The organism is Pseudomonas monteilii (genome assembly GCA_001534745.1).
GTDB classification, from domain to species: Bacteria; Pseudomonadota; Gammaproteobacteria; order Pseudomonadales; family Pseudomonadaceae; genus Aquipseudomonas; species Aquipseudomonas alabamensis.
On record CP013997.1, the window covers coordinates 4607554 to 4664130 of the forward strand.

The window sequence follows — 56577 nt, forward strand, 5'->3', positions numbered from 1 at the left end:
CGCGTCTATGCCGTCGACTACCTGCTCGCCGAGGCCAACCAGAACTGGGTCAGCCGCTGGGGGCACAGCATGTTGCGCCTGGTCATCTGCGCGCCAGGGCGGCCTCGCGGACCGGACTGTCGCCTCGACCTGGACCAGCACCTGGTGCTGTCGTATCGGGCCTTCGTCAATGATGTCCAGCTGTCGAGCTGGGACGGTCTCACCGGTGCGTACCCCTCGCGCCTGTTCGTGCTGCCCTTGGGCCAGGTGATCGACGAGTACACCAAGACCGAGCTGCGCAGCCTGGCCTCGGTGCCGCTGAAGCTGGACCGTCCTGCGCTGGAGAACCTGATCCGCCAGGCGGCCGAGATGCACTGGAGCTACGACGGCAGCTACTACTTCATTTCCAACAACTGCGCGGTCGAGACGCTCAAGCTGCTGCGCAGCGGCACCGGCGACCCTCGCCTCAATGACATGGACAGCATCATGCCCAACGGGCTGCTCGAGGTGCTCGAAAGCCGTGGGCTGGCCGATACCCACGTGCTGGACGATCCGCGCGAGGCGCTGCGCCTGGGGTACCGGTTCGATTCGTACCGCGACCGCTACCAGGCGATGTTCAAGGTGCTCAAGCAGCAGCTGCCAGTGCCCCAGGCCACGGTCGAAGACTGGCTGGCGCTGGAACCCGAGGCGCGTCGGCCCTGGTTCGCGCAAGCGGACCTGCGCACCAGCGCGGCGCTGCTGCTGCTGGAACAGGCCAGCCTGCGCCGTCAGTTGCTGCTGGCCCAGGATGAAGTCAAGCAACGCTACCTCAATGCCCAGGCCCTCAAGGACGGCACCATCGACAAGGCCAACGACGCCCTGCAGCAGATCCTCGCCAACAGTGGCTTCCTCAGCCGCCCGGCGGAGCTGCTGCCCAACACCGGCTATGGGTTGCCCCAAGAGGACGAGCGCAGTGCCCTGCAGACGGTCAGTCGCGAGCGCCAGGCGCAGTTGAACCGACTCAGCACTCACCTGGACCAGGAAATCCGCGCCCTGCTCGAACCGGCGCGGGCAGCCGCCATCGTGGCCGTGGAAGGGAACGTGAAGCAGATCGGTGAACACCTGCGAGGGCTGCACAAGGCGGCGGGGGGTCTGGAGCTGCCTTGACGGAGCGACGCCGCGATGAGGCAACGTATCGCGGCCCCTGTGGGAGCTGGCTTGCCAGCGATAGGGCGTGTACATCCGCCTCAGCATCGGCAGGCCAGCGCCTGACCTGCTGACCATGCGGTGAAGCTGCTGCTGCCATCGCGGGCAAGCCCGCTCCCACAAGGGGGGGTGGGGTAGATTCCACCGGGGCATCCGACCGGTCGGGGCTGGATCTGCAGAGTCCACGACCGTCAGAAAGACGTGGCACAGTCACCCCTGATCCGCCCGCCCCGATTCGACCTACTCGATCCGCCCCAGGTTCTCGGCCACGTGGTCCTCCACCACGTCACCCCCCAACGTCTCGCCCTGCTCGCCAGGGAGGTGCTCGTCCAGGTGCAGCCATGACAGACGGCTGTCGACCCAGATATGCCCCCGCGGCCTGACCTGCTCCGGCCTATCGAGCGTGCCCACCGTGACATCCACGGTGTCCGGGCTGCGCTGTGTCAATAGCGCCACCTGGGCGCCGCAGGCGCTGCAGAAACACCGGACGCAACTCGACGGTGCGGTATAGCGCCCTGGCTCCCCCGCCAGCCAGCGGAACCCCGAGCGCGGTACGGTCAGCCAGGTGACCACCGGCGCACCGCTGGTCCGACGGCAGATCGAGCAGTGGCAATGGGCAACGTCCGACAGATCGCCTTCGACCTGGTAGCGCAGCCCACCGCAATGACATCCTCCTTCCAGCACGTTCGACATACGTCCTCCGGTCAGCTTTCGTGAAGCGAAAGCTCGGTGAAAGCTTTCGGCAATAGGATTGGGACACCACCGGCACAAGACCGGTCGGCCAGCGTCCGGTAAAAAATCCTGGCGCGGCTCAAATCAACAACAACAATGGTGATTCCGATGTCCTTCCGTGCCCGCCTGCACCTCGCATTCCGTCCGCCCCTCCTCGCGAAGCGCCAACCCCGCTGATCCGCCCCGAATCGTCCTGACTTTCGTCGCGCCACGCCTGGAGTACCGCCATGCTGACCTTCCTCGGCTTTGCCATGGTCATCACCTTCATGTACCTGATCATGACCAAGCGCCTGTCGGCCTTGATCGCGCTGATCCTGGTACCGATCCTGTTCGCCCTGTTCGGTGGTTTCGCCACCGACATCGGGCCAATGATGCTGCAAGGCATCAGCAAGCTGGCGCCCACGGGCGTGATGCTGATGTTCGCCATTCTGTATTTCGCCCTGATGATCGACTCCGGCCTGTTCGACCCGGCCGTGCGCAGGATCCTCAAGCTGGTCAAGGGCGACCCGCTCAAGGTGTCGGTCGGCACCGCCGTGCTGGCCCTGGTGGTCTCGCTGGACGGTGACGGCGCCACCACCTACATGATCTGCTGCGCGGCCATGTTGCCGATGTACAGCCGCCTGGGCATGAGCCCGCGCATCATGGCCGGCCTGATCATCCTGGCCGGGGGCGTGATGAACATGACGCCCTGGGGTGGACCCACCGCCCGCGCTGCCAGCGCCTTGCACGTCGACCCCTCCGACATCTTCGTGCCGATGATCCCGGCCATGGCCTTCGGCGTGCTGGCGATCCTCGGCATCGCCTACGCCTATGGCAAGCGCGAACGTGCACGCCTGGGCGAACTGAGCCTGCCGACCGACGACACCGACCACAGCCAGATCAGCGTCTCGCAGTTCCCGGAAGCCCGGCGGCCCAAGCTGCTGTGGTTCAACGCGGCCCTGACCCTGGTGCTGATGGTGGCGTTGATCGCTGGCCTGCTGCCGCTGCCGGTGCTGTTCATGATCGCCTTCAGCATCGCCATGATCGTCAACTACCCGTGCCTGCAGCAGCAGAAGGACCGGATCGCCGCCCACGCCGGCAGCGTCCTTGCGGTCACCGGGCTGATCTTCGCGGCCGGGATCTTCACCGGCATCCTGTCGGGGACGGGCATGGTCGACGCCATGTCCAAGAGCCTGCTGGCGGTCATCCCGGACGCCCTCGGCCCTTACCTGGCCGTGATCACCGCGATCGTCAGCATGCCGTTCACCTTCTTCATGTCCAACGACGCGTTCTACTACGGTGTGCTGCCGGTGCTGTCCGAAGCTGCTGCGCACTACGGCATCACCCCGGTGGAAATGGCCCGTGCCTCGATCGTCGGCCAACCCGTGCACCTACTCAGCCCTCTGGTACCCTCCACGTACCTGTTGGTGGCCCTGGCCGGCATCGAGTTCGGCGACCATCAGCGCTTCACCCTCAAGTGGGCAGTGCTGGTGTGCCTGTGCATAATGTTCGCCGCGTTGCTGATGGGGATTTTCCCGCTGTTCAGCAGTCTGTAGTACAACGTCCCCTTACACCGCACGCCCCGTCCTTTCGGGGCGTCGCCATCATCGCCCGAAGGAATTGACATGGAATGGCTGACTAGCCCAGAAATCTGGGTTGCCTTTTTCACGCTGACTGCGCTCGAGATCGTGCTCGGGATCGACAACATCATCATGATCTCGATCCTGGTCAGCCGCATGCCCAAGCACATGCAGCCCCGCACGCGCATCTTCGGCCTGGCGCTGGCCATGGTCACGCGCATCCTGCTGCTGCTCTCGATCACCTGGGTCATGCGCCTGACCGCCGACCTGTTCGTGGTCCTGGGCCAGGGCATTTCCGGACGTGACCTGATCCTGTTCTTCGGTGGCCTGTTCCTGTTGTGGAAAAGCTCCCAGGAGATCTTCCACGGCCTGGAAGGCGAGGAAGAAGCCTCCGAAGAGCCCAAAGGCGGTGGCGGCAAGTTCTTCTACACCATCGTGCAGATCGCCATCATCGACATCGTGTTCTCCCTGGACTCGGTGATCACGGCGGTGGGCATGGTTTCCCACGTGCCGGTGATGATCGCCGCGATCATCGTCGCCGTGCTGGTGATGATGCTGTGCGCCGGCACCATCGCCGACTTCATCGACAAGCACCCGTCGCTGAAGATGCTGGCGCTGTCGTTCCTGATCGTCGTGGGCACCGTGCTGATCGCCGAAGCCTTCGACGTGCACGTGCCCAAGGGCTACGTGTACTTCGCCATGGCTTTCTCGCTGGCCGTGGAAGCCATCAACATCCGCATGCGCACCTCCATGGCGCGCAAGAAGGGTGAGGCCGCCGAGGCGGTCAAGCTCAAGGATACCGTCGGCCACTGAGGCCAGACCCGCTCGTCGAACAAGGCCGCCTCGTGCGGCCTTGTCCGTTTCTGCGTCTCCCTGCGCCTTGATCGGGCGTGTGTGCTGGCAACCTGACCGGGCAGCGACTACAGCTTAAACCAGTACCCTGCAATCGCTGGCCACCGGGCCGAACGTCACTGGAGGACCTGGCCATGCTGACCTTGCTCGACCTGTTGTCTGCCGTCACCTTGCTGGTCTGGGGCACGCACATCGTGCGCACTGGCATCCTGCGGGTCTACGGCTCGAGCCTGCGCCGCGTGCTGGGCCAGAACATGAGCCGACGGCCCTTGGCCTTTCTGGCCGGCATCGGCGTGACTGCCCTGGTGCAGAGCAGCAACGCCACGGCGATGCTGGTCACCTCGTTCGTCGGCCAGGGCCTGATGACCATGACCCCGGCCCTGGCGATCATGCTCGGCGCCGACGTCGGCACGGCGCTGATGGCCCGGGTGCTGACCTTCGACCTGTCATGGCTCTCGCCGCTGCTGATCTTCCTGGGGGTGATCTTCTTCCTGTCGCGCAAGCAGACCCAGGCCGGGCAGTTGGGACGCGTGGGCATCGGGCTGGGCCTGATCATCCTGGCGCTGCAGCTGATCGTGCAGGCCGCGGCGCCCATCACCCAGTCCCAGGGCGTGCAGGTACTGTTCGCGTCGCTGACCGGCGACATCCTGCTGGACGCGCTGGTCGGCGCGTTGTTCGCGCTGGTGTCGTACTCCAGCCTGGCGGCCGTGCTGCTGACCGCCACCCTGGCCGGTGCCGACCTGATCGGCCTGCCAGTGGCCATCGGCCTGGTGATCGGCGCCAACATCGGCAGCGGCCTGCTGGCTTTCCTGACCGCCACCTTGCAGAACGCCGCCGGTCGTCGGGTCGCGCTCGGCAGCCTGCTGTACAAGCTGATCGGCCTGCTGCTGGTGATCCCCGTGCTGCACCCGCTGGTGGACTGGATGCAGACCTTGAACCTGCGCCCCCAGGAGCTGGTGATCGGCTTTCACCTGCTCTACAACACGTTGCGCTGTGTCGTGCTGCTGCCCACGGTCGGGCTGATGGCCACCCTGTGCGAGGCCTGGCTGCCTGATCGGCGTGAGCCGGTCAGCGCCGCGCAGCCGCGCCACCTGGACCCGACTGCGCTGGACACGCCCAGCCTGGCCCTGGCCAACTCGGTGCGCGAGACCCTGCGCCTGGGGGACTTGGTCGACAGCCTGCTGGACGTCCTGCGCCAGGCCTTGCAGGGCGACGGCAGCGCCTTGCCCCGGCAGGCGCGGCAGCTCAGCGAGGAAGTCGACGTGCTGTACAACGCCATCAAGCACTACCTGGCCCGGATGCCGCGCGAAGACCTGCCCGAACAGGACAGCCGGCGCTGGGCCGAAGTGATCGAGCTGGCCATCAACCTCAAGCTGGCCAGCGACCTGATCGAGCGCATGCTGCGCAAGATCCAGCAGCAGAAGACGGCCCAGCGCCGCGCCTTCTCCGAGGTCGGTCTGGAGGAGCTGACCACCTTGCAACAGCCCTTGCAGGCCAACCTGCGCCTGGGCCTGTCGGTCCTGCTCAGCGCCGACCCCGACAGCGCACGGCAACTGCTGCGGGAAAAGCGCCGGTTCCGGGCACAGGAACGGCGTCTGGCCCATGCCCATGTCAGCCGTCTGCAACGCCGCATCGTTCAAAGCATCGAGACCAGTTCGCTGCACCTGGAGCTGATCGCCGACATGAAGCGGTTGAACTCTTTGTTTTGCAGCAGTGCCTATGTGGTACTGGGTGGCTCGGACACGGGCGGGCTGATGCTCGACACCGTGCCGGATGAAACCCGCCTGCCTTGAACGCGTCTCCGACGCAGACCGGCCTGGAAGCTTGCCCATGCGTTGCCTGATGTTCGTCGTACTGCTGTTTTGCGCGTTCCCCAGTGTCGCCCTCGACCGCTCACGCGTAGAAGGCTACCTGCTGCCCAATGGCCTGCAGGTCATTCTCAAGTCGGGTTACGAACGCGACCACGTCTCCATCCGCCTGGTCGTCGGTGTCGGGCTGGACGACTTCGGGTGCGATCAGCGAGAACTGCCCCACCTGCTCGAACACTTGCTCTTCAGTGGCCTGGACGGGCAGGACGAAGGTGGGCTGGAAGCCCGCATGCAAGCCCTGGGTGGGGAATGGAACGCCTTCACCAGCAGCGCCGACACGACCTTCGTCATCGAAGCCCCGGCGCGCAACCAGCGCAAGGTGCTGGACCTGCTGCTGGAGATCGTTCGCGACACCCGCCTGGACGAGAAAGACCTGGCGGTCGCCAAGCAGATCATCGAGCGCGAGGATGGCGGCCACTACGGGCATCTCCAGCGCTGGCTGGACCGCCAGGACATCGGTCACCCTGCCAGCGACCAACTGGCCACCGAACTGGGCCTGAAATGCAGCGAACGCTCCGACGTCCAGGCCATGACCCTGAAACAGGTCGAAGACCTGCGCAACCGCTGGTATGCCGCCAACAACATGAGCCTGATCGTGGTCGGTGGCCTCGACAAGCTGCTGCCGGCCTACCTGGACCGCACCTATGGCGAGCTGCCAGCCACCGAGCCGGAAGACCGTCGCGCGCTGGACAGCATCAGCGAACAGGCCGAGCCACGCCGCGAGCTGGTGCGGGGCTGGGTCGGTGACAACGTCAAGCTGCACTGGCTGTTCATCGAGCCGGTACTGGACACAGCCCATGACCAGACGTTGGAGCTGGTAGCGCGCTATCTCGACTGGGCCTTGTACGATCAATTGCGCCTCAAGCAAGGCCTGTCCTACGGCCCCTCGGTAAAACGCCAGAGCTTCGGCGACAGCGGCATGCTCAGCCTCAATGCGGACCTCGAACGGGGCGATGTGGACCAGGCCATCGAGGCCCTGCAAGGCCTGTTCGAGCGTCTGCGCACGGACGGCCTCGACCCGAAGACCTTCGCACGGATCCAGCAAGCCGCCATCGCCCGGGAAAGCTGGACGACCCAGGGCAACCCGGCGCTGGCCGACTATTACTGGGGCGCCCTCAACACCTACGCCGAGGGCCGCTTCGAAGACCCGGCGAGCACCTTGCGTGAGGTGACGCTGGAGGACGCCAACGCAGCCCTCAAGGCCCTGCTGAAGGAGCCGGGCTATGTGCGCATCGAGGCCCCTCTGTTGAGCGATGAGGGTCTCTACGGCGTGCTGGCGTTACTGGCCGTGGTGGCACTGGCCTTGATCTGGCTGCGTCGACGCCGACGCCGCCGTCGCCAGCGCGCTCCCCAGGCTCGCCCAAGCGGCGCTACACGACGGCGCTGAATCGACGGTATGCTGTGAGAGGTTTCCCATGCAGTCCTCATCGATGTCACATCTCTCCCATTGGCTGCACCGCCTGATCGAGCTGCTCAAGCGCTACCCGGGCATCATCGCCCTGGGTGGCTTCCTGTCCGGTATCGGCAGCTTCATCCTGGTCGATCGCCAGGCCAGCCTGGCCAGCTGGATCGCCGTGGTGATGCTGGTCAGCTGGGTCTGGCTCATGCTCGAGAACACCCTGACCCGGTTGTTCGCGCGCGCCTTCAAGCGCGAGATTCCGCAGCCGCTGCTGCGCTACGCCACCCAGATGATCCACCAGGAAAGTCTGTTCTTCGTGCTGCCGTTCTTCTTCGTCACCACCACCTGGAACAGCGGCCAGCTGGTGTTCACCGGCCTGCTGGCGGCCGCCGGCCTGGTATCGATCATCGACCCGCTCTACTACAAATGGCTGGCGCCACGGCGCTGGCTGTTCATGGCCCTGCATACCCTGACGCTGTTCGCCGCGCTGTTGACGGCCTTGCCGATCATCCTGCACCTGACCACGGCCGAAAGCTTCAAACTGGCGCTGGGCGCGGCCATGCTGCTGTCCTTCCCGAGCCTGGCCAGCAGTTTTCCGATCACCGGCTGGCGTCGTGCGCTGGCGGTGCTGGGGCTGACCCTGGCGGTCGGCGCCGGAGGCTGGCTGCTGCGCTCCTGGGTCCCACCGGCCACCTTGTGGATGACCGAAGTGGCCGTGAGCACCCAGGTGCAGGGCCGTGAGCCTGGCGATTCGCTCAAGGAGGTCAACGTGGACCAGCTGAGGAGCAACGGGCTGTATGCCTACACGGCCATCAACGCCCCACGCGGCCTCGACGAGCGCATCTACCATGTCTGGCAGTTCAATGGGCAGGAAGTCGATCGCATCGCCCTGGACATCCACGGGGGACGCAAGGAAGGCTACCGGGCCTGGACCCACAAGCAGAACTTCCCGCCAGACCCCACCGGACGCTGGCAGGTGAGGGTGCTGACCGAAGACGGTCAAGTCATCGGCGTGCTGCGCTTCAAGGTCACCCAGGGGGCCCAGCGCACGTGATTCCTGTCCTGCATGCCGTGCATTCCTTCGTCCGGCGCGTGATACGGCCTTAGGCGAAGAACCAGTAGCAGACCAGGATCGCCGCCACCACGCCAGAGAACTCGGCCAGCAGCGCGCACCCGACGGCGTGCCGGACACGCTGGATGCCCACCGCGCCGAAGTACACGGCCAGCACGTAGAAGGTGGTCTCGGTGCTGCCCTGGATGGTCGCCGCCACCAGCGCGGGGAAGCTGTCCACGCCTTTGGCCTGCATGGTCTCGATCAACAACGCCCGAGCAGCGCTGCCGGAGAAGGGCTTGACCAGCGCCGTGGGCAAGCCGTCGACGAAGCGTGTGTCCAGGCCCATCCACTGCACGGCATGGCGGATGCCGTCCAGGGCCAGGTCCAGGGCACCGGAGGCACGCAGCACGCCGACGGCGCAGAGCATGGCCACCAGGTAGGGCAGCAGGCTCTTGGCCACGTCGAAACCTTCCTTTGCCCCTTCCACGAATGCTTCATACACCTTCACCCGCCGCAGCGCGCCAATGACCAGGAACAGCATGATCACGCCGAACAGGGTCAGGTTGCCGAGAATGGACGACAGCAGGGCCAGGGCAGAGGTCGACAGGGTGGCGAGGAAGGCCATGAAACCGCCCAGCAACAGGGCACCGGGCACCATGTAGGCCAGCACCACCGGGTCCCACAGCCGCAGCCGCTGCATGACGGCGACCGACAGCAGACCCACCACGGTGGAGACACTGGTCGCCAACAGGATCGGCAGGAACACCAAGGTCGGATCGGGTGCACCTTGCTGGGTGCGGTACATGAAAATGGTGACCGGCAGCAGGGTCAGCGATGAGGCATTGAGCACCAGGAACAGGATCTGCGCATTGCTGGCGGTGGTCGCGCTGGGGTTGAGTTCCTGCAGGGCACGCATGGCTTTCAGCCCGATGGGCGTGGCGGCGTTGTCCAGGCCCAGGCCATTGGCCGCAAAATTCAGGGTGATCAGCCCCAGGGCAGGGTGACCTGGTGGCACGTCCGGCATGAGCCGGGCGAACAACGGGCCGAGCATCTTGGCCAGCCATTCGACGATACCGGCCTGCTCGGCGATCTTCAGAAACCCCAGCCAGAGCGTGAGGGTACCGAACATCAGCACCATGACGTCCACCGACAGCTTGGCCATGGCGAAAATGCTTTCGACCATCGCGGCGAAGATGCCGGTGTTGCCTGCGAACAGCCACTGGGCCATGGCCGAAACGGCCGCTACCAGGAAAAAGCCAAGCCAGAGGCCATTGAGCATGCGCGCCACCCTTTGTGAAATGCGGGCGATGATAACGCATTGCGGCGCAGGGCTTCAGTGAGCGAAGGGGCTGGCCTGACGAGAGACAGTCTCCCTCAGGCCCGGAGACGGCCCACCCGCAGGTGAGCCGTGGGGACGTTTCAGCGCTTGGCGGGTTCGCCGACCGTTGCCGACGAGGCCTGCTTGCTGAGATGCGGCAGGGAATTCCAGTAGGCCTCACCCTTGGCCGCGTCGTACATGCCTTCCCAGCGTGCGATCACCAGCGCCGCCAGGGCATTGCCGACCACGTTCAACGCTGTACGGGCCATGTCCATGATGCGGTCGACGCCTGCAATGAAGGCCAGGCCTTCCAGTGGGATACCGACGCTGCCCAGGGTGGCCAGCAGCACCACGAATGAGACACCCGGTACACCGGCGATGCCCTTGGAGGTCACCATCAGCGTCAGCACCAGCAGCAATTGCTGGCTGATCGACAGGTCGATGCCGTACAGCTGTGCGATGAATAGGGCGGCGATGCTCTGGTACAGGGTCGAGCCATCGAGGTTGAACGAGTAGCCGGTCGGCACCACGAAGCTGCAGATGGACTTGGGCGCGCCGTAGGCCTCCATCTTCTCGATCACCCGCGGCAGTACCGTTTCCGAACTCGAGGTGGAGTAGGCCAGGATCAGCTCGTCTTTCATGATGCGCATGATCTTCAGGATCGAGAAGCCGAACAGGCGTGCGATCAGGCCCAGCACCATGAAGGCGAAGAAGGCGATGGCGAAGTACACCAGCAGGACCAGCTTGGCCAACGGCAGCAACGAGGAGAAGCCGAAGTTGGCGACCGTCACGGCGATCAGGGCGAACACGCCGATCGGCGCGTAGTTCATGATCATGTGGGTGACCTTGAACATGGTCTCCGAGACGCCCTGGAACGTGCGTACCAGCGGCTCGCGCAGGTCCGCCTGCAGGCTCGACAGGCCGAGACCGAACAGCACCGAGAAGAAGATGATCGGCAGCATCTCGCCGCGCATCAGGGCCGCGAAGATGTTGGACGGAATCAGGTTGAGCAGGGTTTCGATGAAGGCGTGCTCATGCTGCACTTCCGCTGCGGTCGCCTGGTACTTGGAAATGTCCACGGTGCCCAGGGTGCTCATGTCGATCCCGGCGCCCGGATGGAACAGGTTGGCTAGCAGCAGGCCGACCACGATGGCGATGGTGGTCACGATCTCGAAGTACAGGATGGTCTTCAGGCCGATGCTGCCCAGCTTCTTGGCATCGCCCACACCGGCAATGCCGACGATCAGGGAGGAGATGACGATCGGCACGACGATCATCTTGATCAGACGGATGAAGATGTCACCCGCCGGTTGAAGCACGTTGCTGATCCACCATGCCTTTTCTGCACTGAAATGATTCAGCAAGGCACCGACGGCCACGCCAAGGACCAGGCCGATGAGAATCTGCCAAGCGAGGCTTAGTTTTGCCTTCTTCATGTCTTCACCTTCTTGTTTGCACATCTTAGATATCTGGCTGGAAGCCGCTGCTTAGAGCGGTTCCTGCGCAAAATCGCTAGGGCCCGAGACGACACACCCGCCAAGCGGTCGGCAGACCTGGCACGGGCACCGGGAACAGAGCCCGGTGAAAAAGTCGGCAACTATTGCGATGACGGCCACCCTCGTCTAATGCCGTAAACGAGTGGGCCATGCCGAATCGGCATGAGATAAGGCGGATCCTGCCGTGACTTCGTTGCCGACGGAGACGTACGTTCGGATTGCCGAACAGCCGGGGAACGCCGTTTCCAGGCGGAGCAGGAAGGGATCAATCAGACGCGATCAATGTGTTCGACAATCCGAATGCCCGCAGACGGGCGCCTGCAAACGAGCCGGGCAAAGGAAAAAAAGATGGATGGCAGGTGTGGGAAAAGAAGACGCTGGAGGGAAGAAGTAGCGCTTCGGAAGCCAGATCGATCGACGCTACAACAGTGAGCGTTGATCGATCTGATGCTTCCGATGCCGCTTCGCCTGACCCGGCCCCCTGAAAGGAGGTACTCCCTGTACCCCTAGGCCGCTTCGACACGATAGGTCAAAACAGCCCGGCCCCTTGGTCATGCGCTGCGCCCTCATCGAGGCAGCGCACCATAGAAGCTGCAATCCTGAAAAGGTTCAGCTTCCGTTGATAACCAGACGCAACCGGTGGTCAGTACCAGGCCGGGTCGCGTTTCAACTGCTCCTGGAGCAGCTTCTTCATGCCGTCATCTGGATCGCCCAGCCAGGTGTAGGTGGCGTGACGCGTCGGTGACTTGTCCTGCGGCAGACCTTCGGGAACTTCGACCAGCATCCCGTAGGCATCGTCCTTGTCCCAGCTGAAGGCGACGATCAAGCGCTTGTACGTGCAGTTGCCTTCGGACTCGCAGACCGGACCCACTAAGTACTTGTCACCGTCCTCGGTGACTGCCGACATCTGCTGAGGTGAACTGCCACTCAGGTTGATCACCCAATCGGGCAGACGCTCCTGCGTGCGGACCACCTTGGCCCATGTCTCACGGTATTCGGTGTCCGAACCAAGCAACTGGTTGGCCCGGACCTGGCCATCATTGGCCGCCATTGCCGCACTGCTGCCGCCCAGAACGAGCGCAGCAGCCAAAGCTCGGCAGAGCACTGCCTTCATTGCGACTATCTCCTGCCACGGCCGAAGAAGAACGACGCCACGAACAGCACCAGGAACACGATGAACAGAATCTTCGCGATACCGGTAGCGGCGCCAGCGATACCACCGAAGCCCAGAACGGCCGCGACGATGGCGATGATCAAGAAGGTAATGGCCCAGCTCAGCATGGTGTATCTCCTTTTTACTCTTTATTGAATCCTGATGCCGGGTCAGAAGACCCAACTGTCTTGGTGAACAACGCTGTCCGTGGTCGCGGAAGACGCCTGCGAAACGGGCAGGTGGGCTGGCGCGCTGACGGGCATGCTCGCCCGGGTGGCCTGAATGTGCGCGATCAGAGCGGTTTGTGCCGCGACCTGATCGGCCATGCGGGCCGACTGCCAGGTGTGGTACAGCTGGCCGATCAACAGGGTGACCATCAGCGCGAACGTGACGAGCAGCACCTGACGCAGGGGCAGGGCAAGGTTCGTTTCGCGGTGGGTGGTCTGGCCGTTCATGCCGGTACTCCTGTTGTTCGTATTCTGCGGTTCGTGCAGATAACAGTGCAGCCAGCATGCCAGTCTTGAATCGACTTAAAAATCCTTTAAAAACAAAGAGTTATCTAAAACCAAAAAGACCGTGTAGGACGTATCCTGCACGATCTTCGAAATAGTTCCGTGCGATTTGCACGATCACCCCTCGACCTTGGTCGCCACCTTGAGCAAATCAGGGTCTACGCCTCGTACACCGAGGATCTGTCGAGCGATCTCCACGGCAATCGACTTCTGCTGAGCACTCACTACCTCGCCCGACAAACGCACCATGCCTTCTGCACTGGCCACCTTGATCTTCAGCACATCCAGATTGCGGCTGAAGCGAAAGCTTTCCTGGATCTTGTCGACGATCCACTCATCGTTCGGCTGAGCCCCCGTGGAGACCTCGGCGGGTGCGGTACGCGCCTGGGCCATGGCCACGCTGTCCAGGCTGATGAGGTTGTTCACCATGTACACACCCTCGGTGCTGCGCGCCAGGACGCCGGCCAGTTCCTTGGCCGGCGCATTGTCGACCTTGCCACGCAACGTCACGACACCGTCCTGTGTGTTCACCTCGACGGCAGTCTGCTGCGTCAATGTGCTCCAGGCCAGGCGAGAGCGGACGATGGCGGACAAGGTCGCGTCTTCCAGGCGTTGCGCGTAGGCCTTGAGTTCCAAGGGTTGTTCGACCAGTTGAGGATTCACATGCAGTTGGTTATCCACCTGCTCAATGCCTCGGGTCGCCTGCGCCACGTCCTCTGCCAGCCGACGCTGCACGTCGTTCTCCACCTCGCCTGTCAGCGTGGCGGCCTGGCCATCGACCTGGGCTTTGATCGCAAGGGTGTTGAGTACACGGTTGAGCGACAGGGCCGTCTGCACGGCGCCCTCCAGCCGTGCGTCCTGCGCGGTCTCGGCCTGGGCCATGGGTAGCAGGCAGGCTTGGCCAAGCATCCAGAGGCCGATCCAGGCCGCATTTCGGTAAGGGGTAGGCATGTCCATCTCCTTTAAGGCATTAGAAACAGCAGTTCGCAATGACCATGCCAGCCCTGGATCGAGCTAAAAACCATATTTTTCAATGATTTAAGCCCTGCGACATAAAGCAGCTAGCATGCATTCAGCAAAATCAATCAGAATTGACCATGCAACTTGCCCGATTTTTCCGACACTAACCGAGATAATTCTTAAAGGAGCGTAGGAAATGGAGTCAGCCCAAGACAGTCAGGGCCGTATTCTGCTTGTGGATGATGAGTCAGCCATCCTGCGGACCTTCCGTTATTGCCTGGAAGACGAGGGTTACAGCGTCGCGACGGCCAACAGTGCCGCCCAGGCCGACACCCTGCTGCAACGCCAAGTGTTCGACCTGTGTTTCCTGGACCTGCGCCTAGGGGAAGACAACGGTCTGGACGTGCTCGCCCAGATGCGTATCCAGGCGCCCTGGATGCGCGTGGTGATCGTCACCGCGCATTCGGCCATCGACACTGCCGTGGACGCAATCCAGGCCGGCGCCGCCGATTATCTGGTCAAGCCCTGCAGCCCGGACCAGCTGCGCCTGGCCACGGCCAAGCAGCTGGAAGTGCGTCAGCTGTCGGCACGCCTGGAAGCCCTGGAGGGGGAAGTCCGCAAGCCCAAGGATGGCCTGGACTCCCACAGCCCGGCGATGATGGCGGTGCTCGAGACCGCACGGCAGGTCGCCACTACCGATGCCAACATCCTCATCCTGGGTGAGTCCGGGACCGGCAAGGGCGAGCTGGCACGGGCCATCCATGGCTGGAGCAAGCGGGCACGCAAGGCCTGCGTCACCATCAACTGCCCTTCGCTGACCGCCGAGCTGATGGAAAGCGAGCTGTTCGGCCACAGCCGCGGCGCGTTCACCGGGGCCAGCGAAAGCACCCTGGGCCGGGTGAACCAGGCCGACGGCGGCACGTTGTTCCTCGACGAGATCGGTGACTTCCCGCTGACGCTGCAACCCAAGCTGCTGCGCTTCATCCAGGACAAGGAGTACGAGCGGGTCGGCGACCCGGTGACGCGTCGCGCCGATGTGCGCATCCTGGCGGCGACCAACCTGAACCTTGAAGAAATGGTCCGCGAGGGCAAGTTCCGCGAGGACCTGCTGTACCGCCTGAACGTCATCACCTTGCACCTGCCGCCGTTGCGAGAGCGCAGCGAAGACATCCTCACACTGGCCGATCGCTTCCTGGCACGCTTCGTCAAGGAATACTCACGCCCGGCCCGTGGCTTCAGCGAAGAGGCTCGCGCCGCGCTGCTCAACTATCGCTGGCCAGGCAACATCCGTGAGCTGCGCAACGTGATCGAGCGCGCCAGCATCATCTGTGGCCAGGAACGGGTGGAGATTGCCCACCTGGGCATGGGCGAGCAACCTGCGGGCAATGCGCCGCGGGTCGGCGCGTCCATGAGCCTGGACGAACTGGAACGGGCCCACATCGGCGCCGTGCTGGCCACCAGCGACACCCTGGAGCAAGCCGCACGGACCCTGGGGATCGATGCGTCCACCCTGTACCGCAAACGTAAGCAGTACCACCTATGAAGTGGGCGATGAAGCTGCGCACGCGGCTCTTTCTCAGTATTTCCGCGCTGGTCAGCGTGGCGCTGCTGGGCTTGCTGCTCGGGTTGGTGAGCGTCATCCAGATGGCCTCGGTGCAGCAGGAACAGGTGCGTGAAACCACCCAGTCGCTGGCATTGGGCCTGAAGCTGCGGCAGAACCTGGGCGATCAACTGGCCCTGATCCTGAAGGCCGACTCCGACCGAGAGCGCCTGCTGAGCCTGCAGAACGAGTTCCAGAACGTGCTGGACGACAGCGCTGACCTGGCCAGCGCCAAGTCCGGCTTCGGCAAGACGCGTGCGACCTACCAACGCTTCCTGCAGGCCTACCGCGAGTCCGCACAACCGTGGCGCGACATGAGTCCGGAGGCGCCACTGGGCGCCGCGTTCAACGCCATTCGCACCGACCTGATCGATGTCCACCAGAATGCCCTGGCGTACATCAGCCAGAGCGGCGAGCAGGCCCGCGACCGTTCTTTATTGGTCGGCGGCCTTCTGGGCATCATGGGGCTGACCGTCCTGGTGCTGGGCTTCATCACCGCGCACAACATGGCGCGCCGGTTCGGCCAGCCGATCGAGGCCTTGGCCAAGGCCGCCGACCAGGTGGGCGAGGGCAACTTCGATGTCACCCTGCCCGTGACCCAGGGCCAGGAGCTGGGCCTGCTGACCAAGCGGTTCGGGCTCATGGCCGATGCCTTGCGCAAGCATCAGGCGACCAACGTCGACGAGCTGCTGGCCGGCCAGCAACGCTTGCAGGCCGTGCTCGACAGCATCGACGATGGCTTGCTGATCATCGACCGCCAGGGCCGGCTGGAGCACCTCAACCCCGTGGGCCAGCGCCAGCTCGGCTGGGACAACAGCCGTGTGGGCATCAGCCTGGCCGAAGCGCTGCAGCGGCCTGAGCTCGAGCAGCAGCTGCGTCAGGTCTTGCGCGGCGGCAGCCTGGACCGGCCACCCGAGGACCTGAGCCTGGAAGTGGACGACGAATCGCGTCTGCTAACCTACAGCCTCACCCCCGTCAGCCACCCCCAGGGCCCGATCCTGGGTGCGGTCATGGTCTTGCACGATGTCACCGAGCAGCGCGCCTTCGAACGGGTGCGCAGCGAATTCGTGCTGCGTGCGTCCCACGAACTGCGCACGCCGATCACAGGGATGCACATGGCGTTCGGCCTGCTGCGCGAACGGCTGAAATTCCCGGCCGAGGCCCGTGAGAACGACCTGCTGGACACCATCGGCGAAGAAATGCAGCGTCTGACGCAGTTGATCAACGACCTGCTCAACTTCTCGCGCTACCAGAGCGGCCTGCAAAAGCTCGAGCTGGCCCCCTGTACGGCCGAGGATCTGCTGCAACGTGCCATGGACCGGTTCGCGCTGCAGGCGCAGGCCAAGGCCATCGAGCTGGTCCAGGAGCTGGAACACCCCCTGCCGCGCCTTCAGGCCGACGTCGCCCAGCTCGACCGCGTCCTGGACAACCTGCTGCACAATGCCATTCGCCACACGCCCCAGGGCGGGCGTATCTGCCTGCAGGCGCGACGCCATGCCGAACGTGTGATCATCAGCGTCGAGGACAATGGCGAAGGCATCGCCTACGGGCAGCAGGGCCGTATCTTCGAGCCGTTCGTCCAGGTGGGGCGCAAGAAGGGCGGCGCAGGGTTGGGTCTGGCGTTGTGCAAGGAAATCGTCCAACTGCACGGTGGCCGCATGGGCGTGTTCTCCCGACCGGGGCAAGGCACCCAGTTCTACATGGCCCTGCCCGCCTAGCCATGATCAACGCGAGGTCAGTGTCCGGCGCTGACCCTCGCTGACCAACTGGATGAACTGACGGGCCGTCAAGGGCCGGGCGAACAGCCAACCCTGCCCGTACTCCACGCCTTCGCTGCTGAGCAGCTCCGCCTGGTCTTCGTACTCCACCCCCTCGGCGATCACCTGCAACTGCAAGGCGTGGGCCATGCGCACGATGTGCGGGGCGACGCCACTGCTGGCGGCATCGTGCCCCAGGGCATCGATGAAGGCCTTGTCGATCTTCAGACAATCCACAGGCAAGGTCTGCAGATAGGCCAGGCTGCAGTAGCCCGTGCCGAAGTCGTCGATCAGCACTTTGTGGCCCATGCTGCGCAAGGCCTGCAAGTGGTCGCGGGCCACCTGCACGTCCACCAGGCCTCGCTCGGTCACCTCGAAGGCGATCTGTCGCGCGTCAACGCGGTGCAGGGCCAGCAGACGCGTCGCCACCAGCCCGATGCGCGGCGCGGTGACATCGCAGGCTGCCAGGTTGATCGAGATGTACAACTGCGCATGGGTGCGCAGCAGGGCGCCCAGCTGCTCGAGCACACGTTGCAGGACGAAATCGGTCAATGGGCGAATCTGGCCGGTGTCCTCGGCCAGTGGAATGAACAGTTCGGGGCTGGTCAGGGTGCCATCCGGACGCCGCCAGCGCACCAGGGCTTCGGCACCCACGCAGCGGCGACTGGCCAGCGTGAAGATCGGCTGGTAGAGCACCTGAAGCTCGCCACGCCGCAAGGCCCCTTGCAACTCGGCACTCATCGAGCGGCGCTGCAGCGCCAGTTGCCCCACCAGCCAACCGATGCAGCAGGCGCTCAGCAGGCTACCGACCACCAGCAGCCACAGCAGCCAGCCCAGCTCCAGGGGTGCAGAGGCCCGGGGCACGATCAGCGCCAATTGATAGTCGGGCGATCGGGTCGGCATGCGATAGATGAGGCGATCCGGCAGCTCGATCAGGGCCTGTGCCGAATCGACGGGCCACGAGGCGCGGGGCGGCCAGGGCTGTATGGGGCCCAGTACCGGGATGGCGCGCGCGCCCTGATCAAGCAACACCAGCACACTGCCTCCGGCGGGCAGGTCCACCACGTCGGTCAGGTGCCCGCGGGAGGTGGAGACCAGAAAGCGCCCGCGTCCCAGCATCAGGACGGCCAGGTTGTCGTCAGGCTCGGTGGAGGTATTGAGCCAGATGCTGTAGACCGGTCCATTGATATCCGGCGCCCGCAGCGGCGCCTCCCAGCGGGCACCTTCGCGTATCGAGCAGACGGTGGCGCCATCGACGTAAGCGGCCTCGTAGACGAAACGGTAGCGAAACCCCACCTGCCGCAAGGCGCTCAGCATCGCGCCATCACACCGTCGCGACGGCAGCGACTGCAGTTGGTCCACGCCTTGGCGCAGCTGCCCGAAGACCTGCTCGAGGCGCTCCAGAAAGCGCTCGCCGCGCGCGTTCATCGAGGCGATTTCCTGCTGCTTCACCTGGTGCAGGGCCAAGGTCAGGCTGATGGCCAGCAGCAGGCTTGCGCTGAGCAGCGTCGTGACCAGGGCCAGCAGCCGTGGTCGCTGCAACAGGTAGGCAAAAACGGGGGCGAGGGCTGACATCCGCGGTATCCGGTCGAGTGTCCATGAGCAGGGCAACTGTCCGGCAAGTCAGTCTCTCGCAAGAGCGCTTCAATGCATGCTGTTCAGCACTTGCAGGATAGCTGCGGTTTGCGCATCCGCCACGCCATCGTAACGCTGGGGCCGGAAATGCATCTGGAAGGCCGTGAGTGTCGCACGGGTGGCCGGGTCCCAGACGCCGGTCGGTGCGATGGCGTAGCCGGCGCGGGCCAGCTGCTGTTGATACCAGCCGATGCTCGGCGGGTTCGCGGCATAGTAGAGCTGCTGACGGGCCACGGCGTTTGCGTCAGGCCAGAGCCCCAGGCCGGCCTCGGCCAGGCGCTGCCAGGGGAACAGCGGACCCGGGTCCTGCTTGCGGCCAGGGGCGATGTCGCTGTGGCCGATGATGTTGCGCGGCGAGATGCCATGGCGCTTGACGATGTCCTTGACCAGGGCGATCACCGACTGCACCTGGGCCTCGCTGTAGGGGTACCAGCGGCGGCCATTGGGGGTATCGGTGAAGCCAGGGTTGACGATCTCGATCCCGATCGAGCTGGCGTTCAGCCAGGTTCGCCCCTGCCATTGGCTTTCGCCGGCATGCCAGGCCCGGCGGTTCTCGTCCACCAGCTGGTAGACCGTGCCTGGGCCATCGCCGATCAGGTAGTGGCTGCTGACCTCGCCTTGGGTCAGCAGCGCCAGCGAACGCTCCAGCGAGGCATTGGTGTAATGCAGAACGACGAACTGGACACGGCTGTCCTGATTGGCCGAAACGTGACTGCGGTCGATGCGTAGCCCCGAAGAGCACCCCGCGAGCAGCAGCAACAGGGAGGCGAGCACGAGTTTTTTCATAGGACGAACGAGCATCTGGTCAGAAGAGTGGCGTCAGTATAACGGGCTGACCCGCCAGCGCACGTGGTGCACGACGGACCGCGTCCATCGCCCAAGACACGCTCGTCAGACCCTCAGCGGTCGGTCTGGACCTGATTGCGGCCCTGGGCCTTGGCCCGGTACAACGCCTGGTCGGCACGCTTAAGCACCGCCTCGGCCAGGTCGCCGGTCTGGAAGGCGCTGATCCCGATCGAGACGGTCACGGTGACCCGCTCGCCCTTGAAATGAAACGGGCAGGCCTCCACGGCGGCACGCAGGTCGTCGCTCAACGCACGGCCGGCCGCCAGTACGCTGCCGGGCAGCAGCAGCACGAACTCCTCGCCGCCGAAGCGTGCGATGAAGTCCCGACCCCGCAAGCGTGTGCGCAGCACATTGGTGACGATCTTGAGGACCTTGTCTCCGGCCAGGTGCCCATAGCTGTCGTTGATCCGCTTGAAGTGGTCCAGGTCGAGGATCGCCAGGCACAGCGGCTCACCGGTGGCCTGCCAGGCCTGCACGTCGTGCTCGAGGCGTTCGCTCCAGGCGGCCCGGTTGGGCAGCCCGGTGAGCGGGTCGATCAGGGCTTTCTGGCGCTGCTCTTCGAGATGGCCGCGCACATCCAAGGCTTCCTGCTCCATCGCCGCCACGCGTTCGGCAAGCCCTTGCAGACGACCGGCCAGCGCCTGCTCACGCTGGTCCCGTGCGTGGCAGTGCTCGTCCAGCGTGGTCAGCAGGCCTTCCAGACGGTTGTCCAGCAGCACACGCAGGCTCGCCAGGTCGGTGGCGCCTTGGACGCTGCTCTGCAAGCCGTCGACCTGCTCGCGCAACTGGTGGTCCAGCTGGCGTGAGGCCGAGCGGTGGTCAGCGTGACCGCTGCTGGCCGCCTGCAAGTGGCTCTGAAAGGTTTCCAGGCGCCCATTGAGCTGCTGCAGATAGGCCTCGAATTCGTGCTGGCCGCTGTCATTGATCGCCAGCATCAGCACGGCCAGATCGTCCAGCACGGGGATCAGTTCGTACCAGTTCAGGCCGCTGGCGACCCGTTCGCGCATGGCCAGTGCCTGGGTCTTGTGCCGCTCTGGCAAGGTCAGATCGTCGAGCAGGCCGAGCAGCGTCTGCTCGATGTGCGCCGCCACGCTGCTGTAAGGGGGCTCGACGGCATAGGGCAGGGCATAGGGGCCGTCGTCGAGCGGCGCGTCCGACACCGTTTCGTCGACGGTTGCCGATGGCTGCACCGAAGCCAGCGCGGGCAGGGGCAGCACGCTCGGCACAGGGGAGACGGGCGCAGCCTCAGAGGGTGCCTGCACGGAGGGCATGGCGTCTGCCGCGGAAGGCGCGAGCACAGGGTGCACGTCGCCTGCCACCGGCGTTGCCGACACAGATGGATCTACGGACGGCGGACCGATCGGGGCAGGCGCAGCCTCAGGTGCAGGCGCCGATTCAGGCTCAGGCGTTGGTGCGGGGGCGGGGGCGGGGACGGGTACAGCCGTGACCGGCCCGGTAGCCGGAGCCTCGCTGTCACGGGATCCGAACAACCGTTGCAGCAGGCCGGGCCCCGAGGGCGGCGCCTGCGTGCGCAAGGCCTGTAGCGCACGCCCCTGCAGGTTGCTGAGTTCGCTCAGCAGCAGGGGCATCTCCCTGGCCTGGCCGACGCGCTCGTCGAGTTGCTTGGCGAATTTCTTCAGCGGCTTGCCCACATCGCTGGGCAGGGGCAGGTGCTGCAACTGCTGCACCAGTGCCGACAAGGCCGTGCTGACCTGGCCTAGGCGCGTTTCACGCCGCTGCTCGGAATCGAGTACGGCTTTTTCCAGGCGCGGGATGAGCCCAGCCAGTGCGGTGTCGAGGTTGTCGCCGCGAATGACCTCGCGCATCTCCTTCATGCACGCGTCCACCGCCTTGTCGCTGCCTTCGGCCGCCAGCGTGCTGCGCACCAGACCCCGGCGCAGCAGGTCGAGACGTGCTTCCCAACGCCGCTCGAGCGCTTCCTGCTGCTCGAGGCTTTCCAGGTATTTGTCTTTCCAGCGCTGGGCGTCGTCGGTCATGCCTGGATCCGCATTCGGAAAAAGGGCTGTCAGCTCACGACCGGCAGCGTATCCACAGTCAATGCGTCAGGCAAACGAATCTCCACGGCCACCGGCAAATGGTCGGAAATGGGCTGCGACAGCACCTCGACCCGCTCCAGCGTCAAGGTCGGGCTGAGCAGGATATGGTCCAGGCAACGCTGGGGTCGCCAGCTGGGGAAGGTGGCCTCGACCTGAGGTGCGATCAGGCCCAGGTCGCGCAGGGGCGAGTGCTCGAGCAGGTCATTGGCGTGGGTGTTCATGTCGCCCATGAGCACCTGGTGACGGTAGCCGCCGATCAGTTCACGGATGTAGGCCAGCTGCAGGGCGCGGGTCTTGGCGCCCAGTGCCAGGTGCATCATCACCACGACCAGCGCATCTTCACCCTCGCCGAAACGTACCAGGATCGCCCCGCGGCCTGCCGGCCCAGGCAAGGGATGATCCTCGAGCGCGTGAGGCTTGAGACGGCTCAGCACACCGTTGCTGTGCTGGGCGAAGCGCCCGAGGTTGCGGTTGAGTTGCTGGTACCAGTAGGGGAAGGCGCCCAGCTGCGCCAGGTGCTCCACCTGGTTGATGTAGCCCGAGCGCAGACTGCCCCCGTCGACCTCCTGCAAGGCGACCAGATCGAAGTCGCCGATCAGCGCGCCGATCTTCTGCAAGTTGCCGGCACGACCGGTGTGCGGCAGCAGATGCTGCCAGCTGCGGGTCAGGTAGTGCCGGTAACGCTCGGTACTGATGCCCACCTGGATGTTGAAGCTGAGCAGCCTGAGCCGCCCATCGGCAGGCAGCTCGGTGCCTTGCAGATGGGCCGGGTTGACCTGCGGCTGATGCAGGCCAACGCCTCGCGTGGTCTTCAAGCGGGCCATGGTCAGCGCCGCTACTTGGCGGCGCGCTCCTTGGCGATCAGCTGGTCGGCGACCTGCAGGACACCTTCAGGCCCACCGGCGGTGCCGAGGTCGAAGCGGTACTTGCCATCGACGACCATGCTCGGCACGCCCGTGATTTCGTACTTCTTCGCCAATTCCTTGGCCTGGTTGACCTGGCCCTTGATGGCGAAGGAGTTGAAGGTGGCCAGGAACTTGTCCTTGTCCACGCCCTGAGTGGCGAGGAACTCGGCCATTTCCTCAGGCTTGGTCAGGCGCTTGCGCTGGTTCTGGATGGCGTCGAACACGGCGTTGTGCACCTTGGCTTCCACGCCCATGGCTTCGAGGGTCAGGAACATCTGCCCGTGGGCATCCCAAGGGCCGCCGAACATGGCAGGCACGCGCTTGAAGACGACGTCCTGCGGCAGTTTTTCGACCCACGGGTTGAGGGTCGGCTCGAAGTGGTAGCAGTGCGGGCAGCCGTACCAGAACAGTTCGACGACTTCGATCTTGCCGGGCACCGAAACAGGAACCGGATTGCTCAGCTCGATGTATTGCTCGCCGGCGACAGGCTCCGCGGCCTGGACGGCGGCTACTCCGAAAGCGCTGGCGGCGACCAGCGCGGCGCTGAGAAACAGTTTACGCATGCTTTGCTCCTGAGGCAGTCATTGGCCGCTTGGCGACCTTGCTGAATAGTCTGAGACCGATCGTAAAGGGTCGAGTTCTCGAGTGTAACGGTTGCGGTCATGAAAAAGGGTGAATGGTGTCGGGTATGCACCCGGCAAGCCGGCATCGAATCGGACACCGGCGAGCGACGGCCCCCTTGTTACCCCGGCACCATTAACCTTGTGTTAACGACCGCTCAATGCAAGCCCTGGATGTAGCTGGAAAGGGCTTCGATGTCCGCATCGCTCAGCCTCCCGGCGATCGACTCCATCACCGCCGCGGCGTCCGCTTCGGTGCGCTGGCCCTCACGAAACGCCTTCAGTTGCTTGCTCACGTAGGCGGCATGCTGCCCGCCCAGCCGCGGAAAGCCTGCCGAGGCCACCCCGGCGCCATCAGGCGCATGGCAACCGATGCAGGCGGGCAGGCCGCTCTGCAGATCGCCGCCGTTGAACAGCGCACGGCCTCGTTCGACCAGGGCAGGGTCGGCGAAGCCTGTGCTCACCGACTGGCTGGCGTACCAGGCCGCCAGGTCGGCCAGGTCCTGATCGCTCGAGGAGGTCAGCAGGCCGGTCATTTCCGGTACGGCTCGCGCGCCCGAGCGAATGTCGCGAAGCTGCTCCAGAAGGTAGCGCTCGCCTTGGCCGGCGAGTTTGGGAAAGATCGGCACCAGGCTGTTGCCATCGGGGTTATGGCACGCGCCGCACACGGCGCTCTTGGCCTGGCCTGCCGCCGCCTCCCCTCGCAAGGGTTCTGCCTGGGCAGCGCCCACGCTGCAGAGCGTCAGCAGCACGCCGGCCGCGTACCGGCGCAGGCGTTGGCGCAGGGCGCCCTGGCAAGCAAGCGCCAGGGTGTGACGTGGACCCGGTTGGTCTGGGGAATCGTGCAATGCCTTGGAATCCTGTGTAGCCTGCGCGAACGGCGGCTCGTTGACGTCGCCTCGGTGGCCTGAGGCCAGGGCCGGTGTCGGTGCAACGCGCACACGAAAACCGCGTCACTATATACTTGCGACCTTCAAACGGAAACGCACCGCTTGCCGCGCCCAGGCCCGGCAACGCCCCTATCGGAAACCCCATGCACGTCAAGAACCCCATCCTCGGCCTCTGCCAGCAGGCTCGTTTCGCCATCAGCGCGGCCAAGGTCGAGCAATGCCCCGATGACCAGGGCTACGAAGTCGCCTTCGCCGGCCGCTCGAACGCCGGCAAGTCCAGCGCCCTGAACACGCTGACCCACGCCAACCTGGCCCGCACCTCCAAGACGCCGGGCCGCACCCAGTTGCTGAACTTCTTCGCCCTGGACGACGAGCGCCGCCTGGTCGACCTGCCCGGCTATGGCTATGCCAAGGTGCCGATTCCGCTCAAGCAGCACTGGCAGCGCCACCTGGAAGCCTATCTGGGCAGCCGCGAGTGCCTGCGCGGCGTGATCCTGATGATGGACGTGCGCCACCCGATGACCGACTTCGACAAGATGATGCTCGACTGGGCCAAGGCCAGTCAGATGCCGATGCACATCCTGCTGACCAAGGCCGACAAGCTCACCTTCGGCGCCGCGAAGAACACGCTGCTCAAGGTGCAGGCGGAGATCCGCAAAGGGTGGGGTCAGGGCGTGACCATCCAGCTGTTCTCGGCACCCAAGCGCCAAGGGCTGGAAGAGGCCTATGGTGTCCTGGCCGGCTGGATGGAACTGGAAGACAAGCCCGCCGCCGAGTGAGCCGCGGTGCCTGGCGAACCACCAGGGCCGGTCGACCGCTGGCCCGGATCGCCAAACGGCAGGCAAAAAAAACCCCGGACTTCATGGGGGGAGGGGGAAGTTCGGGGTCCAAGTTCGGACCGCTAGGGCGGGGTCCGAATATCTGCCAACACTTAACACAACATAGGAGCATCGAACGGCTTGCTCAGCCATTCAGGGACTCTGAGTCGCATTTCACCCCTTAAGTTCCCCGGCAGTGAAAATGATTTTTATCCCCGTGCCCTGAGCCTTGGCACACGGGAGGCGTCCGACCCGGCCCACGCGCCAGCGGCCGGACACCTGAAGGCGTCAGTGCGCCTCGTCCCAGTTGGGGCCGGTACCGACCTCCACCAGCAACGGCACGTCGAGTTGCGCAGCGCCGCTCATGTGCTCGCGAATCTCTCGGCTGACCTGTTCGACCAGGTCCTCGCGCACCTCCAGCACCAGTTCGTCGTGCACCTGGAGGATCACCCGCGCATCCAGCCCGCTTTCCTCCAGCCACTGGTCCACCGCGACCATGGCGCGCTTGATGATGTCGGCCGCCGTGCCCTGCATGGGTGCGTTGATCGCCGTGCGTTCGGCGCCCTTGCGCAGGGAAGGATTCTTGGCATTGATGTCCGGCAGGTACAGGCGACGGCCGAACAGGGTCTCGACGAAGCCTTGTTCGGCAGCCTGCTTGCGGGTGCGGTCCATGTAGGCCAGCACGCCCGGGTAGCGCGTGAAATAACGGTCGATGTAGTCCTGGGCCTGCTTGCGATCGACGCCGATCTGCCGCGCCAGGCCGAACGAACTCATGCCGTAGATCAGGCCGAAGTTGATCGCCTTGGCGCTGCGGCGCTGATCGTGGGTCACCTGCTCCAGCTCGACGCCGAACACCTCGGCGGCCGTGGCCCGGTGCACGTCCAGGTCATTGCGAAACGCGTGCAGCAGCCCCTCGTCCTTGGCCAGGTGGGCCATGATGCGCAACTCGATCTGCGAGTAGTCGGCAGCCAGCAGGCGATAGCCCGGGCTGGCGACGAACGCCTGGCGAATGCGACGGCCCTCGGCGGTGCGGATGGGGATGTTCTGCAGGTTCGGATCGCTCGACGACAACCGCCCGGTGGCCGCCACGGCCTGATGGTACGAGGTGTGGATACGCTGGGTGCGCGGGTTGATCTGCTCGGGCAGGCGGTCGGTGTAGGTGCTCTTGAGCTTGCTCAAGGTGCGGTACTGCGTCAGCACCTTGGGCAGCGGGTAGTTCTGCTCGGCCAGCTCGGTCAGCACCGCTTCGGCCGTCGAGGCCTGGCCCTTGGCGGTCTTGCTCAGCACCGGCATGCCGAGCTTTTCGTAGAGGATCGCGCCCAGCTGCTTGGGCGAGCCCAGGTTGAAGGTCTCGCCCGCCAGGTCGAAGGCTTCGCGCTCCAGCTCGGCCATCTTCAGGCCCAGTTCCTGGCTCTGTACCGCCAGCGGCGCCGGGTCGACCAGCGCGCCCTGGCGCTCGATCTTGGCCAGCACCTGCACCAGGGGCATTTCGATGTCCATCAGCACCGGTTCCAGGCTCGGCGTCTTCGCCATCCGCTTCTGGAAGACCTGGTGCAGGCGCAGGGTGATGTCGGCGTCTTCCGCGGCATAAGGCCCGGCCTTGTCCAGGGGGATCTGGTTGAAGGTCAGCTGCTTGGCGCCACGGCCGGCGATGTCTTCGAAGGCGATGGTCTTGTGGCCCAGGTACTTGAGCGCCAGGCTGTCCATGTCGTGGCGCGTGGCCGTGGAGTCCAGCACGTACGATTCGAGCATGGTGTCGTAGGCGACACCGCGCAGCTGGATGCCCTGCGCCGGGTCACCGCCGAGCGCGCAGTTGGCGAGGATGTTGATGTCGTACTTGGCATTCTGCGCGACCTTGGCCTTGGTCGGATCCTCCAGCAGGGGCTGGAGTGCGCGCAGGACCGTGTCCCGGTCGAGCTGGGCCGGCGCATCGGGATAGTCGTGGGTCAACGGCACGTAGGCCGCCTCGTGCGGCTCGACCGCGAAGGACACCCCAACCAGCTGCGCCTGCTGGGCATCCACGCTGGTGGTCTCGGTGTCGAAGGCGAACAGCGGCGCCTGGCGCAGCTTTTCCAGCCAGGCCTCGAAGCGTGCCGGGTCGAGCACGGTCTCGTAGTTCGGCTCGACCAAGGCCTGCGGCTCTTCGGCCGGCTCCAGCGCCGTGCCGGCCTGGGCGGCCTCACGCTGCAGATCGGCGATCCAGCCCTTGAACTCCATCTCGGTGTACAACGCCAGCAACGCGTCACGATCGGGCTCGCCGCACACCAGCGCATCGACCTCGATGTCCAGCGGCACGTCGATCTTGATGGTCGCCAGCTCGTAGGACATGAACGCCGCCTCGCGGTGCTCCTCGAGCTTGGCGGGCAGCCCCTTGGCGCCCCGGATGGGCAGCGTCGGGACCTTGTCGAGGTTGTCGTAGAGGTCGCGCAGCCCCCCACCGATGCCCGTCAGCAGGCCCACGGCCGTCTTCTCGCCCACCCCCGGTACGCCTGGGATGTTGTCGACCTTGTCGCCCATCAGCGCCAGGAAATCGATGATGTGCTCGGGGCCGACGCCGAACTTCTCGTGCACGCCGTCGATGTCCAGCACGCTGCCGGTCATGGTGTTGACCAGGGTGATGTGGCCATCGACCAGCTGCGCCATGTCCTTGTCACCCGTCGAGATGATCACCGGGCGCCCCGCCGCGGCGCTGCTGCGCGCCAGGGTGCCGATCACGTCATCCGCCTCCACGCCTTCCACGCACAGCAGGGGGTAGCCCGACGCACGCACGCTGGCGTGCAGCGGCTCGACCTGCAGGCGCAGGTCATCCGGCATCTTCGGTCGGTTGGCCTTGTACTCGGCGAACAGCGTGTCGCGGAACGTTCCGCCCTTGGCATCGAAGACCACGGCGAACAGGCTGTCCGGGTACTGCCGGCGCAGGCTCTTGAGCATGTTCAGCACGCCCTTGACGGCACCGGTGGGCAGGCCCTTGGACGTGGTCAGCGGCGGCAGCGCATGGAAGGCCCGGTACAGATAGGACGAACCGTCCACCAGGACGAGAGGGGGTAGGCTCATGAGCAGAATCAACCTTTTCGACGGGTCCGGCGCTAGAATGGCCAGAATCATTGACAACAAAGGGACAAGGTTATCATGCGCTCATTCAATCGCCTGTTATTGCTCGGTCTGCTGGTCACCCTGCCAGTCATCGCCCAGGCGGCGGACGATGCGCCCTCGGCCGACCCCGAGGTGACCATTCGCACGGAAGGCGACCGCACCATCCAGGAGTACCGGCAGAACGGTTTCCTGTACGCCGTCAAGGTCACGCCCAAGCACGGCAAGCCTTATTTCCTGGTCCGCGCCGACGGCACCGACGCCAACTTCATCCGCTCCGACCAACCGGACATGCTGATCCCCGCCTGGAAGATCTTCGAGTGGTAAAGTGAGGCGCTTTCACATCAACTCGGCGCCTTCCAACGGAGGCGCCCCCACGAGCTTTCTTTCATCATGTCCGTCTTCACGCCCCTGACCCGGCCGCAACTGGAAACCTTCCTGGCACCTTATGGCCTGGGCCGCCTGCTCGACTTCCAGGGCATCGCCGCCGGTACCGAGAACAGCAATTTCTTCATCAGCCTGGAACAGGGGGAGTTCGTGCTGACGCTGGTCGAGCGCGGCCCGGTCGAGGATCTGCCGTTCTTCATCGACCTGCTGGACGTGCTGCACGAGGCCGACATGCCGGTGCCCTATGCCTTGCGCGACGTCGAGGGCAATGCGCTGCGCGAGGTCGCCGGCAAACCGGCACTGCTGCAGCCGCGCCTGTGCGGCAAGCACATCAAGACCCCCAACACCCAGCATTGTGCCCAGGTTGGCGAGCTACTCGCGCACATCCACCTCGCCACCCGCGAGCGGATCCTCGAGCGCACGACCGACCGGGGGCTGGCCTGGATGCTCGAGGCCGGCGCCGAGCTGTTGCCGCGCCTGGATGCGGATCAGCGTCAGTTGCTGCAGACCACGCTCGACGAGATCGTCACGCACCGCGCGCAGATCCTCGGCTTGCCTCAGGCCAACCTGCACGCCGACTTGTTCCGCGACAACGTGATGTTCGAAGGGACCCACCTGACGGGTGTGATCGACTTCTACAACGCCTGCTCCGGGCCGATGCTGTACGACATCGCCATCACCCTGAACGATTGGTGCTGCACGGCGGACGGCAGCCTCGACCTGCCACGTGCCCAGGCGCTGCTCGGTGCCTATGCGGCCCTGCGGCCTTTCACTGCCGCAGAGGCCGAACTGTGGCCGGTCATGCTGCGCGTGGCCTGTGTACGGTTCTGGCTGTCACGCCTGATCGCGGCCGAGTCGTTCGCTGGCATGGACGTGATGATTCACGACCCGGCGGAGTTCGAGGTGCGCCTGGCGCAACGGCAAGAGGTCGTGGTGCGGTTGCCGTTCGCACTGTAAGGCGGCGCTGACGCCGCTGCAGGCGGTGACGGGGCGGACGTCATCGCGGGCAAGCCCGCTCCCACAAGCGGCTCGCGCAGCCTGCCTACACTGGCGGCTGCAGAGGTTTCCTACAAGCTGCTTGCGCAGCCGTGCCTACACCCACGGCCGCAGAGGTCTCCTACAAGCTGCTTGCGCAGCCGGGCCTATACTGGCGGCTGCAGAGATCTGGGTGGGAGCTGGCTTGCCAGCGATAGGGCCCTGGCAGGCGCCGGAGCGGCTGCAATGGGGTCCGCAGAGCCTGTCCAGGCAGCCATCTCTCGCTGTCAGCCAATTTTGATGGATCAGTCGCTCCAGCTTACGGCTTGAAGGGTGCGGCTCTCTGCCTCGCACGCTTTCAAAGCGACTCCAGGCACCCCGCCAGCCCGTTCCCCAGGTTCTCCAGCAGGCGTTCATACCCATGGGCATCCACCGGATCGGTGCCCCCGAGCGCATCCAGCTCTGCCAGCCGCACCGGCAGCCCGGCCGTCAGGGTCTCGGCCAGGCGTGGGCGCATGGGCGGCTCGCTGAACACGCAGGTCTTGCCCACGTCCTGCAGACGCGCACGCATGGCCGCCACGTGCTGGGCCCCGGGCTGGACTTCCGACGCCACACTGAACACGCCGGTATGGTTGAGGCCATAGGCGGCCTCGAAGTAATCGAAGGCTTCGTGGAACACGAAATAGGGCTTGCCAGCCACCCCGGCCACGCGGGCCTGGATGCGCTGGTCCAGCCCATTCAGGCGCTCGGTGAATGCCGTCAGGTTGGCCTGATAGCGCGCCGCATGGGCAGGGTCGACCTGGGCCAGGTCGGCGGCCATCTTCGCGGCGATCACGCGTGCATTGGCCGACGAGAGCCACAGGTGGGCATCCAGGCTGCCCGGGCGGTGGTCATGGTCGTGTTCGTCATGACCGTGTGCAGCATCATGGTCATGCCCATCATGATCGCCCTCGTGCGAATGGCTGTCCTGCCCGAAGTGGCGCAACGTCAGGCCAGGCAGTGACTGCACGGCGACGGTGGTCTTGCTGCGGCTACCCAGTACCCGTGGCAGAAAGTTCTCCATGTCAGGGCCGATCCAGTACAGCAGGTCGGCCTCGCCCACCCGGCGCACGTCCGATGGGCGCAGCGCATAGTGATGGGGGGACGCACCCGGCGGCAGCAGCACATCGGGTGTACCCACCCCGTCCTGTACGGCGGCGGCGATCTGCTGCAAGGGCTTGATGCTCGTCAGGACGCGTACGTCGGCTTGAGCATTCAGGGCCGTGAACGACCCGAGGAAAGCGACGAAGAGAACCAGTAATCGGGACATGGTGCATACTCGAAAGGGCCAAAAACGGGTAACATAATAACGTCTCTGCCTGGAATCGTCGCTCCCCATGTCCATCACGCCGCTGGCCCATCGTCCCCACGACCATTCTCACTGCGTCCACAGCGCGCTCTCTGAAGCCGATGCCATCTGCACCCGCCAGGGCCTGCGCCTGACCGCGCTGCGCCGTCGTGTGCTGGAGCTGGTCTGGCAGAGCCACAAGCCGCTGGGGGCCTACGACATCCTCGCGGTGCTGAGCGAGCAGGACGGTCGCCGCGCGGCACCGCCCACGGTCTACCGCGCCCTGGACTTCCTGCTGGACAACGGCCTGGTGCACCGCATCGCCTCGCTCAACGCCTTCATCGGCTGCAGCCATCCGGAACATGCCCACCAGGGTCAGTTCCTGATCTGCCGGGTGTGTCACGTGGCGCTGGAGCTGGAGCAGGAAAGCATCAGCGGTGCCATCGTCAGCAGCGCCAAGGCGGTGGGCTTCGCGGTCGAAGGGCAGACGGTGGAAGTGGTCGGCATCTGCGCCAGCTGCCGGAGCGCGGCATGAGCGAGGCGCTCATCCGTCTCGATCAGGTCGGCGTCACGTTCGCCGGCGAGGTGGTGCTCGACGCCATCGACCTGAGCGTCGCACCCGGCCAGATCGTCACCCTGATCGGCCCCAATGGCGCTGGCAAGACCACCTTGGTGCGCAGCGTGCTCGGCCTGCTCAAGCCGCACCGCGGCACGGTCTGGCGGCGGCCACGCCTGCGGATCGGCTACATGCCGCAGAAGATTCAGGTAGACCCTACGCTGCCCTTGTCGGTGCTGCGTTTCCTGCGCCTGGTGCCCGGTGTGGACCGGGCGGCCGCGCTGGAGGCGCTGCGCGAAGTCGGTGCCCAGCAGACCATCGACAGCCCGATCCAGACGGTGTCCGGCGGCGAAATGCAACGTGTGCTGCTGGCCCGGGCGCTGCTGCGCAAGCCGGAGCTGCTGGTGCTCGACGAGCCGGTACAGGGCGTGGACGTGGCGGGGCAGTCCGAGTTGTACAGTCTGATCACTCGGCTGCGTGATCGCTACGGCTGCGGCGTGCTGATGGTCTCCCACGACCTGCACCTGGTAATGAGCACGACCGACCAGGTGGTGTGCCTGAATCGGCACGTCTGCTGCTCCGGCCATCCCGAGCAGGTCAGCGGTGATCCGGCCTTCGTCGAGCTGTTCGGCCATCATGCACCCAGCCTGGCTGTCTATCACCATCATCACGACCATAGCCATGACCTGCATGGTTCGGTCATCACGCCTGCGCCCCACGTTCATGGAGACCATTGCAAGCATGGCTGATTTTCTACTGTATGCCCTGCTTGCGGGACTGGCCCTGGCCGTGGTGGCTGGACCACTGGGCTCGTTCGTGGTCTGGCGACGCATGGCCTATTTCGGCGATACCCTGTCCCATGCCGCGCTGCTGGGCGTGGCGCTGGGCTTCGCGCTGGACGTCAGCCCCACGCTGGCGGTGACCGTCGGCTGCCTGCTGCTGGCGCTGGCCCTGGTCACCTTGCAGCAACGCCAGCCCCTGGCGTCCGATACGCTGTTGGGTATCCTGGCGCCCAGCACGCTGTCGCTGGGCCTGGTGACCTTGAGCTTCATGCACGATGTGCGCATCGACCTGATGGCCTACCTGTTCGGCGACCTGCTGGCGATCAGCCCGACCGACCTGGGCTGGATCCTGGGAGGCAGTGCGCTGGTGCTGCTGTTGCTGGTCGTGTTGTGGCGTCCATTGCTGGCGGTCACGGTGCACGAAGAGCTGGCCAGGGTCGAAGGCTTGCCGGTCGCCGGACTGCGCCTGGCCCTGATGTTGTTGATCGCGGTGGTGATCGCGGTGGCCATGAAGATCGTCGGCGTGTTGCTGATCACCTCGCTGCTGATCATTCCTGCCGCCACGGCGCAACGCCACGCCCGCTCGCCCGAGCAGATGGCGCTGGGCGCCAGCGTCCTGGGCATCGTCGCGGTCTGTGGCGGGCTGGCGATGTCCTGGTTCAAGGACACCCCGGCCGGGCCCTCGATCGTGGTCTGTGCAGCGGTGCTATTCTTGTTGAGCTTGGCGCTGCCCAAGCGATAAGCGGAGCGCGCCTGGCGCGCCCTGCAACCTTTCCTCCGCGCCTGTGTCAACAAGACCTGTTCCCGAGCGTGTGTACCTGGGTGTAGACTTGCTCGCTTTTTTGCGCAATCAGAGAGTCGCAGGAATGAAGCCGTTCGCTACCCGTTATCTGCTCCTTGCCGTCTTTTCGCTGCTACTGGCAGCGTGTTCCCATGCGCCGACGGAGCCTCCGGCCGTGCCGCCGCAAGCCGACCCTTGGCAGCAACTGCAGGACAGCATCACCCGCAACGAGCTGGCCACCGCGGAAGATCAGTTGAGCACCCTGCAAACGCAGGCACCCGACGACGAACGTCTGGAGTCCTTCCAGCGGCAGCTGGCCGAGGCCTACCTGCAACGCAGTCAGATCGTCCTGCAGAAGGGCGACGTCAATGCGGCCGCCACGGCCCTGGCCCGGGCACGTACGCTGATGCCACAGGCGCCGGCATTGACCGGCGGCACCAATGGCGCCCTGGTGCATGCGCGCAAGGTCGAGCTGGAAAAGGCCGAAGCGGCGTTGAAGGCGGCCGAATCCAAACCCAAGGCCCGCGTGATCGACCCGACCGCACCCAGCACCGTGATCGCGCTGGAAACCACCGATATCCAGGCCATGCGCCGCCAGCTCGACGCGATCGCGGCCGACGTGGTGAATTACCAGTGCGAGGTGGTGTTCCAGGTGCCCCGCAAGCAGGATGCGCCCTGGCTCAAGACCTTGCTGCGCAAGCGCGTGGCGCAGATGGATGCCGATTTTGCGTTGCGTCAGCGGCATGAGATCCAGCGTGCATTGCCAGCGCAGGTGGTATTGGTGCCGCACCAGCAGTAAGGGCAGGGGGACTCTTTGCTGAACGAGCCCCTTGGGGCCTGCCTGCAAGACAGGCGGTGCCGGACCAGTCGCCATCGCGGGCAAGCCCGCTCCCACAGGGGGCAGTGATAGCCTACAACGCCGCAGTGGGGCTACGGGTGTAGGAGCGGCCCCTGTGCCGCGATGGGCCGCAAAGCGGCCCCAGAAATCGATCAGAGATAAAGCCTCTAGCCATGCCAGCTATCGCCATGTTCTCTGCGCGACAGCGCGGCGCTAAGGCGGCAGGCGGACTCCCACAGGTCTGTGACAGCCGGTCTTTGTGTGGTGTGCCCAGAGTAAGTCGCCCTGCGAGGCGGCGGGCGGACGTTCATGAGAGAACCCAGCGTACTGCGCACCGCACGCGGCCCATAAACGAACAGTGGCCGCCCAAGGGCAGCCACTGCAGAAACAGCCTGTCGAAGCGCCGGACCGCTCAATGCGGCCGGCGCTTCGTTCGTTACGCCGGGATGGCTTCGGCCGCGGCCTCGCGATCCCAGACGCGGTGCTCCAGCAATACCTGGACGAACGCATCCACGGTCTTCTGGTCATCGCCCAGCAGCAGGCCCTTGTCCTGCTGCAGGCCCAGGCTGTCGAGCAGGTCCTTGGCGCCGCTGGCCAGCCCCATCGGCTTGAGGTGCTTGTACGCCTCCAGCAGGTAGTGCTTGGCCAGGCCGCTGGCGGCCAGGGCCTTCAGGGCTGCATCGCCTGCCGGTACCCAGAGACCATCGATCATCACCGACGGCATGCCCTCCATCGACGCGTCCACCGGCAGCTGCTTGCCATCGGCCGTCTTCACCGGCGCCGAGGACGGGCCGAGCAGCAACACGCGGGCGCTCTGGGCTTCGAAGGCCTTGACCAGACGATCGACACTGGCGCCGTCCACACCGTTGGCCACCAGCAGGCCGATCTTGCGGCCCTTGATGCCGACGGTGCCCGGATGGTTCATCTGGCTCAGGGCAGGCGAGGTGGTGGGGCTTGGCTTTTCAGCCTTGCCCGGCTCCTTGACGTTGACCGTGCCCTGGGTCGGTGCCGGCAGGCCCAGGTTCTCGGCCACGGCAGCGGCCAGGTCGAGGTCGATGTTGGCGAGGATCTCGTTCACCTGGCGGGCACGGATGTATTCGCGCTCGACCTTGCCCAGCTCGAAGCTGTAGGCCTTGATGATGTGCTGCTGCTCGTTCGGGCTCATGCTCTTGTAGAACAGGCGTGCCTGGGAGAAGTGATCGCCGAACGAATCGCTGCGCTCACGCACCTTGCGGGCGTCGACACGCTCCTGGTACGTCTCGAAACCACCGTCGCGTGCCGCCGGCGGGGTTTCCTTCGGCCAACCGCCGTCGATCGAGTTCGGCTCGTAGGCAGCGCGACCCTTGTCGATGGTCATGCGGTGCATGCCGTCGCGCTGGCCATTGTGGTTGGGCGAAACCGGACGGTTGATCGGGATTTCGTGGAAGTTCGGCCCACCCAGGCGGCTGATCTGCGTATCGGTGTAGGAGAACAGGCGCCCTTGCAGCAGCGGGTCGTTGGTGAAGTCGATCCCGGGCACGATATGGCCGGGGCAGAAGGCGATCTGCTCGATCTCGGCGAAGAAGTTGTCCGGGTTGCGGTTGAGCACCATCTTGCCCAGGGGCGTCACCGGCACCAGCTCTTCAGGAATGATCTTGGTCGGGTCCAGCAGGTCGAAGTCGAACTTGTGCTCGTCGGCTTCCGGCACGATCTGCACGCCCAGCTCCCACTCGGGGTAGTCGCCGGTCTCGATCGCTTCCCACAGGTCGCGACGGTGATAGTCGGTGTCCTTGCCCGCCAGCTTCTGGGCTTCGTCCCACAGTACCGAGTGTACGCCCTGCTTGGGCTTCCAGTGGAACTTGACGAAGGTGGCCACGCCCTCGGCGTTGATCAGGCGGAAGGTGTGGACGCCGAAGCCTTCCATCATCCGCAGGCTGCGCGGGATGGCGCGGTCGGACATGGCCCAGACGACCATGTGGGCCGACTCCGGCACCAGCGAGACGAAGTCCCAGAAAGTATCGTGGGCCGAGCCGCCCGTCGGGATCTCGTTGTGCGGCTCGGGTTTGACCGCGTGCACGAAGTCCGGGAACTTGAGCGCATCCTGGATGAAGAACACCGGCATGTTGTTGCCGACCAGGTCGAAGTTGCCTTCGTCGGTGTAGAACTTCACGGCAAAGCCGCGTACGTCACGCACGGTATCGCCAGAGCCACGAGGCCCCTGCACCGTGGAGAAGCGCACGAAGACCGGCGTGGTCTTCTCCGGATCCTGCAGGAAGCCGGCCTTGGTCAGCTCGGCGTGGTTGCCGTAGCTCTGGAAGTAGCCGTGGGCACCGGTACCACGGGCGTGGACGATGCGCTCCGGAATGCGCTCATGGTCGAAGTGGGTGATCTTCTCACGCATGATGAAGTCTTCGAGCAGCGAGGGCCCGCGTGCACCGGCCTTGAGCGTGTTCTGGTTGTCCGAGACTTTCACGCCCTGGTTGGTGCGCAGCGCCTGGCCAGTGGCATCGCTACGGAACGCTTCGAGCGTCTGCAGTTTCTCATTGGTGTTGGCACGGTCCGGCGTCTGTGTGCCGGCGAGTTCGCTGTGCTTGGGTGTATCCGTATGCTTGCTGGCCATTTTCGGCTCTCCCCATCAGTATTCAGGCCGCCCATCGGGACGTTGTCCAGCTAGTGACTGATGAGGCCGTGCAAGCGTTCCGTCGGACTTGCCAGCCGTCGCGTTATGCCAACGCCCGAGGTTCGACCTCAAATAAATGCTAAGAACGCCTCACGGAAAAGGCTAAAATGCGCCACCCGGCACACCGCCGACCTCCATTCATGCGCCCCACAAGGTTCGCTAAGTGATTGAGTTTCAAGATGTTCACAAGACCTACCGCGTTGGCGGCAGGGACATTCCGGCGCTTCAGCCGACCCAGCTGGTCATCGAGGATGGCCAGGTCTATGGCCTGATCGGCCACTCCGGCGCGGGCAAGAGCACGCTGCTGCGTCTGATCAACCGCCTCGAGGCGCCGACCGGCGGCCGCATCATCGTCGATGGCGAAGACGTCACGGCGTTCGATGCCAACCAGCTGCGGCGCTTCCGCCAGCAGGTCGGCATGATCTTCCAGCATTTCAACCTGCTGGCCTCCAAGACCGTCGCCGACAACGTGGCCTTGCCGCTGACCCTGGCGGGTGAGCTGTCACGTGGCGAGATCGACCAGCGGGTGAACGAGCTGCTGGCCCGGGTCGGCCTGGCCGACCACGCCCGCAAGTACCCCGCGCAACTGTCCGGCGGGCAGAAGCAGCGCGTGGGCATCGCCCGAGCCCTGGCCACCCGGCCCAAGATCCTGCTGTGCGACGAGGCCACCAGCGCCCTCGATCCACAGACCACGGCGTCGGTATTGCAACTGCTGGCCGAGATCAACCGCGAGCTGAAGCTGACCATCGTGCTCATCACCCACGAGATGGACGTGATCCGCCGGGTCTGTGACCGCGTGGCGGTGATGGACGCCGGCCGTATCGTCGAGCAGGGTGCCGTGGCCGACGTGTTCCTGCATCCGGTCCACCCGACTACCCGACGCTTCGTGCAGGAAGACGAACAGGTCGACGAAGGCGAGCAACGCGACGACTTCGAGCATGTGCCTGGGCGCATCATCCGCCTGACCTTCCAGGGCGAGGCCACCTACGCCCCCCTGCTGGGCACCGTCGCCCGTGAGACCGGGGTCGATTACAGCATCCTTGCCGGACGCATCGACCGAATCAAAGACGTTCCCTATGGGCAGTTGACGCTGGCCGTGACCGGTGGCGACATGGATGCGGCCTTCGACCGCTTCACGGCCGCCGACGTGCATATGGAGGTATTGCGTTGATGGACGCCCTGAATTTCTTCGCCAACGTCGACTGGGCCGAGATCTGGCTGGCCACGGTCGATACCCTGATCATGCTGTTCGGCTCGCTGCTCTTCACCGTGCTGCTGGGTCTGCCGCTGGGTGTGCTGCTGTTTCTCTGCGGCCCTCGGCAGATGTTCGAACAGAAAGGCGTCTACGCGCTGCTGTCGCTGGTGGTAAACGTCCTGCGTTCGTTACCGTTCATCATCCTGCTGATCGTGATGATCCCGTTCACCGTGCTCATCACCGGCACCTCGCTGGGCGTGGCCGGGGCCATCCCGCCGCTGGTCGTCGGCGCCACACCGTTCTTCGCCCGGCTGGTCGAGACGGCGCTGCGTGAAGTGGACCGTGGCATCATCGAGGCGACCCAGGCGATGGGCGCGACGACACGTCAGATCATCACCCATGCACTGCTGCCGGAAGCGCGCCCGGGCATCTTCGCCGCGATCACCGTCACTGCCATCACCCTGGTGTCCTACACGGCCATGGCCGGCGTGGTCGGTGCCGGCGGCCTGGGCGACCTGGCCATCCGCTTCGGTTACCAGCGGTTCCAGACCGATGTCATGGTCGTCACCGTGGTGCTGCTGCTGATCCTGGTGCAGGTGCTGCAGAGCATCGGTGACAGGCTGGTCGTGCATTTCTCTCGCAAGTGAACCCAACCCGGTCGGTCGAGAGCCGAGAAGGCTCTCTCTAAGGAGTGTCAATGAAAAAGCTGCTTGCTATCGCCGCCGCGGTCGCGGCCTTCTCGGTCCAGGCCGAGACCCTTACGGTCGCCGCCACCCCGGTGCCGCACGCCGAAATCCTCAAGTTCGTCCAGCCGCAGCTGGCCAAAGAGGGCGTGGAACTGAAGGTCAAGGAGTTCACCGACTACATCCAGCCGAACGTGCAGGTGGCGGAAAAGCGTCTGGACGCCAACTTCTTCCAGCACCAGCCGTACCTGGACGAGTTCAACAAGGCCAAGGGCACCGACTTGGTCAGCGTCGCTGGCGTGCACCTGGAACCTCTGGGCGCCTACTCGGACAAGCTCAAGAGCCTGGATGCCCTGCCGTCTGGCGCCACCGTGGTGATCCCGAATGACGCCACCAACGGTGGGCGCGCCCTGCTGCTGCTGGACAAGGCGGGCGTGATCAAGCTCAAGGACAATGGCAACATCCTGTCCACCGTCAAGGACATCGTCGAGAACCCCAAGAACCTCAAGTTCCGCGAACTGGAAGCCGCGACCATTCCGCGCGTGCTGACCCAGGTGGACCTGGCGCTGATCAACACCAACTATGCGCTGGAAGCCAAGCTCGATCCGAAGAAGGATGCGCTGGTCATCGAGGGTAGCGACTCGCCCTACGTGAACATCCTGGTCGCACGCCCCGACAACAAGGACAGCGAGGCCATGAAGAAGCTGGTCGAGGCCCTGCACTCGCCCGAGATGAAGCAATTCATCAACGAGAAGTACAAGGGCGCGGTCGTTCCCGCCTTCTGACCCCCGCGGCACGACGCCCGTCGTGCCCGAGCGCCAGGGTTTCCGAGCCGCCTGCCAAGGGCGGCTCGGCCCAGGCCGATCATTCCCCCTCCACCAGCCCCGGCAGACGCGCCACCAGCTTGTCCGTGTCGAACGGCGCACGCACGAATCCGCGCTGACGTCCATCCGGCCCGATGATCGCCAGGTTGCCGCTGTGATCCACGGTGTAGCCCGGGGTCCGGGTGTCGGCCGGAACGAACGGGATGCTCAGTGCGTTCGACAGGGTGCGGGTGTCCTCGATCGAGCCCCGCACGCCGAGAAAGTCCTTGTCGAAATAAGCGAGGTACTGCTTGAGCTGCGCCGTGGTGTCGCGTGCCGGATCGACGCTGACCAGCACGATCCGCAGGCGATCGACCGTCCGTTGCGGCAGCTGGCGCTTGATCTGTCGAAGCTGTGCCAGGGTAGTGGGGCAGATGTCCGGGCAGTAGGTGTAGCCAAAGAACACCAACGACCAGGCGCCTTTCAACTGGTCCAGCGCGACCGGTCGGCCGTGCTGATCGGCCATCTGCAACGGCGGCAGGTCACGGCCCTGGGGCAACAGGATGATCCCGGCCTGGGCGAGTTCGGTGGTGCTGGCCTGACCACCACCGGTCAAACGGACGGCGAAGACACAGACGATCAAGGCCAGCAGGCCGAAGAGGGTGAAGACGGTTTTCTGAGTGCGGGTCATGGCGCGGGGAGACCTGGATTCGGAGAGGGATTGCAGGCTGCAAGGGTGAGGGTTTTGCAGCACGGGATGCAACCGGCTTCGTTCGACATGCCTGGGTAAAACCCTATGCCCATTGGGGCACTCTATCGATACCTGCTAGGTCATATGCCAGTTGGCGCCATAAATATGACAATCTATAACAATTCCATCTTAGCTATCGCGCCCAGCAAGCTAATTTAGTGTCTTCCCTGTGTAATACCTGCCCCGGAGTCACCATGAACATCGCCGCATTGCGCGAGCAGATCACCCTTGCCCACCAACACGAAGACCGTACCGGCCAGCTTCGGCTGCGCCTGGGGCAGCAAGTGCCCCACCTGCACCGTGCCATTCAACTCCCTGCACAGGATGCCCCGGGCACATTGGCGCGCTTCGTCAGCGCCTACATCGAACAGGTACCTGAGCTGCTGCAAGCCGCCCATGCCGTGTCGCGCGAGGCGGGCATCGAGGCGCAGATCAAGCCCGTGCTGAAGATCGCCGAAGCCTACTTTCTCCAACCGCCTGCATGCCTCGACGATCACGTCGGCCTCGACGGCCTGCTCGATGAAGCCTACCTCGCCCATCGCCTGGTCGAGGAAGTGAACGACCTGTACATCCGGCACTTCCAGCAGCCACTGATTCCGCTGGACACGACCGTGGCGAACCTCATCGCCCATCAGCTGATCGGCGAAACGTTCGCCAACCGGCTGGACGAGGTGGTGCACCATTCGCTGGACCAGCTGCTCGACGAGGACACCTTCGCAGTGGACGCGGTCGAGCGCTACCGCGCTGCCTTGAGCAGCCCGGCCACAGGCGCCGCCTGGCAGCGCTGGCCTTGCCTGTCGCGTCAGCTGGATGTCGACCTGACCCTCGGCACGCTGCACTGAGGGCCTGCAGGGCGCGGCGTTCCGGGAAGAGGCTCCTGCTGACGCCGGTCCGATGTGGGTTGTTAGCGTCTGGAGGCCATCGTGCGATGGCCTATTCAACCAGACAGGAAGACACACTCATGGCAATCCGTTGGAATCGTCTTTTCACCGACCTGCTGCGTGGCAGTCGTTCCACCTTGTGGGGCAACTGGGCGCTGAACCCGATCATTCAACCTGGCGCGGTCGGCATCGTCGACCCGACCACGGGGGAGTTCACGCTGGTCAAGGACGCACTCCCCAAGGTCGATACCCTGACCGTCGTGCAGAGCCGCAAATGGGAGATCAGCTCCAAGGACGTGCACCGTCGTGAAACCCAGGCCACGGTCAGCGGTACCGTCCTGGACCCCGCCACGGGGGTGCAGGTCAAGCCCGATACCACCGTGGAGTGGCTGTTCGAAAACGAGGCATCGATCGCTTCGGAGTTCGCACTGCACTCCGAACAGCGCCTGAGCGACCTGGCCTTGATCGAGCAACAGTACGCCTGGCTCCAGGAACAGGCCAAAAGCGTGGGCATGGCTACCGATCACGGTATTTCCGAGGGGTTCGGCGTCGTGACCAACGTCATCTATGCCAGCAGTGGCATCAACGCCGGGGCGAAAAAGAAGAACGCCAAGTTCTCGCTGTCCGGGACGGCCAGCGGCCTGAACACCTTGCTTGGCGACAAAGGCATCGTCGGCAGTGGCAAGGCCAGCTTCATCCTGTCCCATGACAGCGCAGCCGTGGAATCCCATACCCTGCCGGCCAAGAGCGGTGAAGTCGCCACGCAGCCCATCCCGATCGCCTATGGTTTCGCCTCGTTCGCCGGCAGCCGGCTGCTCATGCCCAACTGGATCGCCAAGCTGGGCAGCTTGAAGCTGCACGTCGACAGCAAGGCCAGCTCGGCCACGACCTACATTGCCAAGGTCAATGTCAGCTATGACACACCCAAGGGTCGCGTGGAAAGAGCGACCACGGTACTGGGTGGCAGCTCGGCCAATTTCACCGACATCCCACTCTCGGCCACCCGGCTGAAGGTGATCGTCGAATTCGTCAACCTGGGCCCCAACGAGGTGCACGTACGGGAGTGGAACACGCCGCTGAGCCAGTGGGTAGGCGGAACCCGGACGTTGAACCTGACCGGCACCTGGCCCGGCTCGCCCAGACTGACAGTGGTCGAAGAAGACTGACCCTGCCAATCAGGTCTGACACCCTGCACACACGTGTCAGGGTGCCAGGCGCTCTCAATCGACGAGGGGGCTCATGCCCGTGCGGCCGTGCGCAGCCGTCCTTCGGTCCGGCGTTTCAGTCCGCGCTGCTCGATCATCAGCCGGGTCCCCATCGCCTTGTTCGCCCGACCCCAGTCCTCGAGCAGCTCCAGGCAGGCGTGGTCGATGTAGTTCAGGTGGGTCAGGGGTACGTGCAAGGTGGTACCCGCCGGCACGCTTTCCAGCACCTGGGTCAGGGCAGGCACCTTCAGGAAGGTGGCCGCGCCACTCAACCGCAGCTCCTTGTGCCCAGGCTCTGGCAGGTCCACCAGGTTGATCTTCAGCCGCGCCGCCTTGAAGGCCAGCTTGAGCAGGGTCAAGGCAAAGCCCAGCAGCACGCCGGTCAGCAGGTCGCTGAAGACGATGGCCAAGGCGGTCGCGGCATAGATCAGCACCGGCGAGCGACCATAGCGCTGCAGGCCACGCAGGGCCTTGAAGTCCACCAGCTTGACGCCGGTATAGACCAGCACGCCTGCCAGGCTGGCCACCGGAATCTGCTGCAGCACGCTGCTCAGCACCACCACGAACGCCAACAGCCAGACGCCGTGCAGGATCGCCGACGCCCGCGTCTTGGCACCGGCCTGCACGTTCGCCGAGCTGCGCACGATCACCCCGGTCATCGGCAGGGCACCCAGAATGCCGCACAGCATGTTGCCGATACCTTGCGCCGACAGCTCGCGGTCGAAGTCCGACCGCGGCCCGCTGTGCATGCGGTCCACGGCCGCCGCCGACAGCAGGGTCTCGGCGCTGGCGATGAAGGCGAGCGCCACGGCCGCCATCAGCAGGCTGGGATCGGCAAGTTTGAACAGATCGTCCAGGCGCAGCCAGTCGATGGCCTGCGACAGGTCGGTCGGCACCTCGACACGGTTGACCGGCAACGCCAGCAGCATGCTGATCACTGTCATCGTGGCCACCCCGAGCAAGGCGCCCGGGACGAAGCGCAGGCGCTGCGGCCGCCAACGTTCCCAACCCCACATCAGGGCGATGGTCCCCAGTCCCAGCAAGCCCGCTTGCCAGGCGCCGCTGCCGTGCTCCACCGGCAATGCGGTGGCCAGCGTGGACGGGAAGCCCAGCAGGTTCTGCATGCCCGAAGGCTGCGGCGCCGTGTCGAACATCACATGCACCTGGGAAAGCACGATCAGCACACCGATCCCGGCCAGCATGCCGTAGACCACGGCCGGCGCCGTGACCCTGAACCAGCAGCCCAGGCGCAGGCGACCGGCCAGCAGTTGCAGCAGGCCTGCCACCAGCAGGATCGGCCCCAGCATGGCGATCCCGTGCTGGCGCACCAGCTCGAAGACCAGGACTGCCAGGCCCGCGGCCGGCCCGCTCACCTGCAGGGGCGAGCCGGCCAGAAAGCCCACCACGATACCGCCGATGATGCCGGTGATCAGCCCTTTGGCCGGCGGCATGCCCGAAGCGATGGCGATGCCCATGCACAAGGGCAGGGCGACCAGAAAGACCACTATCGACGCCAACAGCTCACGCGGCAGGGCCGCTTTCATCTGTGTCATGTTCACCGTGTTGCTCCTTTCTCGTTTCTCTCGACCCTTCCAGCGGTCATGGGCACGGGTTTCCAAACGGCGCGCAGGCGTCGACCGCCAAGGTCGTCGGCAGGCTGTTCGGAAGATTCAAGGCAGTGAAGACCAGGCCGCCCAGGAGGGCGGCCGGTCAGCAGAAGAGGTTCAGCGTGTCAGGAGCGCTCAGTAGCGCCCTCTCGGGGTGGCACAAGGCACGGTGTCGCCTTCGCCCAACGGCAGGAAGCTGTCGGTGGTGGCATCGTAGGCCTCGATACGGCTGGTCTCGATGTCGTAGATCCAGCCGTGGATGTACAGCTGTCCTGCGGCCAGGCGCGAAGCGACCGAGGGGTGGGTGCGCAGATGGTGCAGCTGGGCGATGACGTTTTCCTTGGTCAGTACCTGCATGCTTTCATGCTCGGTACCGCAGGAGCAGTTGTCCTCGACCACGGTACGGGCGACTTCGGCATGGCGCAACCAGGCCTTGACGGTCGGCATCTTCTCCAGCGACTGCGGGTTGAGCACCGCGCGCATGGCACCGCAATCGGAGTGGCCACAGATGATGATGTGATGAACACCGAGTGCCATCACGGCGTATTCGATCGCCGTGGAGACGCCGCCATTCATCTGGCCATAGGGGGGAACGACGTTACCCACGTTGCGGGTGACGAACAGGTCGCCGGGCGAGCTCTGGGTGATCAGTTCAGGCACGATGCGCGAATCGGCGCAGGTGATGAACATGGCGCGCGGCTTCTGGGCGGTGGCGAGCTTCTTGAACAACGCCTCCTGCTCCGGGAACACTTCGTGGTGGAAGCGCAGGAAGCCGTCGACGATCTGCTTCAGGGCGGCATCGGCGCTCTCGACCGGTACGGTCGGAGCCGGCTTGGATGGGTCCTTGACGGGCATGATTCATCCTCTTGACGATAGGTGGGCAAGTCCATTTTACCGGTGATGTATGCAGGCCATGCAGATCTTGGATGACACGTTCACGGCAAAAATCACAGTCGCTTCGGACTGATTTCCTACGCTACCGGGGTAAACTTAACTGAAACTGAATTCGCAGGCTCTAGGACGGGCGTCCTGTGCGAAAAGAGGCGGGACCTAAATGATAGCAAAAAAGCATTAAGGACGACCACTGGGCCGTGGAGGTGCCGAGGCCGATCGCGTGGTGTCGAACGGCCGGGCGACAGGCCCGGCCGTTCGAGGGGGCCTTCAGCTATCGGATTTCTTCAGCTTCGGGTTGGGGAAGAACTGCACGGTCTGGACCGTCTGCGCCTTGGCCGGGGCCTTTGGCGACAAATGGTTGACCCGCGTCCCCAGCTCCTTGGGTACCGACAAGCCTTGTTCGTTGAGGGTGTCGGAAAAACCGCACGCCACGCATTCGCGGTGCGGTACGCCGTCCTCATCCCACATCTTCAGCTTGTCGGCCTCGCTGCACGCCGGGCAGACGGCCCCGGCGATGAAACGCTTCTTGGTCTTGCTCACGGTCACCTCGCTCACGCCGCGGCGTCTTCGCTCAGGCCACTGTGGCGCATCAGCGCATCGATGGACGGCTCACGGCCACGGAAATCGACGAACAATACCATCGGCTCACGCGAACCGCCGCGAGCCAGGATGGCTTCACGGAACGCCCGCCCGGTCTCGGCGTTCAGCACACCGTCTTCCTCGAAGCGCGAGAAGGCGTCGGCCGACAGCACTTCGGCCCACTTGTAGCTGTAGTACCCCGCCGCGTAACCACCGGCGAAGATGTGCGCAAAGCTGTTGGGGAAGCGGTTGTAGGCTGGCGGCCGCATCACCGACACTTCGTCGCGTACGCCCTCGAGCACCTCCAGCACGCTGCGACCATCGCCATGGCTGGCGTGCAGTTCGAAGTCGAACAGCGAGAACTCCAGCTGACGCACCATCATCAGGCCGGACTGGAAGTTCTTTGCCGCCAGCATCTTCTCCAGCAGGTCCTGCGGCAGGGCTTCGCCGGTCTGGTAGTGGCCGGAGATCAGCGCCAGGCCCTCAGGCTCCCAGCACCAGTTCTCCATGAACTGGCTCGGCAGCTCGACGGCGTCCCAGGCCACGCCATTGATGCCTGATACACCGGCATGCTCGATGCGGGTCAGCAAATGGTGCAAGCCATGGCCGAACTCGTGGAACAGGGTGGTCACTTCATCGTGGGTCAGCAGCGCAGGCTGGCCTGGCGAAGCGGGGGTAAAGTTGCACACCAGGTTGGCCACCGGGCTCTGCAGCTCGCCAGCGGCGGTGCGGCGACGATCGCGGGCACCATCCATCCAGGCACCGCCACGCTTGTTGGCGCGGGCATAGAGGTCGAAGAAGAAACGCCCGACGTGCTGACCGTGCTCGCTGATCTCGAACAGGCGCACCTCTGGATGCCAGCGGTCGAAACCGTCCAGTTCCTTGATCTCGATGCCATACAGGCGCTGCACGATGGCGAACAGGCCCGACAGCACCTTGTCGATCGGGAAGTACGCGCGCAGGGCTTCCTGCGACACGCTGTAGCGTTGCTCGCGCAGCTTCTCGCCATAGTAGCCGACGTCCCAGCTGCTCAGGTCCGCACAGCCCTGTTCCTGGGCGTACGCCTTCAGTTCGGCCAGGTCCTGGGCCGCGAACGGCTTGCTGCGGTGCGCCAGGTCGCGCAGGAAGCTCAGCACCTGGTCGCTGGACTCGGCCATCTTGGTGGCCAGGCTCAGCTCGGCGAAGTTGGCATACCCGAGCAGCTCGGCCAGTTCCTGGCGCAGGTCGAGGATCTGGCGCATCACCGGACCGTTGTCGAATTGCCCGGCGTTGGGGCCCTGGTCCGAGGCGCGGGTGCTGTAGGCTGCATAGACTTCTTCACGCAGGGCGCGATTGGCGGCGTACGTCATCACGGCGTAGTAGCTGGGGAATTCCAGGGTGATCAGCCAGCCGTCCAGGTCCTTGGCCTGGGCGGCCGCGGCCATCTGGCCCTTGGCCGACTCGGTCAGGCCGTCGAGCAGCGCCTCGTCGGTGACGTGCTTGGTCCAGGCCTGGGTGGCGTCGAGCAACTGGTTGGAAAAACGGCTGCCCAGTTCGCTGAGCGTGCTCTGCACCTCGGCATAGCGCTGCTGCTTGTCCGCCGGCAGGTCGATGCCCGAGAGGCGGAAGTCGCGCAGGGCGTGTTCGAGGGTGGTGGTCTGTGCCACGTCGAACCCAGCGGCTTCAGGGCTGTTGGCCAGCGCTTGGTAGGCGTCGAACAGGGCACGGTTCTGACCCAGCTCGGTGGAATAGGCGCTCAATGCCGGCAGGCAGGACTCGTAGGCTTCGCGCAGCTCGGCGCTGTTGCACACCGCATTGAGGTGGCTGACCGGGCTCCAGGCCGCGCCGAGCCGATCGTTGAGTTCATCCATGGCCAGGACCAGGCCGGCCCAGGTCGGGTGCTGGCCTTGCGTCTCGAGGATCCGGGCGATGGCGGCGCGGTTGTCGGCCAGGATCTGCTCGATCGCCGGCAGCACGTGTTCGGCGCGGATCGCCGAGAAGGGCGGCAGGTCGTAGGACTGCAGGAGCGGGTTGTTCGCACTCACGTTGGGATACCTTGGCAGGAGAAACACGGGACCATCTTAATTACAATCGACCCTGACCGCAGCAGGCGGCCACCTATCAGGCTTCAAGAGGGGCACTATACATGGCCATCCGGACCTTCCGGCAGCACACTCCCCAGTTGGGACCCCGCGCGTTCGTCGACAGTTCGGCCATCGTCCTGGGCGACGTGGCGATCGGCGAAGACAGCTCGGTCTGGCCTCTGACCGTGATCCGCGGCGACATGCACCGCATCCGCATCGGCGCGCGTACCAGCGTCCAGGATGGCAGCGTGCTGCACATCACCCACGCCGGCCCGTTCAACCCTGACGGCTTCCCGTTGCTGATCGGCGACGAGGTGACCATCGGCCACAAGGTGATGCTGCATGGCTGCACCTTGGGCAATCGCATCCTGGTCGGCATGGGCAGTACGGTCATGGACGGCGCGGTGGTCGAGGACGACGTGATCATCGGTGCCGGCAGCCTGGTGCCGCCAGGCAAGCGTCTGGAAAGCGGCTACCTGTACGTCGGCAGCCCGGTACGTCAGGCGCGGCCGTTGACCGACAAGGAGCGTGCCTTCTTCAGCTACAGCGCCCGCAACTACGTCGCGCTCAAGGACCAGCACCTGGCCGAAGGCTACGACGCGCTTTGATTCCCAGACCCGAGATTTCCATGCATCAGCACACGATCCTGTTCGACCTCGACGGCACGCTCACCGACCCGCGCCTGGGCATCACCCGCTCCATCCAGCATGCGCTGGCCAGGCTCGGCATCGACGAGCCCGACCTGACCCGCCTCGAGCCTTTCATCGGGCCGCCCCTGCTGCAGGCGTTCATGCAGTTCTACGGGTTCGACGAGGCCAAGGCCTGGGACGCGGTGAACCACTACCGCGAACGCTTCAGGGTCACCGGGCTGTACGAGAACCAGGTCTTCGAAGGCATACCTGCGCTGCTCTCGACCTTGGCCGGGCAGGGCCGCACCCTGTACATCGCCACGTCCAAGCCATGGGAATTCGCGCGCGAGATCGCCCGGCACTTCGCCTTCGATCGACACTTCAAGATGATCTACGGCAGCGAACTGGACGGCACGCGTACCGACAAGGTCGAACTGATCCGCCATCTGCTCGACGAGGAGCGCCTGGACCCGGCCCAGACCTTGATGATCGGCGATCGCAAGCATGACCTGATCGGCGCGCGCAGCAATGGCCTGCAGTCGGTGGCGGTCGGCTATGGGTTCGGCAGCCGCGAGGAATTGCTGGCCGAGTCCCCGGACTTCCACTTCGAGACGCTGGCACAGCTGCATGCGGCGTTCCTGCAGGGTCACGACGTTTAGCCTGCTTCAGGGCGGGGCGCTGGCGGCCAGGGCCGCTAACGCCTGGTGTCGCGCCGCTGGCGGCAGGCGCCCGAGGGCCTGCACGCGCTGGTGGAAGCATGCCCAGTCGCCCGCTGCCTGGCGGTACAACGCCTCGAAGGCCGGAACCCAGCGGTCGTAGAGCCCGAAGGGCAGGAGCGTGGCGTTGTTCAGTGGGCCTTCGATCCAGGCGTCGTACCGGCCCACGCCGCCCCATTGGCTGTCGCGCAGTTGGCGGTAGTCGCGGCGTAGCCGCTCGAATTCGGCCTGTTTGCCCCGGCGCTTGCCCTCGGCATCCAGCGGGCTGTCGTACAAGGCCTGCAAGCGCTCGCGACTGGCCAGCACCAACTGGACAAAGGCTTCACGCTGACCTCGCTCGCCCTCGGGCACAGGCGCCAGGCCCCGTGCGCGACGCCACTGCCGGCTGCCTTCCTGCTCGACGAAGGTGGCATAGGACTCGTTGAATTCAGTGTCGTCCTTCACGTAGACGCGCTGGTGCGACAGTTCATGAAAGATCAGCGTGGCCAGGCGTTCGTCACCCCAGCCGGTCATGGTCGACAGGATCGGATCGTCGAACCAGCCCAGCGTCGAATAGGCTTCGACACCGCCCACGTAGACATCCAACCCTTGCTGGCGCATCAGCGCGGCGGCCCCCCGGGCACTGTCCTGGCTGTAGTAGCCGCGGTAGGCCACGCACCCGGCGATCGGGAAGCAGTGGGTGACCGGGTGCAGGGACAGGGCCGGGGTGGCGAACACGTTCCAGACCACGAATCGACGGCCCAGGTCGGCATAGACCCGGTAGCTGCGGTTGTCCGGCAGCTTCAAGTGGTCGCTGGCGAACACGCGCGCCTCTTCGGCCTGTATCAGGCGCTGGCGCAAGGTCGGGTCCGTCGCAGGATCGTCGATCACCTGCGTGATCGGCGTCCGGGCACGAAGCAGCTGCCATTGCCCCTGGGCCAGCTGCCCATAGTACGACGCACTGGAGCAACCGGCGATCAGTCCGCAGGCCAGCAGGGGAACAAACCGCACCAGGAAACGGTCGAGTGCCGCAAGGCTCGAACGCAGCAGAACAGGTCGGCACATCAGGGCGATTCCTCTCGCTCAGCCAACGGTGGCCGCCAGACTACTTGCCCAGGAGACGTTTCGCCAATGCGTACAAGGTTCACCATCGCAGCCCTCGCGCTGCTTGCTGGCTGCTCCACCTTGCCCGAGCCAGATCCGGGCCAGGCGTGGGTGGACCTGGCCCCTGAACAGAACACCGCGCTGCACGCGCTGGAAGTGGACGATCACGCCTGGGACGACAAGCGCTACTTCGAAGTCCCGCCGGGCCAGCACGAACTCACCGTGCGCTATCAGTTTCCCGTGGCACCGAGCAACATCGGTCCGGATGCGGAGTCGCTCTGGCGCGATTGTCAGCTCAATGTCACCTTCAAGGGCTTCGATGCCGGTCAGCGCTATCGCCTGCAGGCCGGCAGCATCGGTTTCCGCCCGTGGGTCAAGCTGTACGACCAGCAGCAGAACCTGCTGGGTCAGGGGGCACCTGCCGGTTGTCAGCGCAGTTGATCGCGCAGCGCGCTATGCTGTGACCTACCCGGAACAGCCAGCAGGATGAAGACCATGCGCCCGTACACGATGCTTGCCGCCCTTGGCGTATTGGGCGGATGCGCCAGCCCCTTGCCGCCCAAGGATCCCGGCCAGGCCTGGGTCGAGCTGCGCACGCTCGTCCCCGGCAAGCTAGTAATGGCCGACCGGCTGGATGGCCAGCGCCTGGAAGATGGGCGTTACTTTCAGGTCACGCCCGGACGCCACGAGCTGGTGGTGCGCTTCGACTACGAAGTCTATTCCGGTGGATTCTCCACCGACCCCACCGACCGGACCTGCTACCTCACGCTGCGCTACGGCGCCTTCGAGGCAGGCCGTCGCTATCGACTCGAGGCGCGTGCGCCGGCCATGCAGCCGACTGCGTTGCTCTATGACGAACAGCGGCGGGTGCTGGTGGATGAACCAAGCAACGTGTTCTGCATCCCATGAGGGTGCAGACGGGTCAGTTGTCGTTGCGCTGGTAGATAACTTTCTTGGTACCGTTCTCGCAGCTGCCCACCACCATGTTGGGGTCACTGACCTCGCTGTTGGGCACGACTTCCAGGGTGTAGGACGTCACACCGCTGGCCTGGATCTTGGCCTCGATCTCGGCCTTGAGTTCGTCACAGGGCTTGGGGGCTGCCAGGGCAGCTGTCGCCAGCAGGGACGTGGCGACAACCAGAAGGGGACGGATCATGGAGCGGTTCCTCGACAATGGCCCGATGGCCGGTGGATGAATCAAGAATACACCGCTCCTGACCTGGGGATCACTGCTGCAGCGTCGCGTCCAGGCTGATCGTGGCGTTCAGGACCTTGGAGACTGGGCAGCCTTCCTTGGCCTTGTTGGCCAGTTCCTGGAATTTCTGCTCGTCGACACCTGGCACCTTGGCCTGGAGCACCAGGTGCACGGCGGTAATGGCAAAGCCATCCGACTGTTTTTCCAGCGTCACTTCAGCCTTGGTGTCGATGCTGTCGGGCGTGAAGCCGGCTTCGCCGAGAATCATCGAGAAGGCCATCGAGAAGCAGCCGGCATGGGCGGCACCGATCAGCTCTTCCGGGTTGGTGCCTGGCGTGTCTTCGAAACGGGTGTTGAAGCCGTAGGCGTTGTCTTTGAGCGCACCACTTTGCGTGGAGATGTATCCCTTGCCATCCTTCAGACCGCCTTGCCAGTGTGCCGATGCTGTCTTTTTCATGATGCCCTCCAGGACATTGAGGTTGGGTACGTAAGGTTTGAGAAAACACACCCCCAGGCAAGTTCCAACCGATCGACGGGCCATTGATTCTCATCGATCCGCCCATACAGAGAGAGGAAGGCCCGATGGCCACCCCTTTTCTGGAGACCCTCATGACGCACGTGCGCGACCTCAAGTTTTCCGTGCTGGACCTGGTGCCGGTACGTGCCGACCAGGGCACGGCCCAAGCGCTGCACAACTCGCTCGACTTGGCCAGGCACGCCGAGCGACTGGGCTACAACCGCTTCTGGATCGCCGAGCACCACAACATGGATGGCATCGCCAGTTCGGCCACCGCCGTGCTGCTGGGTCACCTGGCCGGCGGTACCTCGACCCTGCGCGTGGGGGCCGGCGGCATCATGCTGCCGAACCATGCGCCCCTGGTGATCGCCGAGCAGTTCGGCACCCTCGCCAGCCTCTACCCGGGTCGCATCGACCTGGGCCTGGGTCGAGCGCCGGGCTCCGACCAGCTGACGGCGCGTGCGCTGCGCCGCGAGCGCTCGGGGAGCGCCGACGATTTTCCCGACGACGTCGAGGAGCTGAGCCGCTACCTGGGGCCGCGCACGCCTGACCAGCGTGTGATCGCCGTACCGGGCTACGACACCGACGTGCCGATCTGGCTGCTGGGGTCGAGCCTGTTCAGCGCACAGCTGGCCGGGATGCGCGGGCTGCCCTATGCCTTCGCCTCGCACTTCGCACCGCGCTACATGCATGAGGCGATTCGCATCTACCGCGATCACTTCCAGCCGTCCACGGTGCTGGACAAGCCTTATGTGATGCTGGGCGTCCCCATGGTAGTGGCTGACACTGACGCACGCGCCGATTACCTGGCCACGTCGGTGTACCGCCGGATCTTGGCGTTGATCCGCGGCCAGAGCCTGATGCAGCAGCCGCCGGTCGACAGCATGGAAGGTCTGTGGCTGCCCCACGAGCGGGACGCGGTGTCGAGCTTCCTGGGCCTGGCGATGATCGGCAGCCCGCAGAAGGTTCGCGCCAAGGTCGAGGTGCTGTTGGAGCAGACGGGGGCCGACGAGCTGATCTTCACCTGCGATCTGTACGAGCACGAGGACCGATTGCAGTCCTACGCGCTGTTGGCCGAAGCCTTGCAGGCGGCGTGAGGATGAATGGGGCCAGGGAAGGCCGTCATCCCGTACCGAGGTGTGTGCGTGCCCCTCTGCGAATGAGTGGGCACTGGCAGGCAGGCTGACCATGGCGACACGCTGTCAGCCCCTGTCTGATATGAGCCTCTGGTGCCCAGAGGCTCACAGGCATCGTGACGCCACGCAGGCCGTCCCGACAGGGCTTGGCTCAGCCTTCGCGACGGTAGACGATGTCCTTGGTGCCGCCTTCGCATGAGCCGACGACCTTCCCGCCACCGGTGCCCTTGTCCACCACTTCCAGCACATAGTTGCTGACGTTCTTGGCATCGAGCTTGGCCTCGATTTCCTGTTGCAGCTCGGCGCAGGGCTTGCCAGCCGCCAATGCGGTGCCTGCCACGGCCATGAGCCCTACCGCCATCACCAGTTTTTTCATCGACCCTGTTCCTCTTGGCTATCACTGCGAACCAGGGCATCGACGATGCCCTGACACTCAAAACGCTGGGTACACCGGCACGGCGGCCAGGGTCAGCTGGCGATGATGCGGAAGCCGACCTTGAGCGATACCTGGAAATGCCCGACCTTGCCGTCCTGGATGTGACCACGGGTTTCGGTCACTTCGAACCATTCCATGTTCTCGATGGATTTGCCGGCTTCGTCCAGGGCGTGATGGATGGCGTCTTCGATGCTGGTGGTGGACGAGCCGACCAGTTCAACGAGCTTGTAGGTGTGATGGTCCGACATGAGCGTTCTCCTTGGGTAACGTCAGCGATGGTCCGGCACCCGGACCTTGTCTAGCTGCGAGCCTTGACCAAGGCAGAAAGTTCGATCGCACTTTCCCCTACCCATGCAGTCGCATTCCTGTACAGCTCATCCCACTGCGAAGGAGATACACCATGGCCAATCACTCGTTGCGCAAGAACTCGCTGGAAAGCATGGAAGCGGAAATCGAAAGCCTGCTCAAATCCCTGGAAGGCCTCAAGAACGATGCCTCCGATGAGTCCACCAAGAGCCTCAAGGCCATTCGCGAAAACGCCGAGAAAGCCCTGAAGCACTCGCGCAGCCTGCTGGGCGATGCCTACACCGAAGTCAAGGCGCGCACCCGCCAGACCGGCATCGCGACCCGTGACTACGCTCAGGAAAACCCATGGACCACCGCCGGCGTTGCCGTAGGCGCCATCGGCCTGATCGCTGCCCTGATGCTGTGCAAGCGCGGTTAATCGACCCGTCGCTCCAGCTCGGCGCGTAGCCACTGCGCCAGGCGTTCGGCGCGCCGGTCATTGGCGCGCCGAGGCACCCACAGCGATAAGACCGCCGTGGTCGGTGTGAACCCCCACGGCGCGACCAACCTGCCCGAGCGCAGGTCGTCCGCCACCAATGGCTCAGGGGCGATCGCCACACCCAGCCCTGCCAGGGCCGCTTCCAGCAGATAATACAAATGTTCGAAATCCTGACCGAACGTCAATCGGGCCGGGTCGAGGTGCTGTTGCCGTGCCCAGCTCGGCCAGGCCTGCGGCCGAGAGCGGGTCTGTAGCAGACGCTCTTCGAGCAGCCGCTCGGGCGGGGCCTGATGCAGAAGCTCGCTACCCTTCACGTAAGGGCTCATGACAGGGCCGATACGCTCCTGCGCCAGCACGTGCACCTGCATGTCCGCCGGCCAAGGTGGTTCGGCGAATACCAGCCAGGCATCCAGGCCCGTTCGCCGGGGATCGGCGTCGCCATCGCCTGCGGACAAATGCAGGCGCAGGTCAGGCAGTTCTGCCTCCAGGCGCCCCAGGCGTGGGATGAACCAGCGTGCCAGCAGGCTGCCCGAGCAACCCAGCACGAAGGGCGCCTGGTCCTGAGCCTGCCCCAGTTCGGCACAGACCTGGCGCAGACGGTCGAACGCTTCGCTGCTGGCATCGAGCAGACGCTCACCGGCATCCGTGAGCTTGAGGCCACGGCCTTCCTTGCGAAACAGCGCGACACCCAGGTGCTCTTCCAGCAGCTTGATCTGCCGGCTCACCGCGCCATGGGTGACGTGCAGGGATTGCGCCGCCTGGCTGACGCTGTTGAGCCGTGCGGCGGCCTCGAAAGCCTTGAGCGCATTGAGCGGAGGAAGATCCTGGGCCATGGTCGTGTGAGTTTTCCTGACAAGTCATCACGATCTTATCGGTTTTCACGCGGTCCTGCGCTGGTTACAGTAGCTGTCATTGCCCTTGTTCATGCTGGAGAACGTCATGACCCAGACCCATTACCGCGCCGGCCCCGATGCGAACGGCCTGTTCGGCTCGTTCGGCGGCCGTTATGTCGCCGAAACCCTGATGCCCCTGGTACTGGACCTGGCACGCGAGTACGAGGCGGCCAAGGCCGATCCGGCGTTTCTCGAGGAGCTGGCCTACTTCCAGCGTGACTACATCGGCCGTCCCAATCCGCTGTACTTCGCCGAGCGCCTGACCGAGCATTGCGGCGGCGCCAAGATCTACTTCAAGCGCGAAGAGCTCAACCACACCGGCGCGCACAAGGTGAACAACTGCATCGGCCAGGTGCTGCTGGCCAAGCGCATGGGCAAGAAGCGTCTGATCGCCGAGACCGGCGCGGGCATGCACGGCGTGGCCACCGCCACCGTCGCGGCACGCTTCGGCCTGCCCTGTGTGATCTACATGGGCGCCACCGACATCGAGCGCCAACAGGCCAACGTCTTTCGCATGAAGCTGCTGGGTGCCGAGATCGTACCGGTCACTGCCGGCACCGGCACGCTCAAGGATGCGATGAACGAGGCCCTGCGCGACTGGGTCACCAACGTCGACGACACCTTCTACCTCATCGGCACCGTGGCCGGCCCACACCCTTACCCGGCCATGGTCCGCGACTTCCAGTCGATCATCGGCAAGGAAACCCGCGCCCAGTTGCAGGAGAAGGAAGGGCGCCTGCCCGACAGCCTGATCGCCTGCGTGGGCGGCGGCTCCAATGCCATGGGCCTGTTCCACGAATTCCTCGACGACCCGAGCGTGCGCATCATCGGCGTGGAAGCCGGTGGCCACGGCGTGACCACCGACAAGCATGCCGCCAGCCTTAACGGCGGCGTACCCGGCGTGCTGCACGGCAACCGCACCTACCTGCTGCAGGACGACGACGGGCAGATCACCGATGCCCACTCGATCTCGGCCGGTCTGGACTACCCCGGTATCGGCCCCGAGCATGCCCACCTGCACGAAGTGAAGCGCGTCGAGTACGTCAGCATCACCGACGACGAAGCCCTGCAGGCCTTCCACACCTGCTGCCGGCTCGAGGGCATCATCCCTGCCCTGGAGAGTGCCCACGCCGTGGCCGAAGCCCTGCGTATCGCCCCCTCGCTGCCCAAGGATTACCTGATGGTCATCTGCCTGTCCGGGCGTGGCGACAAAGACATGCACACCGTGATGAACCACATGGCCGCCCAGGAGACCGTGGCATGAGCCGCCTCGAACACCGTTTTGCCGAACTGAAAGCCGAGGGCCGCGCGGCGCTGGTCACCTTCATCACTGCAGGCGACCCGGGCTACGACGCCTCCCTGGCGATCCTCAAGGGCCTGCCGAAAGCAGGCGCGGACGTGATCGAGCTGGGCATGCCCTTCACCGACCCGATGGCCGATGGCGTGGCCATCCAGCTGGCGACCCTGCGTGCCCTGGAAGCCGGCCAGACCCTGGCCAAGACGTTGCAGATGGTGCGTGACTTCCGTCTCGATGATCAGACCACGCCGATCGTGCTGATGGGCTATTACAACCCGATCCATCGTTTTGGCGTGGAGCGCTTCATCGGTGAGGCGCGAGAAGCGGGTGTCGATGGGCTGATCATCGTCGACCTGCCGCCCGAGCACGATGCCGAGCTGGCCGACCCGGCCCACGATGCAGGGATCGACTTCATCCGCCTGACCACGCCGACCACCGACGACGCCCGCTTGCCACGGGTGCTGGCGCGCAGCTCGGGGTTCGTTTATTACGTGTCGGTCGCGGGCGTGACCGGTGCCGGCTCGGCCACCACCGACCAGGTCACCCAGGCCATCGGGCGTCTGCGCCGGCATACCGACCTGCCGATCAGCGTCGGCTTCGGCATTCGCACGGCTGAACAGGCGGCCGCCATCGCGCGGCT

The 56577-nt window shown here is 64.8% G+C and carries 54 protein-coding genes (2 of these 54 cut by a window edge); 28 read left to right on the top strand and 26 right to left on the bottom strand.

Annotated elements, in window-relative coordinates:
- Window positions 1–1125: the 3' portion of a hypothetical protein gene (locus APT63_19615; GenBank protein AMA47654.1), read on the top strand. It extends 834 nt beyond the left edge of the window; only the last 1125 of its 1959 coding nucleotides appear in the window; its start codon lies off the left edge, out of view; it ends in the stop codon at window positions 1123–1125.
- A gap of 279 nt (window positions 1126–1404) precedes the next feature.
- On the opposite strand, the gene APT63_19620 is transcribed toward APT63_19615, so the two are convergent.
- Window positions 1405–1857 (bottom strand): aldehyde-activating protein, encoded by a 453-nt coding sequence (locus tag APT63_19620; protein AMA47655.1) that lies wholly within the window; start codon window positions 1855–1857, stop codon window positions 1405–1407.
- A gap of 266 nt (window positions 1858–2123) precedes the next feature.
- Between APT63_19620 and APT63_19625 the strand changes: the two genes are divergently transcribed.
- The 5 genes from APT63_19625 (at window position 2124) to APT63_19645 (ending at window position 8628) form a co-directional block, all read left to right on the top strand.
- Window positions 2124–3431 carry a citrate transporter gene (locus APT63_19625; protein ID AMA47656.1) on the top strand — a complete coding sequence of 436 codons (1308 nt, stop codon included), beginning with the start codon at window positions 2124–2126 and terminating at the stop codon, window positions 3429–3431.
- A 69-nt stretch (window positions 3432–3500) separates the two neighbouring features.
- Entirely contained in the window at window positions 3501–4268 is a 768-nt protein-coding gene (locus tag APT63_19630; GenBank protein ID AMA47657.1) for a hypothetical protein, read from the top strand.
- A gap of 173 nt (window positions 4269–4441) precedes the next feature.
- Window positions 4442–6100 (top strand): hypothetical protein, encoded by a 1659-nt coding sequence (locus APT63_19635; protein ID AMA47658.1) that lies wholly within the window; start codon window positions 4442–4444, stop codon window positions 6098–6100.
- A gap of 37 nt (window positions 6101–6137) precedes the next feature.
- The gene (locus tag APT63_19640) at window positions 6138–7562 is read left to right on the top strand and encodes a peptidase M16 (GenBank protein AMA47659.1); all 1425 of its coding nucleotides are present in this window, start codon (window positions 6138–6140) and stop codon (window positions 7560–7562) included.
- A 43-nt stretch (window positions 7563–7605) separates the two neighbouring features.
- On the top strand, window positions 7606–8628 hold the full coding sequence (locus APT63_19645; GenBank protein AMA47660.1) for a hypothetical protein: 1023 nt from the start codon (window positions 7606–7608) through the stop codon (window positions 8626–8628).
- A 49-nt stretch (window positions 8629–8677) separates the two neighbouring features.
- On the opposite strand, the gene APT63_19650 is transcribed toward APT63_19645, so the two are convergent.
- The 5 genes from APT63_19650 to APT63_19670 all read right to left on the bottom strand — a co-directional run bounded on the left by APT63_19650 (window position 8678) and on the right by APT63_19670 (window position 14016).
- Window positions 8678–9907, bottom strand: coding sequence for a hypothetical protein (locus APT63_19650; protein ID AMA47661.1), 1230 nt, complete (start codon window positions 9905–9907; stop codon window positions 8678–8680).
- Window positions 9908–10047: 140 nt separating this feature from the next.
- Window positions 10048–11382, bottom strand: coding sequence for a glutamate:protein symporter (locus tag APT63_19655; GenBank protein ID AMA47662.1), 1335 nt, complete (start codon window positions 11380–11382; stop codon window positions 10048–10050).
- Window positions 11383–12085: 703 nt separating this feature from the next.
- A complete protein-coding gene (locus tag APT63_19660) occupies window positions 12086–12556 on the bottom strand; it encodes a hypothetical protein (protein AMA47663.1) in 471 nt (156 codons plus the stop codon).
- Between the two features lie 209 nt (window positions 12557–12765).
- Window positions 12766–13050 (bottom strand): hypothetical protein, encoded by a 285-nt coding sequence (locus APT63_19665; protein ID AMA47664.1) that lies wholly within the window; start codon window positions 13048–13050, stop codon window positions 12766–12768.
- A gap of 174 nt (window positions 13051–13224) precedes the next feature.
- Complete coding sequence (locus APT63_19670; protein ID AMA47950.1) at window positions 13225–14016, bottom strand: transporter; 792 nt, start codon at window positions 14014–14016, stop codon at window positions 13225–13227.
- A gap of 247 nt (window positions 14017–14263) precedes the next feature.
- On the opposite strand from APT63_19670, the gene APT63_19675 reads away from it, so the two are divergent.
- Together APT63_19675 and APT63_19680 are read left to right on the top strand one after the other, a co-directional pair.
- Window positions 14264–15610, top strand: coding sequence for a two-component system response regulator (locus tag APT63_19675; protein ID AMA47665.1), 1347 nt, complete (start codon window positions 14264–14266; stop codon window positions 15608–15610).
- On the top strand, window positions 15607–17385 hold the full coding sequence (locus APT63_19680) for a PAS domain-containing sensor histidine kinase (GenBank protein ID AMA47666.1): 1779 nt from the start codon (window positions 15607–15609) through the stop codon (window positions 17383–17385). Before APT63_19675 ends, APT63_19680 begins: the two co-directional genes overlap by 4 nt.
- A gap of 6 nt (window positions 17386–17391) precedes the next feature.
- Here the strand turns inward: APT63_19680 and APT63_19685 are convergent, their stop codons facing one another.
- From APT63_19685 to APT63_19710, 6 genes are all read right to left on the bottom strand, one after another.
- Window positions 17392–18999 (bottom strand): diguanylate phosphodiesterase, encoded by a 1608-nt coding sequence (locus APT63_19685; GenBank protein ID AMA47667.1) that lies wholly within the window; start codon window positions 18997–18999, stop codon window positions 17392–17394.
- Window positions 19000–19068: 69 nt separating this feature from the next.
- Window positions 19069–19845, bottom strand: coding sequence for an N-acetylmuramoyl-L-alanine amidase (locus tag APT63_19690; protein AMA47668.1), 777 nt, complete (start codon window positions 19843–19845; stop codon window positions 19069–19071).
- Between the two features lie 113 nt (window positions 19846–19958).
- Window positions 19959–21902 (bottom strand): hypothetical protein, encoded by a 1944-nt coding sequence (locus APT63_19695; protein ID AMA47669.1) that lies wholly within the window; start codon window positions 21900–21902, stop codon window positions 19959–19961.
- Window positions 21903–21931: 29 nt separating this feature from the next.
- Window positions 21932–22786 carry an endonuclease gene (locus APT63_19700; protein AMA47670.1) on the bottom strand — a complete coding sequence of 285 codons (855 nt, stop codon included), beginning with the start codon at window positions 22784–22786 and terminating at the stop codon, window positions 21932–21934.
- Window positions 22787–22797: 11 nt separating this feature from the next.
- Window positions 22798–23430, bottom strand: coding sequence for a thiol:disulfide interchange protein (locus APT63_19705; protein AMA47671.1), 633 nt, complete (start codon window positions 23428–23430; stop codon window positions 22798–22800).
- A 215-nt stretch (window positions 23431–23645) separates the two neighbouring features.
- Window positions 23646–24260 carry a cytochrome C gene (locus APT63_19710; protein ID AMA47951.1) on the bottom strand — a complete coding sequence of 205 codons (615 nt, stop codon included), beginning with the start codon at window positions 24258–24260 and terminating at the stop codon, window positions 23646–23648.
- A 260-nt stretch (window positions 24261–24520) separates the two neighbouring features.
- Between APT63_19710 and APT63_19715 the strand changes: the two genes are divergently transcribed.
- Window positions 24521–25156 carry a GTP-binding protein gene (locus tag APT63_19715; protein AMA47672.1) on the top strand — a complete coding sequence of 212 codons (636 nt, stop codon included), beginning with the start codon at window positions 24521–24523 and terminating at the stop codon, window positions 25154–25156.
- 327 nt (window positions 25157–25483) lie between these two features.
- Here APT63_19715 and APT63_19720 read toward each other — a convergent pair whose 3' ends face one another.
- Entirely contained in the window at window positions 25484–28249 is a 2766-nt protein-coding gene (locus APT63_19720) for a DNA polymerase I (protein ID AMA47673.1), read from the bottom strand.
- A gap of 75 nt (window positions 28250–28324) precedes the next feature.
- On the opposite strand from APT63_19720, the gene APT63_19725 reads away from it, so the two are divergent.
- Together APT63_19725 and APT63_19730 are read left to right on the top strand one after the other, a co-directional pair.
- Window positions 28325–28612, top strand: coding sequence for a hypothetical protein (locus tag APT63_19725; GenBank protein AMA47674.1), 288 nt, complete (start codon window positions 28325–28327; stop codon window positions 28610–28612).
- 66 nt (window positions 28613–28678) lie between these two features.
- Window positions 28679–29629: a homoserine kinase gene (locus APT63_19730; GenBank protein ID AMA47675.1), complete on the top strand. Its 951-nt coding sequence runs from the start codon at window positions 28679–28681 to the stop codon at window positions 29627–29629.
- Window positions 29630–30005: 376 nt separating this feature from the next.
- Here APT63_19730 and APT63_19735 read toward each other — a convergent pair whose 3' ends face one another.
- Window positions 30006–30956 (bottom strand): ABC transporter substrate-binding protein, encoded by a 951-nt coding sequence (locus tag APT63_19735; GenBank protein ID AMA47676.1) that lies wholly within the window; start codon window positions 30954–30956, stop codon window positions 30006–30008.
- 67 nt (window positions 30957–31023) lie between these two features.
- On the opposite strand from APT63_19735, the gene APT63_19740 reads away from it, so the two are divergent.
- The 4 genes from APT63_19740 (at window position 31024) to APT63_19755 (ending at window position 33892) form a co-directional block, all read left to right on the top strand.
- The gene (locus tag APT63_19740) at window positions 31024–31509 is read left to right on the top strand and encodes a Fur family transcriptional regulator (GenBank protein ID AMA47677.1); all 486 of its coding nucleotides are present in this window, start codon (window positions 31024–31026) and stop codon (window positions 31507–31509) included.
- The gene (locus APT63_19745; GenBank protein AMA47678.1) at window positions 31506–32279 is read left to right on the top strand and encodes a zinc ABC transporter ATP-binding protein; all 774 of its coding nucleotides are present in this window, start codon (window positions 31506–31508) and stop codon (window positions 32277–32279) included. The genes APT63_19740 and APT63_19745 overlap by 4 nt, the downstream gene beginning before the upstream one ends.
- Window positions 32272–33054: a hypothetical protein gene (locus tag APT63_19750; GenBank protein ID AMA47679.1), complete on the top strand. Its 783-nt coding sequence runs from the start codon at window positions 32272–32274 to the stop codon at window positions 33052–33054. The genes APT63_19745 and APT63_19750 overlap by 8 nt, the downstream gene beginning before the upstream one ends.
- Window positions 33055–33178: 124 nt before the next feature.
- Window positions 33179–33892, top strand: a complete 714-nt coding sequence (locus tag APT63_19755; GenBank protein AMA47680.1) for a hypothetical protein — start codon at window positions 33179–33181, stop codon at window positions 33890–33892.
- A 475-nt stretch (window positions 33893–34367) separates the two neighbouring features.
- On the opposite strand, the gene katE is transcribed toward APT63_19755, so the two are convergent.
- Window positions 34368–36530, bottom strand: a complete 2163-nt coding sequence (katE, locus tag APT63_19760; protein AMA47681.1) for a catalase HPII — start codon at window positions 36528–36530, stop codon at window positions 34368–34370.
- Window positions 36531–36753: 223 nt separating this feature from the next.
- Between katE and APT63_19765 the strand changes: the two genes are divergently transcribed.
- Genes APT63_19765 through APT63_19775 form a run of 3 tightly spaced genes read left to right on the top strand, consistent with a single transcriptional unit; the run spans window position 36754 to window position 39253 of the window.
- Entirely contained in the window at window positions 36754–37761 is a 1008-nt protein-coding gene (locus tag APT63_19765) for a methionine ABC transporter ATP-binding protein (GenBank protein ID AMA47682.1), read from the top strand.
- Entirely contained in the window at window positions 37761–38432 is a 672-nt protein-coding gene (locus tag APT63_19770; protein ID AMA47683.1) for a metal ABC transporter permease, read from the top strand. Before APT63_19765 ends, APT63_19770 begins: the two co-directional genes overlap by 1 nt.
- A 50-nt stretch (window positions 38433–38482) precedes the next feature.
- Window positions 38483–39253, top strand: a complete 771-nt coding sequence (locus APT63_19775; GenBank protein ID AMA47684.1) for a methionine ABC transporter substrate-binding protein — start codon at window positions 38483–38485, stop codon at window positions 39251–39253.
- Window positions 39254–39332: 79 nt separating this feature from the next.
- Here APT63_19775 and APT63_19780 read toward each other — a convergent pair whose 3' ends face one another.
- A complete protein-coding gene (locus APT63_19780) occupies window positions 39333–39962 on the bottom strand; it encodes a cytochrome c oxidase assembly protein (GenBank protein AMA47685.1) in 630 nt (209 codons plus the stop codon).
- A 254-nt stretch (window positions 39963–40216) separates the two neighbouring features.
- Here APT63_19780 and APT63_19785 point away from each other — a divergent pair, with 254 nt between their 5' ends.
- Together APT63_19785 and APT63_19790 are read left to right on the top strand one after the other, a co-directional pair.
- Window positions 40217–40864: a hypothetical protein gene (locus tag APT63_19785; protein ID AMA47686.1), complete on the top strand. Its 648-nt coding sequence runs from the start codon at window positions 40217–40219 to the stop codon at window positions 40862–40864.
- 119 nt (window positions 40865–40983) lie between these two features.
- Window positions 40984–42069, top strand: a complete 1086-nt coding sequence (locus tag APT63_19790; protein AMA47687.1) for a hypothetical protein — start codon at window positions 40984–40986, stop codon at window positions 42067–42069.
- Window positions 42070–42140: 71 nt separating this feature from the next.
- On the opposite strand, the gene APT63_19795 is transcribed toward APT63_19790, so the two are convergent.
- The 4 genes from APT63_19795 to APT63_19810 form a co-directional block, all read right to left on the bottom strand.
- A complete protein-coding gene (locus APT63_19795; GenBank protein ID AMA47688.1) occupies window positions 42141–43667 on the bottom strand; it encodes a SulP family inorganic anion transporter in 1527 nt (508 codons plus the stop codon).
- Window positions 43668–43850: 183 nt separating this feature from the next.
- On the bottom strand, window positions 43851–44570 hold the full coding sequence (locus APT63_19800; protein ID AMA47689.1) for a carbonate dehydratase: 720 nt from the start codon (window positions 44568–44570) through the stop codon (window positions 43851–43853).
- A 306-nt stretch (window positions 44571–44876) separates the two neighbouring features.
- Window positions 44877–45164 carry a DNA-binding protein gene (locus APT63_19805; protein ID AMA47690.1) on the bottom strand — a complete coding sequence of 96 codons (288 nt, stop codon included), beginning with the start codon at window positions 45162–45164 and terminating at the stop codon, window positions 44877–44879.
- Window positions 45161–47212: an oligopeptidase A gene (locus APT63_19810; protein AMA47691.1), complete on the bottom strand. Its 2052-nt coding sequence runs from the start codon at window positions 47210–47212 to the stop codon at window positions 45161–45163. Before APT63_19810 ends, APT63_19805 begins: the two co-directional genes overlap by 4 nt.
- Window positions 47213–47313: 101 nt before the next feature.
- Between APT63_19810 and APT63_19815 the strand changes: the two genes are divergently transcribed.
- Window positions 47314–47859, top strand: coding sequence for a gamma carbonic anhydrase family protein (locus APT63_19815; GenBank protein ID AMA47692.1), 546 nt, complete (start codon window positions 47314–47316; stop codon window positions 47857–47859).
- A 20-nt stretch (window positions 47860–47879) separates the two neighbouring features.
- On the top strand, window positions 47880–48539 hold the full coding sequence (locus APT63_19820) for an HAD family hydrolase (protein AMA47693.1): 660 nt from the start codon (window positions 47880–47882) through the stop codon (window positions 48537–48539).
- A 6-nt stretch (window positions 48540–48545) separates the two neighbouring features.
- Here the strand turns inward: APT63_19820 and APT63_19825 are convergent, their stop codons facing one another.
- On the bottom strand, window positions 48546–49625 hold the full coding sequence (locus APT63_19825) for an aminopeptidase (GenBank protein ID AMA47952.1): 1080 nt from the start codon (window positions 49623–49625) through the stop codon (window positions 48546–48548).
- Window positions 49626–49706: 81 nt separating this feature from the next.
- On the opposite strand from APT63_19825, the gene APT63_19830 reads away from it, so the two are divergent.
- Entirely contained in the window at window positions 49707–50120 is a 414-nt protein-coding gene (locus tag APT63_19830) for a hypothetical protein (protein ID AMA47694.1), read from the top strand.
- Between the two features lie 54 nt (window positions 50121–50174).
- Window positions 50175–50588, top strand: a complete 414-nt coding sequence (locus APT63_19835) for a hypothetical protein (GenBank protein ID AMA47695.1) — start codon at window positions 50175–50177, stop codon at window positions 50586–50588.
- A 13-nt stretch (window positions 50589–50601) separates the two neighbouring features.
- Here the strand turns inward: APT63_19835 and APT63_19840 are convergent, their stop codons facing one another.
- Window positions 50602–50835, bottom strand: coding sequence for a hypothetical protein (locus APT63_19840; GenBank protein AMA47696.1), 234 nt, complete (start codon window positions 50833–50835; stop codon window positions 50602–50604).
- A gap of 70 nt (window positions 50836–50905) precedes the next feature.
- Window positions 50906–51331 carry an osmotically inducible protein OsmC gene (locus APT63_19845; GenBank protein ID AMA47697.1) on the bottom strand — a complete coding sequence of 142 codons (426 nt, stop codon included), beginning with the start codon at window positions 51329–51331 and terminating at the stop codon, window positions 50906–50908.
- A 152-nt stretch (window positions 51332–51483) separates the two neighbouring features.
- Between APT63_19845 and APT63_19850 the strand changes: the two genes are divergently transcribed.
- Window positions 51484–52488, top strand: coding sequence for a hypothetical protein (locus APT63_19850; protein ID AMA47953.1), 1005 nt, complete (start codon window positions 51484–51486; stop codon window positions 52486–52488).
- Window positions 52489–52678: 190 nt separating this feature from the next.
- Here APT63_19850 and APT63_19855 read toward each other — a convergent pair whose 3' ends face one another.
- Window positions 52679–52903 (bottom strand): hypothetical protein, encoded by a 225-nt coding sequence (locus tag APT63_19855; GenBank protein AMA47698.1) that lies wholly within the window; start codon window positions 52901–52903, stop codon window positions 52679–52681.
- A gap of 92 nt (window positions 52904–52995) precedes the next feature.
- Complete coding sequence (locus tag APT63_19860; protein AMA47699.1) at window positions 52996–53211, bottom strand: dodecin flavoprotein; 216 nt, start codon at window positions 53209–53211, stop codon at window positions 52996–52998.
- Window positions 53212–53363: 152 nt separating this feature from the next.
- Here APT63_19860 and APT63_19865 point away from each other — a divergent pair, with 152 nt between their 5' ends.
- Window positions 53364–53687, top strand: coding sequence for a hypothetical protein (locus APT63_19865; GenBank protein AMA47700.1), 324 nt, complete (start codon window positions 53364–53366; stop codon window positions 53685–53687).
- Here APT63_19865 and APT63_19870 read toward each other — a convergent pair.
- On the bottom strand, window positions 53684–54580 hold the full coding sequence (locus APT63_19870; protein AMA47701.1) for a LysR family transcriptional regulator: 897 nt from the start codon (window positions 54578–54580) through the stop codon (window positions 53684–53686). The two genes, APT63_19865 and APT63_19870, sit on opposite strands and share 4 nt — an antisense overlap.
- A 106-nt stretch (window positions 54581–54686) precedes the next feature.
- Between APT63_19870 and APT63_19875 the strand changes: the two genes are divergently transcribed.
- Both APT63_19875 and trpA read left to right on the top strand, forming a co-directional pair.
- Window positions 54687–55904 (top strand): tryptophan synthase subunit beta, encoded by a 1218-nt coding sequence (locus APT63_19875; GenBank protein ID AMA47702.1) that lies wholly within the window; start codon window positions 54687–54689, stop codon window positions 55902–55904.
- Window positions 55901–56577: the 5' portion of a tryptophan synthase subunit alpha gene (gene trpA / locus APT63_19880; GenBank protein AMA47703.1), read on the top strand. 136 nt of this gene lie beyond the right edge of the window; 677 of the gene's 813 nt are visible here — the first part of the coding sequence; its start codon is at window positions 55901–55903; its stop codon lies off the right edge, out of view. The genes APT63_19875 and trpA overlap by 4 nt, the downstream gene beginning before the upstream one ends.

Bases quoted from the DNA above. Each gene is read 5' to 3' on its own strand.
- APT63_19680 (AMA47666.1), top strand. From the start codon at position 15,607: ATGAAGTGGGCGATGAAGCTGCGCACGCGGCTCTTTCTCAGTATTTCC.
- APT63_19770 (AMA47683.1), top strand. From the start codon at position 37,761: ATGGACGCCCTGAATTTCTTCGCCAACGTCGACTGGGCCGAGATCTGG.
- APT63_19630 (AMA47657.1), top strand. From the start codon at position 3,501: ATGGAATGGCTGACTAGCCCAGAAATCTGGGTTGCCTTTTTCACGCTG.
- APT63_19645 (AMA47660.1), top strand. From the start codon at position 7,606: ATGTCACATCTCTCCCATTGGCTGCACCGCCTGATCGAGCTGCTCAAG.
- APT63_19815 (AMA47692.1), top strand. From the start codon at position 47,314: ATGGCCATCCGGACCTTCCGGCAGCACACTCCCCAGTTGGGACCCCGC.
- APT63_19700 (AMA47670.1), bottom strand. From the start codon at position 22,786: ATGGCCCGCTTGAAGACCACGCGAGGCGTTGGCCTGCATCAGCCGCAG.
- APT63_19750 (AMA47679.1), top strand. From the start codon at position 32,272: ATGGCTGATTTTCTACTGTATGCCCTGCTTGCGGGACTGGCCCTGGCC.
- APT63_19860 (AMA47699.1), bottom strand. From the start codon at position 53,211: ATGTCGGACCATCACACCTACAAGCTCGTTGAACTGGTCGGCTCGTCC.
- APT63_19780 (AMA47685.1), bottom strand. From the start codon at position 39,962: ATGACCCGCACTCAGAAAACCGTCTTCACCCTCTTCGGCCTGCTGGCC.
- APT63_19640 (AMA47659.1), top strand. From the start codon at position 6,138: ATGCGTTGCCTGATGTTCGTCGTACTGCTGTTTTGCGCGTTCCCCAGT.
- APT63_19745 (AMA47678.1), top strand. From the start codon at position 31,506: ATGAGCGAGGCGCTCATCCGTCTCGATCAGGTCGGCGTCACGTTCGCC.
- APT63_19820 (AMA47693.1), top strand. From the start codon at position 47,880: ATGCATCAGCACACGATCCTGTTCGACCTCGACGGCACGCTCACCGAC.
- APT63_19870 (AMA47701.1), bottom strand. From the start codon at position 54,580: ATGGCCCAGGATCTTCCTCCGCTCAATGCGCTCAAGGCTTTCGAGGCC.
- APT63_19675 (AMA47665.1), top strand. From the start codon at position 14,264: ATGGAGTCAGCCCAAGACAGTCAGGGCCGTATTCTGCTTGTGGATGAT.
- APT63_19830 (AMA47694.1), top strand. From the start codon at position 49,707: ATGCGTACAAGGTTCACCATCGCAGCCCTCGCGCTGCTTGCTGGCTGC.
- APT63_19685 (AMA47667.1), bottom strand. From the start codon at position 18,999: ATGTCAGCCCTCGCCCCCGTTTTTGCCTACCTGTTGCAGCGACCACGG.
- APT63_19730 (AMA47675.1), top strand. From the start codon at position 28,679: ATGTCCGTCTTCACGCCCCTGACCCGGCCGCAACTGGAAACCTTCCTG.
- APT63_19850 (AMA47953.1), top strand. From the start codon at position 51,484: ATGACGCACGTGCGCGACCTCAAGTTTTCCGTGCTGGACCTGGTGCCG.
- APT63_19840 (AMA47696.1), bottom strand. From the start codon at position 50,835: ATGATCCGTCCCCTTCTGGTTGTCGCCACGTCCCTGCTGGCGACAGCT.
- APT63_19695 (AMA47669.1), bottom strand. From the start codon at position 21,902: ATGACCGACGACGCCCAGCGCTGGAAAGACAAATACCTGGAAAGCCTC.
- APT63_19690 (AMA47668.1), bottom strand. From the start codon at position 19,845: ATGAAAAAACTCGTGCTCGCCTCCCTGTTGCTGCTGCTCGCGGGGTGC.
- APT63_19625 (AMA47656.1), top strand. From the start codon at position 2,124: ATGCTGACCTTCCTCGGCTTTGCCATGGTCATCACCTTCATGTACCTG.
- APT63_19875 (AMA47702.1), top strand. From the start codon at position 54,687: ATGACCCAGACCCATTACCGCGCCGGCCCCGATGCGAACGGCCTGTTC.
- APT63_19855 (AMA47698.1), bottom strand. From the start codon at position 52,903: ATGAAAAAACTGGTGATGGCGGTAGGGCTCATGGCCGTGGCAGGCACC.
- APT63_19655 (AMA47662.1), bottom strand. From the start codon at position 11,382: ATGAAGAAGGCAAAACTAAGCCTCGCTTGGCAGATTCTCATCGGCCTG.
- APT63_19790 (AMA47687.1), top strand. From the start codon at position 40,984: ATGGCAATCCGTTGGAATCGTCTTTTCACCGACCTGCTGCGTGGCAGT.
- APT63_19725 (AMA47674.1), top strand. From the start codon at position 28,325: ATGCGCTCATTCAATCGCCTGTTATTGCTCGGTCTGCTGGTCACCCTG.
- APT63_19865 (AMA47700.1), top strand. From the start codon at position 53,364: ATGGCCAATCACTCGTTGCGCAAGAACTCGCTGGAAAGCATGGAAGCG.
- APT63_19660 (AMA47663.1), bottom strand. From the start codon at position 12,556: ATGAAGGCAGTGCTCTGCCGAGCTTTGGCTGCTGCGCTCGTTCTGGGC.
- APT63_19670 (AMA47950.1), bottom strand. From the start codon at position 14,016: ATGCTTGGCCAAGCCTGCCTGCTACCCATGGCCCAGGCCGAGACCGCG.
- APT63_19845 (AMA47697.1), bottom strand. From the start codon at position 51,331: ATGAAAAAGACAGCATCGGCACACTGGCAAGGCGGTCTGAAGGATGGC.
- APT63_19620 (AMA47655.1), bottom strand. From the start codon at position 1,857: ATGTCGAACGTGCTGGAAGGAGGATGTCATTGCGGTGGGCTGCGCTAC.
- APT63_19755 (AMA47680.1), top strand. From the start codon at position 33,179: ATGAAGCCGTTCGCTACCCGTTATCTGCTCCTTGCCGTCTTTTCGCTG.
- APT63_19650 (AMA47661.1), bottom strand. From the start codon at position 9,907: ATGCTCAATGGCCTCTGGCTTGGCTTTTTCCTGGTAGCGGCCGTTTCG.
- APT63_19735 (AMA47676.1), bottom strand. From the start codon at position 30,956: ATGTCCCGATTACTGGTTCTCTTCGTCGCTTTCCTCGGGTCGTTCACG.
- APT63_19800 (AMA47689.1), bottom strand. From the start codon at position 44,570: ATGCCCGTCAAGGACCCATCCAAGCCGGCTCCGACCGTACCGGTCGAG.
- APT63_19635 (AMA47658.1), top strand. From the start codon at position 4,442: ATGCTGACCTTGCTCGACCTGTTGTCTGCCGTCACCTTGCTGGTCTGG.
- APT63_19775 (AMA47684.1), top strand. From the start codon at position 38,483: ATGAAAAAGCTGCTTGCTATCGCCGCCGCGGTCGCGGCCTTCTCGGTC.
- APT63_19835 (AMA47695.1), top strand. From the start codon at position 50,175: ATGCGCCCGTACACGATGCTTGCCGCCCTTGGCGTATTGGGCGGATGC.
- APT63_19740 (AMA47677.1), top strand. From the start codon at position 31,024: ATGTCCATCACGCCGCTGGCCCATCGTCCCCACGACCATTCTCACTGC.
- APT63_19785 (AMA47686.1), top strand. From the start codon at position 40,217: ATGAACATCGCCGCATTGCGCGAGCAGATCACCCTTGCCCACCAACAC.
- APT63_19715 (AMA47672.1), top strand. From the start codon at position 24,521: ATGCACGTCAAGAACCCCATCCTCGGCCTCTGCCAGCAGGCTCGTTTC.
- APT63_19665 (AMA47664.1), bottom strand. From the start codon at position 13,050: ATGAACGGCCAGACCACCCACCGCGAAACGAACCTTGCCCTGCCCCTG.
- APT63_19705 (AMA47671.1), bottom strand. From the start codon at position 23,430: ATGCGTAAACTGTTTCTCAGCGCCGCGCTGGTCGCCGCCAGCGCTTTC.
- katE (AMA47681.1), bottom strand. From the start codon at position 36,530: ATGGCCAGCAAGCATACGGATACACCCAAGCACAGCGAACTCGCCGGC.
- APT63_19720 (AMA47673.1), bottom strand. From the start codon at position 28,249: ATGAGCCTACCCCCTCTCGTCCTGGTGGACGGTTCGTCCTATCTGTAC.